A 56,742-nucleotide genomic window follows, 5' to 3' on the forward strand; every position below is an offset into this window, starting at 1 on the left:
GTCGCCGCGCGAGCAGATCTTCCAGATACCAGCGCAGCACCGCGTCATAGCCGCCCGCTTCCCAGCGGGCGCGAATGACGCCTGCGCGCGCTTGCTGGTTGCAGCGCTCGAGTGCCTCCACGGTCGCGTCCACGGCCTGCGCATACAGCTTCTTCACTTCGAACGCGGTTGCGAGCAGCTGATACACGAGCGGCGGATGGTCCATGTGCCCCGGCGCGAGATATTCGCTCACGACTTCCGCATGCCTGCCCGACATCACCATGCCGAACGCGCGCGAGCCCTGGAACGCCAGCGGATCGATGCGTTCGGCGCGCTCCATCGCTACGTCGCCCTCGGCGCGGCGGCCCGCCGCCACGAGCATGCGCGCATAGAGCCTGTGCGCCTCCGGGTAACTCGGATTGCGCCGCAGCGCGTCCTTGAAGCCGGCCTCGGCGAGATCCCAGTCCCAGTCGTAGAAGTAGCGCACGGCCGCGAGTGCGTGATGCGCCTCGGGCAGATCCGGATCGAGTTCGAGCGCACTCTCGGCAAGCGAGCGCGCGACCGGCCAACCATCGTCGGGGGCGACGAAGCCGTGCACCACTGTCGATCCGTAGTAGTTCGAAAGGCCCGTATAGCCGAGCGCGTAGCTCGGGTCGTGCTCGAGCGCGGACTCGAAGTACGTTCGGCTGCGCACGAAGTCTTCGCCGTCGATGCCGTGATGCGCGCAAAAGCCCGCTTCGAAATGCACGCGGCGATACCAGAAGAATCGCCCGCGCACATACGCGTCGTGTGCGGCGGGATCGACCGGCAGGCGACGCTCGAGGCGCGTGCGCTGCTGCTCGGAAAGCGTGGACGCGAGGTTCTCGGCGAGCGCCGCGACCGCTTCCTTGAGGATGTCGAGCGCGCCTTGCGTGGCGCTCTCGTGCGCGCGGCTCCAGATCTGTGCTTCGTCGGAACAGCGGATAAGACGCGTGAGGATGCGCGTTTGCTGCCCCGCGCGCGTGAGCGAGCCTTCGAGCACGTAGTCGAGCTTCAGTTCGCGCGCGATCTCGCCAATGCTCTTTTGCGTCGCGCGGTAACGCGCTGCCGTGGTGCGTGCGATCGTGAGCAGACGTTCCGGGTTGAGCGCGCCGAGCGTGACCGAGATTTCGTCGGCGAGCTGGTAGCACAGGCTCTCCTGGCTCGCGTCGCCCGTGTGGTTGTCGAACGGCAGCACCAGCATGCGTACGGCGGGTCGCGCGTACTCGCTCTCGCGCGGCGTGTGCGCGTCGTGCGCGGGGGGCGATGCATCGTGAAGCTCGGAGCGCTCGGGCAGGATGCCGTCGAAGCGGTAGCCCTTGCCCTTCACCGTAATGAGGTGGCGCGGGCTGGCCGGGTCGTCGGTGAGCGCGATGCGGATCTTGCGGATCGCCGTATTCAGGCCGTTGTCCGTGTCGCGAAAGGGACTGCCGGCCCACAGCCGGTCCACGATGTCCGCGCGCGAGAGCAACTCGCCGCGCCGGGAGGCCAGCAGGATCAGCAGATCCATCGGCAACCGCTCCAGCCGGACCTCCGCACCTGCCCGGCGTAGCTGGTACCGCTCGACGTCGAGTTCGAAGTCCGCGAAGCGGATGATTCGATCCGTCGGCATGAGATCTCTCCCGTGATGCGGGATCAGGGAAGGGGGCGCCGGGGCGGTTCGTCTGAAGATTGCCGTTAGACGCAGACGTGCTCAGCGTCATGAGACATGGCGACAGGGGCGGGGGCAGCGGCGCGGATCAATTTCAATGTAGCGGGTCGCGCGCGCGCCTTCAAGCGTCAAGCGCAGCGTGTGCTGGTCACCGACGCGTGAATCGTCCGCCTGGAAGGACGCGTGCGTGTTTTCAATCAGCGGTCTACGGATCGAGTGGTTCGCCATGACGGCCCTCGCCAGCCGCGAAGCGAGCGGCGAGCGCGAGCCCTTCGTCGAGCACCGCGCGATAGCCGTGTGCACCTTCGCGGCGCAATGCCTCGGCAATATCGGGCAGCATGCTGTGTTCGAGCGCGGAGCGGCGGTCCGCAAGCAACGCCGCTTGCGGAAGCGCTGCCAGTTGCGCGGCGAGTTGCGCGGCGGCCTCGCGCGCGCGGCCCTTTGCGACTACGCGATTGGCGAGTCCGAACGCGAGGGCTTCCTGCGCATCGATGGCACGCCCCGTGAGCATCAGATCGAGTGCGCGCGAAAGGCCGATCAAGCGCGGCAGACGCACCGTGCCGCCGTCGATGAGCGGCACGCCCACGCGGCGGCAGAACACGCCGAGCACGGCGTCTTCTTCGACCACGCGCAGGTCGCACAGCAGCGCGAGTTCGAGCCCGCCGGCCACGGCGTAGCCTGAAACCGCGGCGATCACGGGCTTGGTGAGCCACATGCGCGTGGGGCCGAGAGGGCCATTGCCACTGCCGTCCGCATGGATTTCATTGCGGCGTTCGGGGTCGGCGAGCGCGGTGAGGTCGGCGCCCGCGCAGAACGTGCCGCCCGCGCCATACAGCACGCCCGCGAGCCATGCGGGATTTTCCTCGAAGCGGGTAAACGCGGCGGCGAGTGCATTCGCTACAGGTCTGTCGATGGCATTGCGCTGCGCGGGCCGATCGAGCACGAGAATTGCTACTCGCTCTTGCGCTTCGATGCGCACGTGTTCGCCGAAGGTTTCGATGGTCATGTGCCGCTCCTCGATGCGCCCCGCATTCGTCATAAAAATTTCACGGTCCATCCGTAGCTTAGGCCGGTTTTAATTGCCCGAACCACGTTCTCCCGCGCACGCATGCAATCGACGTCCATGTCCAGCATCACCTCCGTTCCGGATTCTCCGTATCCTGCTTGTGGACCCTTCTGGACCGTCCCTCTGCCCAACCACGACGCGTATGACCATGTGCGCTTCAAGCGCGTCTTCACGACCGACGGCACGCGCCATGTCGTCGTGATCGTCGACTTGCACAAGCTGCTTCTCTGCGCCGACCGCGACGACACCGACTACGTGCTCAAGCCCGTCGACGACTGGCACAGCGGCAAGGTGCGCGGCATTCGCGAGTTTCTCGATCCCGACAACGAGCGCGTGCCGCAGATGCCGTACGTAACGATCAGCAAACGCCGCGTGGCAGGGCTGGCGGGTTGGTTCGGACTCGCGCACGAGGGCGTGGTGGCGTTTCGCAACGGCCAGCATCGTGCGCGCTACCTCGCGTGGGCGGGGGCGTCGTGGCTACCGGTGGAAGTGCACGAGCGCGAAGCGGCATTGCTGCACGAACTGTGCGGCGCGGGCGACCCGGGCCTGCTGGTTCCGGTCGACGGCAATTCGCCCAGGCCCTGAGGCGCCGCTCTTCGCGTAAGGTTGTTCTCGAACACATGTTCCCAAACCACGGGCGCGCGCATGGCGCGTGCCCGTTGTGTGTTCACGCTACGCTCAGCGGCCGGGCAGGCGCGCCCGGAGAATTCGCCGGTGATGACGTTGCTGTCGTCGCGGGCGATGCGTTGTGCGCGTGTTCGAAATGCTCGACCGTGTAGTCGACGAAGCGGCGCGTCTTCGCGGGCAGATACTGGCGGCTCGGATAGACGATGGACATGCGCGCGTCCGGGTCGTCGATATCGTAGTCGGGCAACAGGCGCCGCAAGGTGCCCGCGGTGAAGTCGTCGGCAACGAGCGGCGCGGGCACGATCGCCACGCCCATGCCGGCAAGCGCCGCGAGTCGCACCATCAGCATGTTGTTGACGGCGTAGCCCGGCTGCAGCGTGACCTGCTGGGCCGGCTCGCCAGGCTTCGCGAACTGCCACGTCGCGCTGCGCTCCTCGGGCGGCAGCGCGACCGCCGCGCACTGGGCGAGCTGCTCGGGCGTATGCGGCTCGCCGTGCTCGGCAAGCCATGCCGGAGACGCGCAGGGCACGAACGTCGTGGTGCCGAGCGCGCGCGCCACGCACTCGCCGTTGCGTGCGGGCGTGGCGCCGACAATGCCCACGTCGAAGCCATCTTCCACGAGATCCACGGGCCGCTCGGCGAGCGTGAGGCGCACGTTCACGCGTGGATACAGACGCCGGTAACCGTCGATGAGCGGCGTGAGCGTGGCGAGCGAGAGCGCGCCCGCGGCCACCACGCGCAGCGTGCCGCTCGGCTCGCTTTCCGTATGCGCCAGCGAGCGCTCCAGATGATCAAGTTCCTCGAGCACGCAACGACAGCCCTCGAGATAACGCAGCCCTGCCTCGGTAAGCGCGAGATTGCGCGTGGTGCGGTTGATGAGTCGTGTGTTCAGGTGCGCCTCGAGCATCGCGACGGAGCGCGTGACGAGCGCGTTGGAGACGTCGAGCTGCTGCGCGGCGCGACGAAAGCTCTCGGTTTCCGCAACCCTGACGAAGACGCGCATGGCGTGTATCTGGTTCATGTGTAGCCTCGTATGCTCGATGCATGGACCGGTTGAGGGGCACTGCGACTGCTGGCGAAGTTGGGGAACGAAGCGATGTGCTGCGTTGTTCTGAACGATATGCCTCGAATGGACGAGGGCGGCAATCTAACAAAAATAATATTGACAGTCGCTGAGAATTACAATATCTATCTCAACACACGGCAGCATTTCGAAGCTGTAAAAGATTCAGTACTCAAATGGCATGTATTGAATGAGGAATGCGTTGCACGTTTTTGTCACTATCAACTATTTGTGCATTGCGGATAACGTGTTTGCGCCGTTCGCGCAGGCAGCGGCTATCCATTAGATCTGTCAGATTTACGGCGGACTCGCCTTGCCTGCGGTAAATTGCGAGCCATTGCGCTCTGTGAATACATCGTAATTCACAACCCGGAAATTAGCGCGCATTGATTCTTTTGCTGTGTGAAAGAATTGTTGCACATGGGGAAAAATAGCGACCTGCATTGGCATTGCATGTTATTTAATGTGCATTGCCGCTCAATTTCGAGCACGCTTTCGGGCTAACTAAAACGTAAATCGGCAGACCAGACATGATCGTCGAATTGCTGAAGTCGCAACCCGAGATTGCCCTGTTTGTGAGCCTCGCGCTCGGTTATCTGATTGGTTCCATCCGCTTCGGGCCGATCTCCCTCGGGGGCGTGTGCGGCACGCTGATCGTCGCGCTCGTGCTGGGGCAAACCGGCGCGCGCATTGCGCCTGACCTCAAGAACATCGCCTTTGCACTTTTCATCTTCGCGCTCGGCTTCACGGGCGGTCCGCAGTTTTTCGCGAACGTCGGGCGCGGCTGGCGCTACGGTCTCCTATCGATCATCGAGATCGTCTCTGTCATGGCGCTCATCATGATCGCGGTCGTCGTGATGAAGCTCGATGCGGGCACCGCGGCGGGCCTGCTCGCGGGCGCTGCGACCGAATCGGCCGTGATCGGCACGGCTTCCGAAGCGATCACGAGGCTCGGTTTGACCGACGCCCAGGCGAGCACGCTGCAGGCGCACATCGTGACCGCATACAGCGTGAGCTACCTCTTTGGCCTCATCACCATCGTGCTCTTCACGAGCCAGATCGCGCCGCTCATCCTGCGCATCAATCTGCGCGAAGAGGCTGCGCGCCTGTATCGCAAGCTCGGCGGCGACGGCGTGCTCGACGATGGGCAACGCTTAGCGCTGCCGCCGCTCGTTGGGCGCGCGTTCAAGGTGGGCCCCGCCGCCGGCACGGAGGTCGCCGCCTTTGAGGCGCGCTTTGGCAACAACATCACGATCGAGCACGTGTTGCGCGACGCAAGTCAGCTCGACGCCACTGCGCAGACCGTGCTGCAACCGGGCGACGTGGTGCTCGTCGCCGGGCGCCGCGAAGCGGTGATCGAGGCTGCTGGCAGCCTCGGCGAAGAGTTGCCGGGCGAGGGCTTGTTCAAGCTGCTCGCGAAGCGGGTGGACGTGATGGTCACGCGTCGCGACGTCAACGGCCTCACGCTTGCGCAGATGCGCGAGCGCGCCGCCCCGGAAGCGGGCCGCGGCATTTATGTGAGCGCGATTACGCGGCAAGACACCACGGTGCCGGCATTGCCCGGCACGGTCGTGCATCGCGGCGACGTGCTCACGCTGCTCGGTACGCCCAACGACGTGGCGCGCGGCGCGAAGCGGCTTGGCTACGTGATCCAGCAGACCCAGAAAACCGACTTCGTCTATCTCGGCCTCGGCGTCCTGGTCGGCATGATGATCGGGCGTTTCGGCGTGAACGTGGGCGGCGTCTCGCTCGTGCTCGGCACGGGCGGCGGCTGCCTGCTCTCGGGCCTCTTCTTCGGCTGGCTGCGTTCGCACTTTCCCGTGGTGGGCTCGCTGCCCTCGGCTGCCGCGCAGGTGCTCAAGGACTTCGGCCTTGCCACCTTCATCGCGGCTGTGGGCCTCTCCGCCGGTCCCGACGCTATCAAGCTCGTGCGCGAGTACGGTCTTGCGCTGCCGCTCGCTGGCATCCTGATGGTGCTGATTCCGGGGCTTCTCTCACTCTGGATCGGGCGCATGTTCCTCAAGCTCGAAGCGCCGATGCTGCTCGGCGCGATAGCAGGCCAGCAGTGCAGCACACCGGCGATCAGCGCGCTCGTCGGCGTAGCCGGTAACTCGACTCCCGTGATCGGCTACACGATCACTTATGCGCTGTCGAACATCCTCTTGCCGCTCATGGGCCCCGTGGTGGTGGGGCTCGCGGCGAAGTTTGGCTGACAAGTTTGGCTGGCGTTTTTTGCTGGATCTGGCCGGCGCTGATGCACGCCTCACGGCCATCTCCGGCAGCAACGGGTGGTTCTTTCCCAAAGCGAGGACACGATGGAATGGCTACATGACATCTTTCACAAATCGCCGGAAATCGCGCTATTTCTTTCCCTGGCCGTCGGCTACTGGATCGGCCAGATCAACTTCGGCAAGTTCCAGTTAGGCGGCGTGGGCGGGTCGCTGATCGCCGCGGTCGTGATCAGCCAGGTCGGCGTGACGGTCGACAACGGCGTGAAGGCGGTGATGTTCGCCGTGTTCATCTACGCGGTGGGCTACGACTCCGGGCCGGGCTTCTTCAACTCGCTCAACCGCAAGACGCTGCGCGAGATCGCCATGTCCGTGTTCATGGCACTGGCGGGGCTCGTCACGGTGCTCGTCTGCGCGAAGCTCTTTCACCTCAACAAGGGCCTTGCCGCCGGTCTCGCGGCAGGCGGCATGACGCAGTCGGCCATCATCGGCACGGCCGGTGACGCCATTGCTCGCCTCGGTCTGCCGGCCGACCAGGTCAAAGCCATGCAGGCCGATGTCGCCGTCGGCTATGCCGTGACCTATGTGTTTGGCTCGCTGGGCGCGATCATCGTCTGCGTGAACATCCTGCCAAAGTTCATGGGCCGCAGTCTCAAGGACGCCTCCATGGACGCCGAGCGGGAAATGTCGGGCGGCGAAGCCGTGGCGGGGCCGGGCCAGATCACGGCGCTGCCCGAGCTCTTCGGCCGCGTGTTCCGCGTCGAGGCGGGTGCGGGCAAGACCGTCAAGCAAATCGAGTTGGCCGAACACGATTTCGTCGCGATCGAGAAGATCCGCCGCGCGGGCAAGGTGATCGACGCCACCCCCGACTTCGTGCTGAGCCGCGACGACCTCGTGCTCGTCGTGGGCCGCCGCGAGCAGATGGTCGAGGTGGGGGCGCTGATCGGGCCGGAAGTGCCGGACTCGGGCGGCATGAGCCTCGTGATGCAGACGCGCCAGATCGTGTTCACGGCGAAGGGCATGAATCACACGACGATTGCCGAAGTGCGCAAGAACGTGGACCGCGACATGCGCCACGGCGTGTACATCGAGAAGATCGAGCGCGTGGGCCAGCCCGTGCCGCTCCTGCCGGAAACGAAGCTGGAGCACGGCGACGTCGTGACCGTGTACGGCACCGCGACGGATACCAAACGCGCGGTGCAGGCCGCCGGCTACGAGCTTGCCTATAGCAACAAGACGGACTTCATCTACATGGGCGTGGGCCTCGTGCTCGGCTTGCTGATCGGTCTCGTCGTCGTGAATGTGGCGGGCATTCCGCTCACGCTCGGCTCGGGCGGCGGCTGTCTGCTCGCGGGTCTCCTGTTCGGCTGGATGCGCGGCAAGCACCCCATGTACGGCGTGATGCCGCCTGCCGCTTCGCAACTGCTCAAGGACTTCGGTCTTGCGGCGTTCGTGGCGGTGGTGGGGCTGAACTCGGGCCTGCAGGCGGTCGTGACGATCAAGCAAAGCGGCATCACGATCTTCCTCCTGGGCGTGGTCGTGACGCTCGTGCCGCTCTTCCTCACGATGCTGTTTGGCCGCTATGTGCTCAAGTACAACAACGCGGCGATTCTCGCGGGTGCGCTGTCCGGCGCCCGTAGTGCGAACCCCGCCTTCGGCGGCATTCTCGACAAGGCGGAAAGCGCGGTGCCCACCGTGCCGTTCGCCATTACCTATGCGATCGCGAACGTGCTGCTCACGCTGCTCGGGCCGCTCGTGGTCGGTCTTGCGTGACATGAACTCAACGCGTGCCGCGCATGGACGCGCGGCGCGCGCAACGTCTTCCAATGGAGAACACCATGGCAACGAAAGCGAAGAGTAACGGCGCGAAGGAAAAGTCGGCCCTCGAGGCACTGAGCCCGTTCGAGCTGAAGGACGAACTGATCAAGGCGGCCGGCGGTGGCGCGACCGAGCGCCCGGCCAACTTCTCGATGCTCAACGCAGGCCGCGGCAACCCCAACTTTCTCGCCACCATTCCCCGCCACGGCTTCTGGCAGCTAGGCCTCTTCGCGATGCGCGAGTCGGAGCGCTCATTCTCGTACATGCCCGAAGGGGTAGGCGGCTTCCCGCAGCGCGCGGGCATTGTCGAACGCTTCGATCAGTTCCTGCGCGAGAACAAGGGCCAGCCCGGCATCGATTTCATCGGCGGGGCGGTTTCGTACGTGCGCGACCAGCTGGGCCTCTCGGCGGGCGACTTCCTCTACGAGATGTGCGAAGGCATTCTGGCCTGCAACTATCCCGTGCCGGACCGCATGCTCAAGCTCTCGGAAATCATCGTCGGCCAGTATCTGCGCCGCGAGATGATCGGCAAGCATCCGTTCGTCGGCGAGTTCGACGTGTTCGCCGTGGAAGGCGGCACGGCGGCCATGACGTACATCTTCAACACGATGCGCGAGAACTTCCTGATCAAGAAGGGCGACACCATCGCGCTCGGCATGCCGATCTTCACGCCCTACATCGAGATTCCGGAGCTCAACGACTATGAGCTCGATGTCGTGCATCTGAACGCCACCGTCGAGAACAACTGGCAGTACTCGAAGAAGGAACTCGACAAGCTGCGCGACCCGAAGGTGAAGGCGTTCTTCCTCGTGAACCCGAGCAACCCGCCTTCGGTGAAGCTCGACGACGCGAGCCTCGAATACATTGCCGAGATCGTGAAGGAGCGCCCGGACCTCATCTTCCTCACCGACGACGTGTACGGCACCTTCGCCGACAACTTCGTCTCGCTCTTCGCGCTCGCGCCGAAGAACACGATTCTCGTGTACTCCTACTCGAAGTACTTCGGGGCGACGGGCTGGCGTCTGGGCGCTATCGCAACGCATCGCGACAACGTCCTCGATCATCTGCTCGCGAAGCTGCCGAAGGAGGAGAAGAAGATACTGCACAAGCGCTACGAGTCGATCACGACGGAGCCGGACAAGCTCAAGTTCATCGACCGTCTGGTGGCCGACAGCCGCACCGTCGCGCTCAATCACACGGCGGGCCTCTCCACGCCGCAACAGGTGCAGATGGTGCTGTTCTCGCTGTTCTCGTTGATGGACACCCCTGACGCGTACAAGAACGCGCTCAAGCGCCTGATTCGCAGCCGCAAGCGCGCGCTGTTCGAGGCAATGGGCACGACCTACGACGAGGACGATCCGAACCAGGTCGACTACTACACGATTCTCGACATGGAGTACCTGGGCGAGAAGCGTTTCGGACGGGATTTCGTCGACTGGCTGCTCAAGCAGGTGAAGCCCAACGAACTGCTGTTCCAGCTGGCGGCCGAGGCGCGCGTCGTGCTGCTGCCGGGCAAGGGTTTTGGCACGGCGCATCCGTCGGGCCGCGTGTCGCTCGCGAACCTCAACGAGTCGGACTACCGCAAGATCGGCCGTGCGGTGGCCAAGCTCACCGAGGAATACGTGAAGCGCTATAACGAGGCGACCGGCAAGAAGCTCGATACGGCTGCGGTGAAGAAGTGATGGCAGGCGGCGTAGAGCCGCCTGCGGTGATGTCGTCTGAAGTCCGGGCCGCATCCGGCGCAGTTTGCCGGGTGCGGTTTTTTTATTCGGCTCGTTGCCCGGCGGGTGCGCTGGCGGCACCTGCGTTTTGCGCACTCGGCGCGCTCTGCGCGGCATGCGAACGCACGCTCTTGCGATGAAGCGAAACCGAAAGCGCCACGGCCGCCGCCGCCGCGATGGCGGCGAACAGAAACACCGACCCATACCCGAACAGGTTCGCCACATAGCCGGCGAGCGGGCCGGTAATGCCCAGCGAGAGGTCGAGGAACACCGAGTACGCCGAGAGCGCCGCACCGCGGCTTGCGGGCGGCACGAGCCCGACCGCCTCGACGCCGAGCGCCGGGAACACGAGCGCGAAGCCGAAGCCGGTGAGCGCGGCGCCCGCGAGCGCGACTTGCGGCGTGGGCGCGAGCCACAGCAGCAAGAGGCCTGCGCACTCGCACGAGAACGAGACGATGGCCACGCGGAAGCCGCCGAAGCGCTTGATCGTGTTTGCAAACAACAGGCGCGCGCCGATGAACATCAGACCGAACACCGTGAGCGTAAAGGCGGCGTTGGGCCAGTGGCGCGCGGCGTAGAACAGCGTGATGAAGGTCGCGATGGAGCCGAAGCCTGCCGAGCCGAGCGCGAGGCCGATGCCATGCGGCAGCACGCGCGTGAATACGCTGCGGTACGACATGCGCTCGCCGTGCACGATCGGCACCGGCGCGATCGGGCGCGCGAGCCAGAAGCCGAGCGCGGCCATCGCGATGACCGAAACGCCGAGCATCCAGTAACCGATCGCGTGCGCCATCACCACGCCAAGCGGCGCGCCGATCGCGAGCGCGCCGTAAGTGGCGATGCCGTTCCATGAGATCACCTTCGCGTTGTGAGCGGTGCCCACGCGGCCGATGCCCCAGAGGATCGCGCCGGTGCCGCACAGGCTTTCGCCGCAGCCGAGCAACAGGCGGCTCACCACCAGCAGCGCGAGCGAGAGGCCGGGCCAGTGATCGACGAGCGTGCCAAGGAGGAGCAGCACGCCGCTCGCGCCGCAGATCGTCAGGCCGATCGTCACGGTTCTCTTGGGGCCGAGCGTGTCCGCCGAGCGGCCCGCGAGCGCGCGCGAGCAGAGCGTGGCGATGTACTGCACGCTGATTGCCGCGCCCGCCACCACGGTGCTGAAACCGAGGTCGTTATGCACGTAGCCCGGCAGCACCGCGAGCGGAATGCCGATCGTCAGGTAGCAGAGGAAGGTGAAAAAGACGACCGGAATGATCTGCAGGGTCGTCGATGCGGCGTTGCGCCTGGGCGCCAAATCAGCAGACATGGGGAAAACGCGGATGGAAAACGGCGGGAAAGGCGTAATTGTCCCATGGAACCGGTTTTTATGCAGAAATTGAAAAGCTGTTCCAACCGGCGGAACAAGGGTTTTCTGCGGTGATGACGGCGGTTTGCGTTCGATCGCCCCGCCACGGAGATCCCGCGATCTTGCGCGACGTTGCCCGCAATTCGCGCAAGCGCGGTGGCATTGTCCGACCGTTCGTGCGGAGATATCGGTGTTTAAACGGGTCAATGCTCAGTCGAATATGTCCGATATTCATGAATTAACGCCGAAATCGCGCAATCAAGACACATCAACATAAGCACAGCCACCCCGCAGCACACCGATTTATCGATTCAACGATATATCCCCCATGCTCCTCTAGCTATGGGTTGCCAATATTGGCAGTGATAGTTTTCGAACCGTCCACTCGAGCGGCACACGCCTTTTGCGAGCCGCAGCCAACGACGAGCCAGAAACCATGAGCCAGCCGATCCGCTTTTACCACCGCAACGCGATTCGCGAAGTCAGCGACGCGGGCGTCACCCGCACCGTTCTCCAGTACCTGCGCGAAGACGCGCGCTGCACCGGCACCAAGGAAGGTTGCGCCGAAGGCGACTGCGGCGCCTGCACGGTCGTGGTGGGCGAGCGCAACGAGGCGGGCGGCGTGAGCTTCAAGGCCGTCAACGCCTGCATCCAGTTCCTGCCCACGCTCGACGGAAAGGCGCTCTTCACCGTCGAAGACCTGCGCCAGCCCGACGGCTCGCTGCATCCCGTGCAGCAGGCCATGGTCGATTGCCACGGTTCGCAGTGCGGCTTCTGCACGCCCGGCTTCGTGATGTCGATGTGGGCGCTCTATGAAAAGCACGGCCACGAGCACGCGGACCACGCCGGCCTCGGCGCGTGCGCGGGCAAGGGCACCTGCAGCGTGCCTTCGCGCGACGAGATCGCCAACGCGCTCACGGGCAACCTGTGCCGCTGCACGGGCTACCGGCCGATCCTCGACGCCGCCGAGCAGATGTTCCAGGCCGGCGCGCCGAAGCAGCCTGTCGACGTGAAGGCGCTCGCGCAAACGCTGGCCACGATCGAGCGTAAGGATACCTTCCACTACGAGAGCCGAGGCCAGCACTACGACGCGCCGCGCACCGTCGAGGCGCTCGCCGCCATCAAGGCCGAGCGTCCCAACACGCGCATCCTCGCGGGCAGCACCGACATCGGCCTGTGGGTCACGAAGCAGATGCGCGAGCTTGGCGACATCGTCTACGTGGGTCAGGTCGAAGCGATGCGCCGCATCGACGTGAGTGACGCGTGGATCGAGATCGGCGCGGGCGTGACTGTGGAGCGCGCGTATGCCGAACTCGCGAAGCCGTACCCGGAACTCGAAGAGATGTGGCAGCGCTTCGCCTCGCTGCCCATCCGCAACGCGGGCACGATAGGCGGCAACGTCGCGAACGGCTCGCCCATCGGCGACTCGATGCCGGGGCTCATCGCGCTCGGCGCGCGCGTGGTGCTGCGCGGCGGCGATGTCGAGCGCGAGATGGCGCTCGAAGACCTCTACCTCGCATACCAGAAAAAGGACATGGCGGAGCACGAGTTCGTGCTCGCGCTCAAGGTGCCCACGCGCACCGGTGCGCGTGCGAACCTGCGTTTTCGCACCTACAAGGTCTCGAAGCGCTTCGACTCGGACATCTCGGCCGTGTGCGCCGCCTTCGCGTATATCGCCGATGGCGACGTGATTCGCGAGCCGCGCATCGTCTTCGGCGGCATGGCCGCAACGCCGAAGCGCGCGACCCACGCGGAAGGCGTGCTCGCCGGCGCGCAATGGCACGAAGCCACGGCCCAGGCCGCGATGATCGCGCTTGGCAACGACTACGCGCCGCTTTCCGACATGCGCGCGACGAGCGACTACCGCCTCGAAGCCGCGAAGAACACGCTGTACCGCTTCTGGCTCGAAACGCGTCCGCAAAACCCGCTTGCGCCGCAAGCGATCAACGTGCGCAACGTCGCAGCAGAAACGGCTTGAGACATTCAGGAATCGGAAAAGAGATACGGAGAACGACACAATGAACCAGCAAGCCGAACCGTTCCTGGACGAACTCAAGGCACGCGAGCCCTTCGCGCAAGTGCATGTCTCGCGCCCGCATGAATCCGCGCACCTGCATGTGAGCGGCCGCGCCACCTATACCGACGACATTCCGGTCGTGGCCGGCACGCTGCACGCCGCGCTCGGCCTCTCGCAAAAGCCGCACGCGCGCATCGTTTCGATGAACCTCGACAAAGTGCGCGCGACGCCCGGCGTCGTGGCCGTGCTCACGGCCGAGGACATTCCCGGCGTGAACGACTGCGGCCCGATCATCCACGACGATCCGGTGCTCGCCGACGGCGTCGTGCAGTACGTGGGCCAGCCCATGTTCATCGTGGTGGCAACCTCACACGACACGGCGCGCCTTGCCGCGCGCCGCGCCGACGTGCAGTACGAAGAGCTGCCTGCCGTGCTCACGGCGCAGCAGGCGCGCGCCGCGCAGCAGTCGGTGCTGCCGCCGATGAAGCTTGCGCGCGGCGAGGCGTCCACGCGTGCCGCGCGCGCCGCGCACCGGCATGAAGGCGAGATGCTGCTGGGCGGCCAGGAGCAGTTCTACCTCGAAGGGCAGATCGCCTACGCGGTGCCGAAGGACGACGACGGCATGCACGTGTGGTGCTCGACTCAGCACCCGAGCGAGATGCAGCACCTCGTTGCGCACGTGCTGGGCGTGGCCTCGCACAACGTGCTCGTGGAATGCCGCCGCATGGGCGGCGGCTTTGGCGGCAAGGAATCGCAGTCGGGCCTCTTCGCGTGCTGCGCGGCGCTCGCCGCATGGAAGCTGCTGTGCCCGGTGAAGCTGCGCCCGGACCGCGACGACGACATGATGGTCACGGGCAAGCGCCACGATTTCCACTACACGTATGAAGTGGGCTACGACGATCAGGGCACGATCGAAGGCGTGTCGGTCGACATGACCTCGCGCTGCGGCTTTTCCGCAGACCTCTCCGGCCCGGTGATGACGCGCGCGGTCTGCCACTTCGACAACGCCTACTGGCTGCCCGACGTGTCGATCGCCGGTTTCTGCGGCAAGACCAACACGCAGTCGAACACGGCGTTTCGCGGCTTCGGCGGCCCGCAGGGCGCATTCGCGATCGAGTACATCATGGACGACGTGGCGCGCTCGCTCGGCCTCGATTCGCTCGACGTGCGCCGCCGCAATCTCTACGGCAAGACGCAGAACAACGAAACACCTTACGGCCAGGTCATCGAGGACAACGTCATTCACGAGTTGATCGACGAACTCGTGGAAACGAGCGGCTATCGCGCGCGCCGCGCCGCGATTCGCGAATTCAACGCGAACAACACCGTGCTCAAGAAGGGCATTGCGCTCACGCCGGTCAAGTTCGGCATTGCGTTCAACGTCACGCATTTCAACCAGGCGGGCGCGCTCGTTCACATCTACACCGACGGCTCGGTGCTCGTGAACCACGGCGGCACTGAAATGGGCCAGGGCCTGAACACGAAGGTCGCGCAGGTCGTGGCGCAGGAGCTTGGCATCGAGTTCGGCCGCGTGCGCGTGACCGCCACGGATACGAGCAAGGTAGCGAACACGTCCGCCACGGCGGCGTCGACGGGCACCGACCTGAACGGCAAGGCCGCACAGGACGCCGCGCGCCAGTTGCGCGAGCGCCTCGCCGCGCTGGCCGCGACGACGTACGGCAAGGGCGAGGTCAACGCCGCCGACGTGCGCTTTGCCAACGAATCCGTGATCGTGGGCGAGACGATCGTGCCGTTCGAAACGCTGGTTTCGAAGGCCTATCTCGCGCGCGTCCAGCTCTGGTCCGATGGCTTCTACACCACGCCCAAGCTGTACTGGGATCAGGCCACGCTGCGCGGGCGGCCGTTCTACTACTACTCGTATGGCGCGGCGGTATCGGAAGTCGTGATCGACACGCTCACGGGCGAAATGCGCGTGCTGCGCGCCGATGCGCTGCACGACGTGGGCGCGTCGCTGAACCCGGCGCTGGATGTGGGCCAGGTGGAAGGCGGCTTCATCCAGGGCATGGGCTGGCTCACCACGGAAGAACTGTGGTGGAAGCCGGACGGCAAGCTCATGACGCACGCGCCGTCCACCTACAAGATCCCGACCGTGAACGACACGCCTGCGGAATTCAACGTGCGGCTCTTCAAGAACCGCAACGCGGAGGACAGCATTCACCGCTCGAAGGCTGTGGGCGAGCCGCCGCTGTTGCTGCCGTTCTCGGTGTTCTTCGCGATTCGCGACGCCGTGGCGAGCGTGGCCGACTACCGCTTCAATCCGCCGATGAATGCGCCGGCCACCGCCGAGGAAATCTTGAAGGGCGTGCGCGCGGTGCGGACGATGGCGCGCGAGGGGGCCGCAAAATGAATCGCCATCCTGAGCATTGCGTGCGCGTCGATGAAACCGGACGCGTGATCATTGGCCGCCGCAGCACGCCGGTGCCGCATTACGGGCCGATGCACATCGTGCTGTTCGGCGCGGGCCACGTGGGGCACGCGCTCATCACGTTGCTCGGCATGCTGCCGTGCGTCGTGCAATGGGTGGACGAGCGCGACGAACTGTTCCCCGACGAAGTGCCCGCCAACGTGCAGATCGAAGCGACGGACACGCCGGCGGCCATCGTTGACGAAGCGCCGGCGGGCGCGTACTTCCTCGTGATGACGCACAATCACGCGCTCGACTTCGAGCTTTCGGAGCGCATCATGCGCCGGCGCGATTTCGCGTGGTTCGGCCTCATCGGCTCGAAAACGAAGCGCGTGAAGTTCGAGCGGCGGCTCATGGAGCGCGGCGTGGAAGAAGGGCGTATGGAGGAGATCACCTGCCCGATCGGCGTGACGGGGATCGTCGACAAGGCGCCTTCGTCGATTGCGGTGGCGGTCGCCGCGCAGCTCATGCAGATGCGGGTGGCGCAGCGCCCGGCTGTGGTGAGAACACTCGCGCTCGAGCGCGCCTGATCCGACGCATCGTGCAAGTAAAACGGGCGCCTCGACGAGGCGCCCGTTTGCATTTCAAAGCGCTTCGCTAGCCACGTTCGCGGTCTTCTTCGCGCTCGCGCGCTTCGTGCCGCGCTCGGCGGTGAGCGTTCCCGATACCTCGTCGACCAAGCCGCGCAGCCATCCCACGTCGCTCGGCCTGTCTGGCTGCGGATGCCACATCTGATAGCAGTGAATGCGCGGAAAGGCGATCGGCGTGTCCACCACCGCAAGCGGCATGAGCTTCGCGTAATGCTGTGCGAAGCGCCGTGTCGTCGTGAAGATCAGATCCGATTGCAGCAAAACCTGCGGCACGAGCCCGAAGTAGGGCAGCGTCGCGACGATGCGCCGCTCGGCCTTCGCCTTCGCGAATCCCAGATCGATCGCACTGGCATGCGCGCCCGTATAGGGCGTGGGCGCGAGATGGGGCGCCGCGAGATACGCCTCGCGCGTGAGTTCGCGGCGCGCGAGCGGATGATCCGCGCGCATCATGCAGACAACCTTGTCGGAGAACAGGTCGCTGCGCGCGAAACGCGGCTCCGGCTTCGGCCAGTTGCCGATCACGATGTCGAGTTCGCCCGCGTCCAGCGCACCGTGATGGTCGAGCGTGGGCGAGAGCGAGAGGATCTCCAGCCGCGCCGCCGGCGCCGTCTCGCGAAAGCGGGCGATCAGCGTCGGCATGAAGAAGTCGTTGAGGTAGTCGGGGGCGGCGAGGCGGAACGTGCGCTTCGAGCGCTCCGGGTCGAAGTCGCCGTGCGGCGTGGCCACGAACTCCACGTCGCGCAGCACGCGCTGCGCGTGCTGCAACAGCGACTCGCCATACTCGGTCGGCACCATGCCGGCTTTGCCGCGCACGAGGATGGGATCGCCCAGGATCTCGCGCAGACGGCGCAGCGCCGTGCTGATGGCGGGCTGGGTCTGGTTCAGGCGCAGCGCGGCCTGCGTGACGCTGCGCTCGACCAGCAGCGTGCGCAGGACTCGCACCAGCCAGATATCGAGGGTGAGGGCGTTATCGTCGTCCATGGGGCGTGGCGGGCAAGGGCGCGTGCGCCAGAGAAACCTGCGCGCGCACGCGTTCAGCCATAACCATAAGCCGCCTCGCGCGCCGCCGCCATAGGGTGCGCGGCATGACGGAGATCAGAAGGATGCTTCGGGGGCGTTGCCGCTCACTCGGTCACGGTCTTCGCGAGTCCCGAAGGCAGCGTGGTGATGCGCTTGACCTCGCGCGAGTCGAGCCAGTTCGGGCTGCGCGCGCAGTAGAGCACCATCGGCAAGGCGTCTTCGCCCCAGAAGAGCTGCTTGTTCATCCAGAACGTCGGCACGCCGAACACGCCCATGGCGATGGCGTCGTTGGTGTTGCGGCGCAACTGTGCGCGCACGGATTCTTCCTCGATCAGCGACTCGCCGTGCGCAATGCCCACGCGCTCGCAAAGCTGTTCGAAGCCCTCGTCGCTCGACGGGTCGCGTCCCTCGCGCCAGATGAAACGGAAAATCTCGCGCACGCACGCGAGATCGCCGCCCGCGGCGATGGCGAGCAGCATCGGCCTGACCGAGTCGAACGGGTGAGCGGGCGGCATCTTGAACGGAATGCCGAGTTGCTCGGCGCGAAAGAGCGCGTGCCGGTAGGTGAAGATGCGCTTGGCCGGGACCGCGGAGCCGAACGGCTGGCCCCAGTGGCGATATAGCTCGGACAGCAGCACGGGCGTCGGCACGAAGTCGAAGCCGGGCCACTTCTCGTGCTGTTCCAGCAACAGATACGAAAACGGCGACACGAAGTCGTAGAACCAGGCCGGCTGGCTGGCGTCGATGCCGTCGATCATGCTGTTCCTCCGCTCTTGGGCGATTTCCGGGCCATTGATTGCATGGCCGATTGTTCGGTTCAAAATGCGTGCAGCGGCGCTAATGCGTGCGCTCGCCTGTTTCGTTGCCGCCGCTTTCGTCTGCATGGCTCGCCTCTGTACCCGCTGTGCCTGCTTCTTTGCTGGCGCCTTCCGGCGTCTCTGCCTCTTCGGCGCTTTGCGCTGTCTGCTCCTCTTGCGCAACAACGCTTGCGTCCAGCGCTTCGCGCGTGCCGGAGAGCCGCGCGCGCACGAAGCCGATATGTTCGCGCAGCACGTAGAACTGCTCGGCATACGCGAGCGGCATTTTCATGCCGTTGACCGACTCCTCGATCTTGTCGAGCTGGCGGATCAGCGCGCTGCGCTCGGTGGGCGAGTTGTCGGCCATCGCGGCGCGCTCGAGTGCGATGAGCGAGCCATACCAGCGGTAGATCCGCGATTTTACCCGCCAGGCGTAGAGCGAAGGGACGATCCGCAGGCCCGGAATCAGCACGACGATGATCGGCACGAGCAGCACCACGAGCCGGTCGGCGAGGCTCGCCACCCAGAAGGGCAGCACGCGGTAGAGGAAGCTCTTGCCCGACTTGTAGTAGCGCGCGGCGTCGCCGCTGATCGGGAAATCCTGGGCGCGCGGCGCGGGGAACTCGCCTGCGTGCTGCAGGAGCGAGGAGCGGCCGTGCACCTCCTTGGCCGCTTCGATCAGCAGGTCTGAGAGCGCCGGGTGGAGCGAGTCGCGCGCGACCAGTACGGCCGTGGGCGCGATGATCTGCAGCGGCGTGGCGGGCAGATTTTTGCCGAGATCGAACGCGCCCATCGGAATCGTGATGGCCGTGAGATACGGGTAGCGGCGCGCGAAGGCGTCGGCCTGCACGAAGTCGAAAAAGCGCACACCCGGCGTGCGCATGAGGTGGCCCATGACGGCCGGCTGCGCGGAATCGCCTGCGAGAAACGCGACGTCGATCTTGCCTGCCACAAGGTCGCGCGCGGCGTCGTCGCCCGAGAGCGGCAGCAGTTTCGTCGCGCCGCCGGGCTGGATGCCGTTCGCCTTGAGCAGCGTGAGCGCGAGTTCGCGTGTGCCGCTGCCCTCGGCGCCAATGGCGATGCGCTGGCCTTCGAACTGCGAAAGCCGGGTGGCGACTGGGCCGTGATAGAACACCACGAGCGGCACATAAGCCACGCTGCCGAGCGAGACGAGGCCGTCCGGCACCTTGCTCGCGATGCCGTCCTGCACGAACGCCACGTCGACGTTCGACTTCGGATCGGCGAGACGCTGCAGGTTCTGCACCGAGCCTTCCGATTCGAGCACGTTCAGCGTGATCTTGTTGCGCGCGAGGATGTCCTTGTACTTTTGCGCGGCGTTCCAGTAGGTGCTGCCCTTGGGCCCGGCGCTCATGGTGAGCGTGTTGGGCGGCGCGGGCTGGATGAGGCGCACCGCGAGCCAGATGGCTGCCGCGCTCACGAGCAGGATGGGGCCGAACGTGACTGCCAGGTCGCGCCACGAGATCGCCACGAAGCGCGCGACGAGACGGGGAGGAGGTTTGCGGCCGGTACGGGACTTCATCGGGGTGGAGCGGGCCTCGGGTGGTTCGGGAGCGTGCGGGTCGGGTCCGCGTTGGGTCCGGCGCTGGCGCCGGGTGGGCTCAGGCACGCGCGCCGCGCGGGCTCTGTGGAGCCGATGGTACATGAGAATCGGCGTTGCGGCGGCATGCCGCGTGCCTTGCCGAACACCTTGAGCGCATGCCACAGGCGCCTGCGCTAAACTCTTTGCGCTTGCGGCACAGCCAGGCTAAATTGTGATTCGCCTGCCGCGCCTGGCATGGCGCGCCGGGGACCGGAAGTCTGGCCGAAGCATCTGGCTCGCGCGAGCATCGACGCATCATCCATGCATAACAAACAGGAAACGGGCGCAGACCTGTCCGGGCGGGCGTAATAACCAAAGTCATTCGACGTCCTTTCATCCTTGCCTCTCGCATCGCGTCCAGACCCTGGCCGTGTACGCGCGCGTTGCGTGCTGTACGCGGTCATCGGTAGTGGTAACGAAGCCGTCAGACCGTGGCTGACGAGCGGCCTTCGGGCCGTCCGCCGGCAAGGGAGGCGGTCCTATTCCAGGCAAGAACCCGCAACAACGCGAAGACACAAGGAGAAAACATGAAATCGGTCGCTATTCTGAAGACGCTGGGCGCGGCACTGTGCCTGTCGGTGGCATGCAGCGCGTCCTATGCGCAAGACAACTCGGCGAACGCACCCGCGGCTACGACCTCGGCCGCTCCGGCGACGTCGGCCAAGAAGGCCGACCGCAAGCTGGGCTACACGGTGCGCAAGGCGCTCTCGAAGACCCAGGGCGTCGACGTTTCGAACATCAGCGTGCGCTCGCACGGCGGCGCGGTCACTCTGGAGGGCACGGTGCCGGATCAGGGCCAGATCGACAAGGCTGGCGAGGTCGCGCAAGGCGTGGCAGGCGTGAAGTCGGTGTCGAACAAGCTGACGGTCATGCAGCAATAAACGCTGTCACGCGCCCTGGAAGCAGGGTGCTTGCGGCACGTAGCAGGAAAAAGTCCGAAGAAAAAGCCCGGCCTCTGCAGGCCGGGCTTTTTTTATGCGCGTATGTCTGGCATGCAATTTCATCATGCTGCACTGCAGCCGCCAAAGTGTAGTTTGACACACAGTTTTCCCGCGGTTGGGGGTATACCGTGGATATCGCGCGTCTTCCCCGAGGTCGAGCGCGGCCTCATCGCTGGAAAGCAGGAAATCGCCATGACCATTCATACCTACACCGACTTGCCGCTCGTCGACCGGGCGGCCTTCGAACTCGCCTGTGCGCGGCACGGCTTTGCGCCCATGCAGTTCGATATTCGCGGCGAAGCCGATCCCAACGATCCGGACCACGGCGACATGCTGATCGTGCGGCGCGGCGCCTGGGCGCAGGCTTACCGCATCGACGCGCGCGGCCAGTGGCTACGCCAGTTCGAGGTCGATCTCAACGGCAAGTTCTTTCGCCAGGCGCCTCACGCCTGAGCGCGCACGTGCTGCGCGGAATGCGTATGACGTGCGCGACGCTCAGGAGAGCACGAGCCGCACGCCCACGAGCGTGAGCGTTGCGGCGAGCAGCACGCGCAGCAGCTTTTCAGGCGCTTTCGAAGAGAGCAGGCTGCCGATCGCGATGCCGGGCAACGAGCCGCACAGGAGCGAAAGCAGCATGTGCCAGTCGATCGAGCCGAGCAGCCAGTGGCCCGCGCCCGCGAGGAGCGTGAGCGGCACGGCGTGCGCGACATCGGAGCCGACGATGCGCACCGTGGGCAGCGCCGGGTAGAGCAGCAGCAGCACCGTCACGCCGATGGCGCCCGCGCCCACCGAGGTCAGCGAGACGAGCACGCCGAGCACCGCGCCCGTGAAGATCGTGAAAAACAGCGTGCGCGCTTCGCCGGGCTCGTGGCGGTGGCGCGAAGCGAATGCGGCGAGCTGCGGGCGGAAAATGAGCGCCACGGCCGTGATGAGGAGCGCCACGCCCAGCACGGCCTGGATCAGATGCCCTGCGCGCGGCGTGTCCATGCCATAGCGGTGCAGCAGAATCAGCGTGATCGTCGCGGCAGGCACGCTGCCGGTTGCGAGCCGCAGCGTCACACGCCAGTCCACCGAACCCTTGAGCCCGTGCACGAGCGTGCCCGTCGACTTGGTCGCCGCCGCATAGAGCAGGTCGGTGCCCACTGCCGTGGCGGGGTGCACGTGGAACACGAGCACGAGGAGCGGCGTCATGAGCGAGCCGCCACCCACGCCGGTCAGGCCGACCAGAAATCCGACGAACAGGCCGGACAGCGAATACAGCAGATCGATATGGGGGAAGGACATCGCGCGCGAGGAAGCCGGTTCAGGGGGCGGCGCCGCCTGCCGCGTTGAGAACAGCGCGCGCCGTAAGCGGCGCGTCAGGCTGGACAACGGCCAGGGCTGGCGGCGAAAATCCGCTATTGTCGCAAAACCGGCGGCTTGGCGCAGGGTTACGCGAAATTGGGCGCGCACCGCCTGGCTTTCAATTGCCTTCGCACGGACCCTGAGGTCGTGCAAGCACGCGCCGAACAGCGCCGCGTAGGACTGGCGTCTCCATAACCAGAATCGAACATGAATCCCGGCATCCTCTACGCGTTCGCTGCATTCGTTCTCTGGGGGCTCTTCCCCATCTACTTCAAGACGCTGCACCAGATCCCCGCGCTCGAAATGCTCGCGCACCGCATGGCGTGGTCGCTGCTGTTCGTGATCGCCGTGCTCGTCGTGCGCCACCATTGGCGCTGGCTCGGGCCCACGCTGCGCGACCGCCGCCTGCTCGCGCGCTTCGTCGCGAGCGCCGTGCTGCTTTCGGCCAACTGGGGCATCTATATCTGGGCCGTCAATGCCGGGCACATCGTCGAGGCGAGCCTCGGCTACTTCATCAATCCGCTCATCAACGTGCTGTTCGGCTATGCGTTCCTGCGCGAGCGTTTGCGCGCGCTGCAGTGGGCCGCCGTGGCGCTGGCCACCGCGGGCGTCGTATGGCTCACCTGGCAGAACGGCGCGCCGCCCTGGATCAGTCTCGCGCTCGCCGTGACCTTCGGCGGCTATGGCCTCCTGCGCAAGACCGCGCAGCTCGGCGCGCTCGAAGGCCTCGCGCTCGAAACGGTCTTGCTCTTTCCCGTTGCGATCGTTTATCTGACGATCGTGGCCCTCGCGGGCGAGAGCCACTTCACGCATGCCTCGCGCGGGCTGCAACTGCTGCTCGCGGCCTCCGGCCCGATCACGGCGATTCCGCTGCTCCTCTTCGGTGCGGCCGCGCGGCGCATTCCGCTCTCGATGCTCGGTCTTATCCAGTACGTCACGCCCACGCTGCAGTTGCTCACTGGCGTGCTCATCTACGGGGAGCCATTCGGCGCGGTGCGCGCTGTGGGTTACGGCGCGATCTGGGTCGCGCTCGGCGTGTATTCGCTCGAAGGCGTGCGCAGCCTTGTGGCCGCACGTGGGCGCCGGGCGGCGTGAGTGGCGTGAAGGGTCTTGGCCGCGAGGCGCTGTCGGGCATTGGCTGACATGCTGACGGCGCGGTAGGATGCCAGCACGATGCGCTGCGCGGCCGCGGCCAACAGCGCCTTAACCCGCAGTCAATCCTCCGTGGAGCGCCCCGCGCATGAGTATCGAAGCCGTTCGCCGGTTCGAGGAAGAATTCGCACCGCGTATTGCGGCGAAGCTGGCGAAACAATTCGGACCTTCGGTGCACGTCGACGTCGTGCCCAACGCCGGGCACGGCCATCCCACGCGCGTGCGCCTTCGCGGTCTCGCGAACGAGCACCGGCATCCGTATGGGTATCCGTTGAATGTCTCGCTGACCTGGGACACCGAGGAGATCGAGCGCCTCATGGAGCCCGGCGGCGAAGCGCGCTTCGAGCACTACCTCGAAGCGACCGGGCGCAAGCTGGCGTCATGGGAGTCGGCTCGCCCCGTCGATTTCGCATCGCGCACGCAGGGCGAGCCGGAAGTGCTGCTTGGCGGGCTCGATTTCGAGGGCTGATTCAGCAGCCCTCGATGCCCATCGATCTCGTCAACCGCGCGCCGCCCGCGTGAGCCATTCGCGGCCCTTGAGCATGCCCCACCAGTAGAAGCTCGGCAGCACGCTCGCCTTGAGCAGCCACATGAGGCGGCGCGGCCGCGTGGGGTCGAGCGGGAAGGTGGGCAAGAGGCGCCCGCCATAGCCGAACTCGGCCAGTACGACCTTGCCCTTTTCCACGGTGAGCGGGCACGAGCCGTAGCCATCGTAGCGGTAGGCGAGCGGCGCGCCTGCGCGCGCGGCGAGCAGATTCTCGGCCACGATCACGGCCTGCTTGCGTGCGGCCGCGCCGGTCTTGGCGTTCGGTGCGGAGCACACGTCGCCGAGCGAGAACACGTTCGGATAGCGCGGATGCTGGAGCGTGGCGTGATCCACTTCGCACCAGCCGGCCTCGTCCGCGAGCTGGCTGTCGCGGATAAAGTCGGGCGCGACCTGCGGCGGCACGGCGTGCAGCATGTCGAAGCGCTTCTCCACACGCGTGACGTTGCCGTTCGCATCCTTCACTTCGAACGTGGCGAGACGCGCCGGGCCGTCCACGGCGACAAGGTTCGACGAGAACGCGAGATTCGCGTTGTAGCGCTTCACGTACTCCATGAGCGGCGGCACGAAGGTCGCCACGCCGAACAGCACGGCGCCCGCGAGATTGAATTCGACGCTGACCTTGCCAAGCACGCCCTGACGGCGCCAGTGGTCGCAGGCGAGATACATGGCTTTTTGCGGCGCGCCTGCGCACTTGATCGGCATGCCGGGCTGGCTGAAGAGGGCGGTGCCGCCCTTCATCTGCTGCACGAGCTGCCAGGTATAGGGCGCGAGGTCATAGCGATAGTTCGAGGTCACGCCGTTCTTGCCGAGCGTTTCCGTGAGGCCCGCAATGCGCTCCCAAGCGAGCCGCAGCCCCGGCGCCACGATGAGCTGGCGGTAGGCCACGCGCACGCCGCTGTCGAGCTGTACGACGTTTGCCTCCGGCTCGACGCGCGTGGCGGCCGCGCGGAACCACTTCACGCCCGCAGGCATGACGCTCGCCATGGGGCGGCGCGTTTTCGTCACGTCATAGGCGCCGCCGCCGACCAGCGTCCAGGCGGGCTGATAGTCGTGATGATCGCTTGGCTCGACGATGGCGATCTTCAGGTTCGGCTCACGGCGCAGCAGGCTCGCGGTGACGGCGATGCCCGCCGTGCCGCCGCCGATCACGACCACATCCCAGGTTTCGCCTTCCCACGCGCAGGCCGCCGTCGCAGCGCGCGCGGCAGTCGCGGCTTGAGTGGCCGCTGACACCGGCGCGCCTTGCTGCGCGAGCCGATAGAGGTTCGTGGCGCGGTTGCCGCTGCGGCAGTACGCGAGCACGGGGCCGGGCAGGTCGACGAGCAACTGGGCGAACTGCGCGGCGGCGTCGGCGGTGATCTGGCCGGGCTTCACCGGCAGATAGGCGAACTGCAGGCCGAGTTGTGCCGCCGCCGTGCGCAGCGCCTGCGACGTGGGCTGCGCTTCGCCGCCTTCGCCATCGGGCCGGTTGCAGATGATCGAGCGATAGCCCGCCGCGTGAATGGCGGCGAGGTCGTCGGGTGTGATCTGGTCGGCGCTTGCGAAGCGCGCGTCGTGTTGCGTGATTTGCATGTAATTTTTGGTCCCGAGGCTGGCGCAGATTAGTGTGGTTTGGTGCTGCTCAATGTGGTTTCCTGCGAACGGCGGCGCTGCTCCAGCACCGCGTAAATCGCCATGCCCGCGAGCATGGCGGCGACGAAGAGCCAGGCGCGCGGCTGGCCGCCGCCCGCGGCGACGAGCGCGGGGCCGGGGCAGAAGCCCGCGAGCCCCCAGCCCGCGCCGAACAGCAAGGCGCCGCCGACCAGCCGGCCATCGATACGCCGCGACGTGGGCAACTGAATCGGCGCGCCGGCGAGGCTGGTTGTTCGCCTGCGCGCGAGCCAGAAGGCGGGTGCGGCGACCGCGATGGCGCCCGCCATCACGAAGGCAAGCGATGGGTCCCAGGTGCCGGTGAGGTCGAGAAAGCCGAGCACCTTGGCCGGATTGGCCATGCCCGAGACGAGCAAGCCGATACCGAACAGCAGACCGCACGCGAGTGCGCTGAGTTTTCGCATGTCAGCCTCCGACCAGGTGACGCACGGCGAACACGGTGGCGAAGCCCGCCGCCATGAACGCGCCTGTTGCGACGAACGAGCGCCGCGAGCCGCGCGCGATCCCGCACACGCCGTGGCCGCTCGTGCAGCCCGACCCGTAACGCGTGCCGACGCCGACCAGCAGCCCCGCCACGACGAGCGTGAGCGCGGACGCGTCGATCTGTATGGCCGGCAGCGCCGCACGCAACTGCCATAGCAAAGGTGCGGCGACGAGGCCGACGACGAATGCGGCATTCACCCCGCGCTCGGCTCCCGAGCCTGGCAACAAGCCGCCCAGCAAGCCGCTGATACCCGCAATGCGGCCGTTCACGAGCACGAAGAGCGCGGCGGCCGCGCCGATCATCAGGCCGCCCGCGAACGAGGCGTATGGCGTGAAGTGGGCGAGGTCGAGGCTCATGACGCTTGTCCCTGCGCTTGTACCTTCAGCCGCCCGCAGTAGAGGCTCGACAGCGTCTGCATGACCTGGATGACCTCGGGGCTCGCGAGGCGGTAGTAGATGTATTTGCCTTCGCGGCGCGTGTCGACGAGGCCTTCGTCGCGCAGCTTGCCCAGATGCTGCGAAAGGCTCGGCTGATGCACGCCGACCAGTTCCTCGAGCTCGCCGACGTTGCGCTCGCCCTCGGTGAGCTGGCAAAGCAGCAGGAGACGGTCTTCGTGCGCGAGCGCCTTGAGCAGCGCGCAGCACTTTTCGGCGGACTCGCGCAGGGCTGCGAGCGCTTCGGGAGCGAGTGGTGAGTTCATTTGTCGCCTCGATGGACGAAGTTAAACGGCGATCCGTCGCATTATACTTTGTCTAAAAACATTATATAAATTTATAATATGTGTTTCAATAGAGGGTCACTTTTGCGGAGCCCGCGATGTCCAACCCAGCCCAGCTGCCAACACCCGAACCCAAAGTCGAGCCGTTCTTCGACCCCGTCACGGCCACGGTCACCTACGTCGTGCACGCCGGGCGCGGCACGGCCTGCGCGATCGTCGACCCGGTGCTCGACTACGATCCGAAATCGGGCCGCACTTCCACGGAATCGGCCGAGCGTGTGATCGCGTTCGTGCGCGAATACGGGCTTCGCGTCGAGTGGCTGCTGGAAACGCACGCGCACGCCGATCATCTTTCGGCGGCGCCGTATCTAAAGGCGCAGTTGGGCGGGCGCATTGCGATTGGCGAGCATATTCGCGCCGTGCAGGGCGTGTTTCGCGCGGTGTTCAATCTGGGCGAGACGCTGAGCCCGGACGGCAGCCAGTTCGACGTGCTGTTCCAGGACGGCGAGACGTTCCAGGTTGGCGCTTTGGAGGCCCGCGCGCTGCACGTGCCCGGCCACACGCCCGCGGACCTCGCTTACCAGATCGGCAACGCCGTGTTCGTGGGCGACACGCTCTTCATGCCCGACGTGGGCTCGGCGCGTTGCGACTTCCCGGGCGGCGACGCGCACACGCTCTATCGCTCGGCGCGCAAGTTGCTCGATCTGCCGGGCGACACGCGCCTTTTCATGTGCCACGACTATCCGCCCGCTTCGCGCGGACCCTGCTTCGAGACCACGGTGAGCGCGCAGCGCAGCGGCAACATCCACCTGAACGAGACCGTGAGCGAAGCGGCGTTCGTGCAGATGCGCACCGCGCGCGACCGTACGCTCGCCATGCCGAACCTGATCCTGCCGTCGATCCAGGTGAACATCCGCGCGGGCCGCATGCCGGAGCCCGAAGCCAATGGCGTGCGTTATCTGAAGATTCCGGTCGACGCGCTGTGAGCCGCGGTTTCATGTGCGACACACGTTGCCATCCGCCTGGCCTGACCCGCTAGCGTGGCGGACCACGGAGCGTTTCTCTGATTTGTCGCATTGGCGCATTGAGGCGCGCACTCCGAAGTGCACGTCTCGCCGCCTTCGCTGCGGTGACCGATCTGCGCCGGTTGTGATCGAACCGGCTCTTCTCTTCTGGTCAGACGCCGCCACCCCGGATGTTCTGCCTTTGTGGCCGAGCGCGCGCGGCCGTAAGCCGATACAGGCGGGTATGTTCGTTCGCGTACTTAGTGAACGCGGGCATTGTCCTAGTATTTCGCGTGCTACTGGCGCTAAACAGCGTGCTTGCGTCCTCGCGCTCATGCTGGCGAGCCGGCGTTCGCCGAGCAACAGGCCATGCGGGAAGCCGGCTGGTGCGGGCTTGCCTTTGCGCCGTGCCGTATGCCTGAGGGCGTCACCGGCGTCGGCAGCTCATCGAAAAGGCGATTTTTTGACCGCCACGCCCGCTGGACACACCAGCATTCCAAGGAATCGAGAGGGTTTCGATGAACACAGCTTCGTTGCCGCGCCAACTCCCCCTGATCGGTTTCGCCCGCCGCGTATTGACGGTGCGGTTCCTGTTCGTCGCAACGGTGCTTTATGGCGGCCTGCTGTTCTGGGTTGCACCCAGGCCTCCCCTCGTCGATCTCCCGCAGCATGCAGCGCAGGTCGCGATGTTGCACGACCTCATGCTCGGCAAGTCGCCCTGGCATCAATTGATGCGGGTCAACCTGTTTACGCCCTACCTGATCGGCTATCTTTTTGCGTTGCCGTTCACGCTCGTAATGTCGGTCAGCGCGGCGGTCAAACTGGTGCTGACGCTGAGCTACTACACGTTCGTATTCGCCTGCGTGCTGCTGCGCCGGCGATTCGATGGCGATGCCCGGCTCGACTGGCTGTTCGTACCGGGCTTCTTCGGGCTTGCCTGGCAATGGGGTTTTTACACCTTCGTGGTGGCAACGCCGCTCGGGCTACTTTATCTGCTGCTTGCGCTGCGTCACGCTGATCGACCCTCGAGGTCGACGTCCGGCTGGCTGTTTCTCGCCGGAACGGCGCTGTTCTTTGCGCACGGACTGGTCTTTCTGGTGGCCAATGCCATTGGCGGCACGTTCGTCCTCGTGCGTGGCCGTGGGCGCAAGCTGTCGAAAACGATGCTGGCGCTCGTGCCGTACGCAGGCCTTTTGCTGCTGTGCGCGGTCTACGTGGTCGTGAATCACAACGCGCAATCGGCCTACGAATCTGACGTGCCGAGCTTCTTGCAAGGGCAGATCGTTCACCGTGTCGCCTCGATTCTCATGTCGACCTGGGGCGCGGGGTTCTCCCATCGATGGCCGATGATCGTCGCGACGCTCGTCGTACTTGCGGCAGCGCACCTGCTCGGCTTGCGGCTGAATCGGCGGGAACCGGCCGCGCTCGTGCCGTTGGGCGTGCTGCTCGCAATGTGGGCGTTTGTTCCGAGCAGCGGCATGAGCACGCATCTCTTGTACGAGCGTTTTGCGCTATACGTGCTGCCGTTCTACGCATTCATCTTCGTTCGCCGCGAGCCATCCGGCGACGATACCGACGCACGGCGCCGCCGCGATCTCGTCGGCCAGGGGGCGCTCGCCCTTGTCTGCCTGGTCTTTTTCGGCGTTCAGACGAAAAGCCTGCTGGATTTCGCGAAGGAAAGCGCATCGTTCGAAACGGTGCTCGCTTCGGCGGAGCCCGCGCAACGCGCACTTATCCTGACCATGGATCCGGTAAGCCCAGCCGCCGGGAATCCGCTTGCTTACATGCACTATGCAGCCTGGTATCAGGCGGACAAGCAAGGTCTGGTTGACTACAATTTCGCCGATTCGTTGGCGCAAGCCGTGCGGTATCGCGAACGGCGCTCGCTTTCGATGTCGGCCGACCGGCTCGCCTGGCTGCCGGACACATTCGACTGGAATATCGACCGTGGAGACCAGTACCGGTACTTCTTCGTCCGGACGTCGGGGGCGTTGCCGCACGCGCTGCTGGCAAATCGCCTTTGCCCGCTGACCGTCGTACAAAGGAGCGGCGAATGGTTGCTCTACGAGAACCAGAAGTGCCATCCAGCCGGTTGACCTCGCGCCCGTCGCGCCCGATTTCGCGGTCGGCAAGCTGAGGGAACGCGGAGAAGGCCCGCCACACATGGCGGCCTTTTTCTGCGTTGGCGAGCCGCTCGCTTCTTTGTCCGAAATTCGAAAGCATCTGTCCACTCGGCGGGATGCCGGCAATCTAGACTTCCGTTCAATGCGCCGCCGCCATTGACTCAAGCAAGGGCGCGGCGCCCCTGAACCCACGGAGTCCCGCCATGAAAGCCATCCAGTTCAAGACCTTCGGCAAGCCCGAGGTGCTCGAATACGTCGATCTGCCCACGCCCGTGCCCGGCGCCGATAGCGCGCTCGTGCAGGTGCGCGCCGCCTCGGTCAACCCGAGCGATGTGAAGAACGTCTCCGGCCATTTCGAGCACACGGTGCCGCCGCGCGTGCCGGGGCGCGACTTCAGCGGCGTGGTGGTGGCGGGCCCCGCCCAGTGGCTTGGCGTCGAGGTCTGGGGCACGGGCGGCGACATCGGCTTCACGCGCGACGGCACGCACGCCGAGTTCATCGAGGTGCCAGTGGCCGCGCTCGCGCGCAAGCCCGCGGCGCTTTCGCACGCGCAGGCCGCGTCCATTGGCGTGAACTTCGTCGTGGCGTGGCTGGGCACCGTCGATTACGCGCATCTCGCCGAAGGTGAAACGATCGCCGTGATCGGCGTGTCGGGCGGCGTGGGCGGCGCGGTCACGCAGATCGCGAAGGCGCGCGGCGCACGCGTGATCGGCGTGGGCCGCGAGGCGCCGCTTGCCGGTTCGCCGGCCGCGCGTCTCATCGACGCCTTCGTGCCCATGGACGAGCACACCGCCGAACGCGTGCGCGAACTGACGGGCGGCGCAGGCGCGGACGTGGTCTACGACGCCGTGGGCGGCGTGGCGTTCGAACTGGCGCTCTCGCTCGCGAAGCGGCGTGGCCGCGTGGTCGAGATCAGCGCAACCGGCAAGCGGCGCGTGGAGTTCGATCTGATCGACTTCTATCACAACGAAACGCAGCTGCTCGGCGCCGATAGCGCGAAGCTCGGCGTCGTCGAATCCGCGCCGCTCATGCGCGCGATTGCCGAAGCGTTCGATGCGGGCCGGTTCGAGCCGCCCGTCGTGGCCGCGCACTTTCCGCTCGCACGCTCGCGCGAAGCCTACGAGGCGGTCGCGGCGGGCACGCCCGGGCGCGTCGTGATCGACATGGCGTGAGCGCCGGACGACGAACGGGAGAGGGCGATGAAGGGGTATCTGGTGTCGTTCGCGGTCGGCGCGCTCGCGGGGCTGCTCTACAACGTGCTGCAGGTGAAGTCGCCGGCGCCGCCGACCATTGCGCTCGTCGGGCTGCTCGGCATGCTGGCGGGTGAAAACGTCATCGGCCTCGTGCGCGCGTGCGTCGCGCACCTTGCGGGGTGAGCGGGCTGCGCGGGGCAATCGTTGCCCCGCGCGCGGGATAGCGGCCCGCGCGCGTTTTGCGGATCAGCTAGCTCATGCCTCGGCCCGCACGAGCCGCTCGGGCAGGCGCGCGCGCAGCGCACGCGCATCGAGCGCCGCAAGATCCTTGTCGAGTTCGAGCGTGACGAGGCTGCGCGTTTGCGCGTCGATCGCCTTGCGCAGCACGCCGAGGAACGCCGGAGGCGCCGCGAGCACGAGCGTGCCGTAGCGCGCGTCGTTGCGGCCCTTCGTGAGCGTCGTCGCGATCTCCGCGGCGAACACGGTGGCTTCGTGGTCGTGCTGGCTGGTGTCAGGATCGGTCGCGCTGCGGCCGAAACCGACGCGGTCGGTGGTGCGCCCCGGTTTGTCGGTCACGAGGTTCTCATCGAGCATGCGGCCCTGCAAATGCAGCAGCGTCTCGACTTCGTCGATGGCGCCCAGCGGGCTTTCTGCGGCGAAAATGCGCGCGGTCACACGGTTGGCGACGACAATCCAGATCGTTTTCGACATGTTCGACTCCCTGCCATGGCGTCCGGCGCATGAGGCAGCCGGGCGGTTGAGAGGACTCGCGCCACGCGGCGTGAATATCAAGGGTAGCGCGCTTCGGGCCGCACGGCGCGGGAAATGCCGCCGCGCCCGATTACGTGCGTCGTGCGCCGCCGGCATGCGCGTGGCGCTAGGCGTCGGACCCGCGAGCCGCATGCCCACGCAGGCCGTTTTTCTTTCCGGAATTCGAGAGGATGATTCTCGTTGCTGCCGGATTATCTTTTTTAGCGGAAGAAACTACTCTTTGGCCGCCGCGGCCGACTCCTCGGCGCGCAGCCTATTCCACAGCGCTTCGAGGCGGCGGACGTGAAGTCGGCGTTAGACGAGCGCGAGGCGCGCATTCGCGAACTGGAAGAGGCAGCGGCGCAACGCGAGGCGCGTATGCGCAAACTGGAGGCGGAAATCGCGCGCTTGCGCAAAGGTGCCGCGGCGTGAGCGCTCGCTCGCACCGCGACTCATCCACAAGCGGCTTATTTGGCTTTTTCCGCCGAGTTGGTGATGGCTTGTCCGCCCTTCGAGATGTCCTCGCCCGCGCCAGCGATGGTGTTGCAGGCGGCGAGGGTGACGGCGAACAGTGCAAGCGCAAACGCGAGATAACGGCTCATATCGGCTCTCCCTGAATCGAAATGGACGTCGAAAAGAAGCGGCGGCGGGCATGAGGCATGCACGCCGCCGTTCCTTTCAATTCTACGCGCGAAGCGGGGCCATATGCGCCGAGCTTGCGCAGCTAGCCGTTTTCAGCGCCTGCGCGTCCTGCGCACGACGAGCCATTTCGGCGAGCGAAAGCGCACGATGCTCACGTAGAGCCACACGTAAGTGAGCGCGAACAGCACGACGAAGCAGAACAGGTGCAGCGTGTGGCGCCAGAACAGCGTGGCCGGAATCACGGCAATCAGGCAGAGCAGCCACAGGTAGGGCGACGTGAGCGAATTGCGCCGCGTGAGTTCGCGTGCGTTGCGCGCGCCCACGACCCAGCGCATGAGGCGCTTGTAGACGAGCATGTGCAGGTGCACGCCGTCGGGAATGCCGGGCGACATGCCGCGCACGAACTTCTTCCGGTAGATCGAGAAGCACGTCTCGAAGATCGGATACATGAAGAGCAGCACCGGATACCAGGCCGACACGTCGCGGTTGCGCATGACGAGCAGGATCGACAGCTCGGCGAGCATGAAGCCGATGAAATACGCGCCGCCGTCGCCGAGGAAGATCAGGCCCGCCGGGAAATTCCACATGAAGAAGCCCAGCACCGCGCCCATCATGATGAACGACGCCGAGAGCACCACCGGGTCGTGCACCTGGAACGCTACGTAGGCGAGCGAGGCGAACATCATGAACGCGACCATCGAAGCGAGGCCATTGAAACCGTCGATGATGTTGATCGCGTTGGCGAGCGCCGCGACCGCGAGCACCGTGATGACGAAGGAAATCGCCGCGTAGGAAAGCAGGAAGTCGAGCGGCGGCACGCTGATGCGCGTGACCGCGATGCCGAGGAACCAGAACGCGAGCGCGGCGGCGGCCATCGTGCAGAGCAGGCGCGCAAGCGGCGAAACGCGCTTGGTAAGGTCTTCGATCAGCCCCGAGGCGAACGCGGGCAGCCCGCACGCGACGATACCGAGTATGCCGCCCGAAACGGCCGGATACGCGCCGTGCAACTGCGCAGCCGCCACGATGAGCCCCGCGAGAATGCCCGTTCCGCCGATGCGCGGCACGGGCCGCACGTGAAATTTCTGCACGCCCACGAGATCGGAGTCGACGGAGAACCTTTCATGCAGATGCGCGTAACGCACGATCAGCAGCGTGACCAGCAGTGAAACGAGAAAGCCGAGGGCGAAACTGAGCATGAAAGGAAACCGCGACCGGAAAGAGGAATGCGCGATTATACAAAGGCGGCGGGGCGCCTTTGCGGCGCGGGGTGTGTATGGCCGCGCACAGAGGGCCGGGCGACGCTTTGCTTAAATCAGAGGTGTCTTCGGCGGCGGCGCCGGGCCTATCCGCGAGCACGTGTCGTGAAACTTACGCAAAGAGCTATCAGATGACGAGCGGGCACGCGGACAGCACTCGCAATGTCGAGGCCATGCGCGGCATCGCGGCGATGATCGTCGCGTACTTTCATTGCCGCGTGATTGCGTGGATAGGCATCCGGCACTTCGTGGCGGGCCACTATACGCATTTCTCGCTCGACACGGTGCTGGCGTACCTGACCATTCCGTTCGTCTGGGGCTCGATTGGCGTACCGATTTTCTTCGTGATAAGCGGCTATTGCATTCATCGCGGCCATGCGGCGCGGCTCGCGCGCAACCCGCTCTATCGGCTCGATGCAGGCGATTTCCTGCTGCGCCGCTTCATCCGCATCTATCCCGTGCTGTTCTTCGCGCTGCTGATGACCTTCGCGCTCGACAGTTTCAGCGCCAACTTCTGGCCGCATAACGACCGCCTCGGCGATGTCGGCTTGAGTGCCTTCGCGGGCAACCTGCTCGCCCTCCAGGGCGTCACCGCGCCGACCTATGGCTCGAACGGCGCGCTCTGGACGTTGTCGCTGGAAATCCAGTTCTATGCGCTCTATCCGCTGCTGTTCGCCGTGCGCCGCCGAATCGGCTCGAACTGGACCCTCGCGGGGCTGGTCGTGCTGGGCGCGGTTTCGTACGCGCTGCTGGAGCGGCGCGGCGTCATCGTGTTCACGTCGTACTGGGCGGCCTGGTATCTCGGCGCGTGGATCGCCGAGCGCGAAGTGCGGGGCGTGCGCCTGAATAACCGCGTGGTCGCCGTCGTGGCGCCACTCATGCTCGTGTTGGGCTGCGCGGCGCCGACGCAGTACGCGCAATTCCAGCTCTGGGCGCTCGCATTCGCGCCGTTCCTCGAATGGATGCTCCATGCGCCTGCGAGCCGCTCTCTGGCCATGCGGGCGCTGGAGAAAGTCGGCGAATTCAGCTATTCACTCTATATCGTGCATATTCCGGTCTGCGTCGCGCTGGTTTCCTGGCGCTTTCATTCGATCAAGCCGGTGAGCATTTTCTGGTCGACGGGTTTCTTCCTCATCGCGCTTGCGCTTGCGTATGCCTTCCACTTGCTGGTGGAGCGCCCGGCGATGGGCGTGCTGCGCAAGATGTCCGCACGGCGCAGCGCCGCTCGCGCCAGCTTGCCTTCGCAGGCGCCGCTGTCGGTCGACGGGCGGCGTTAATTCGTCTTATCGCGCTCGAGCAGCAGCACACTGGGCTCGCGCGGCGCAAGCCACCTGGCGAACTCTGCGCGGTTCACTTCGCGATATCCCTGCAAATGCGTGAAGCGGACGACGTATTGATTGTCGTAGATCCACCAGAAGCCGCGCTGCGGCTTCGCGACATAGCTCGGGTCGTACAGGTAAAAGCCGTTGAACTCGAAGCCGCCGTCGATGCGATCGGCAGCGACGCCGCGAGCCGTGAGGTCGTCGAGAAGTGACCACCTGGCGCGATTCAGGCTCATGTAGTCGTGCGTTGCCATTACGCTGAACAGCCCCATCGCGGCGAGCGTGACAACAGCCGCGAACGACGCCGCGCGCGAGCCGACCGGTTCGCGTTTGCGAGCCGGGTTGCGCGGGTCGTCGATCACGAGCAGTGCAAGCAGCAGGAAGCTGACAGGTAGTAGATAGCGGTCGTAGAAATGCGACGCGAGGAAAGGCGCTACATAGATCGCCGCCGACGACAAAAGGAAGACGCGCACACCGCGAGCGCGAGCATCGAGCTTCGAGCGTTGAGGTGCGAAAAGCGCGGCGCACGCCAGCGACAATTCGAGCACGAGCATGATCGCGCCGGCAACCGAGATCAGCGTGACGAAGACCCAGAACGCATGCGGCAGGGCGAAAGCGGCCGGGTACGGGCCGTCGCTGAGCAGCACAGGACCAATGCCCGTCGCTGCGATGACGTTCCCGGCGACTGGCATGCTGCGCTCGAGCGATATCATCGCGATCCAGATGGCGAGGCCCGCAACGCCCGCCGCAATCAATGCCGCACGGCGTACGCCCCACTGGCGGGCGCGGCGCACGGTTCGGGGCAGGCGCCATACCAGTACGGGAAACAGAAACCACCCGAGGTAGGCGGCCAATGCGCTCAGCTTCAGCACGGCACTCAGCAGCAGCCTGCCGGGCGTGGCCACTTGCGTGGCGAGCGTGTCGTACGCCATGTCGTATAGCACGGGAGTCGCGTCGTGCGCGGCGAGAAAGGCGCGCAGGCCATACAGAAAGGCGCCGCTCGCCACGGCAATTCCCAGCGATACGCCTATGGCGGCGAAGTCGCGGCGGCGTTCGAGGGCGAGCGTGAGCAGCATCGCAGCGGGCAGATAGAGCGCGGTCTGCCGTATCGACAATGCGGCGAGGCAGAGCACGACCGTCAGCGCCAGGTGCCGCATTCGCCTCTCGGTGAGATACCGGCAAAAGTTCAAGGTCGAGCCCAGCGCGAGCGCGGTGAACCCGATGTCGGTCATGAACGTGAACGACAGCGCGAAGTAGAGCGGATTGAAGCCGAGCGCGAGGGTCGCGAGCGTCATGCTGCGCCGACTGCAGCCGAGCGCGCGCAACAAGGCGGCGAACGCGAACAGCCCCAGCGCACCGGCAACCAGCGTGGAAATCCTTAGGGATTCGAACGAAAACCCGGAGGGTAAGCAAAAGAGTGCGCCCCACAAGACCTGGCCAATCAGCGTCATCGAGGTCCAGCCGAGCGGGCGGAACTGGCCGGTCTCGAGCAGGCGGTGCACGGTTTGCGCGTACGACCAGTCGTCGTTGAGCGGGAAGGCGCCCGTGGGATTGGCGAGGGTCACAGCGAGTACCCACACGATCGCCGGCAACGCAACGAGCGCATGCTCGAGCGGACGGCTTGCGAATTGCCATTGCGAGGCAGCAGTCTTTTGATTCATCCGGGCGCGTCTCTGCTTGCGCGGGCGTTCGGCCGCGCGAAAACGGAAGTCGATAGGTATGGTTCGTTTATCGCTGCGCGCCTCGCGCCGCACGAAGGGCGGCGAAGGGCGGCCCTGTCGTGACCCGCGCACGCTGCGCGGCTAGATGGCGATCAGCATGCTCATCCCACACAGAGCGAGGACGCCCAGGCTTGCGCGATCCTTGAACGCGAATACGATCGGGTCGTCGTGCATGTTGCCGCGGAACGCGCACATCCAGATCCGGCTCACCCAGAAGAGCGTGAGCGCGAACGTGGCCCACAGCGCCTGCGGATGCTGGTACAACTGCCGCATTTCGGGCGTATTCATGTACAGCGCGAGCACGAGCACGGCGAGATAGGCCGAAGCCGTGCCGAACGAGCGCAGGATCGACATGTCCTGCGTGATGTAGCCGCGGCCTGCCGCTTCGGCTTTGCCTTCGCGCAGGATCATGTCGAGCTCGACGTAGCGCTTGACCATGGCGAGCGAGAGGAAGATCGGAACGGAGAAGAGAATCAGCCAGTACGACAGCGGAATGCCCGTGGCGGTGCCGCCGGCGATCACGCGCACGGTGTAGAGGCATGCAAGCGTGAACACGTCGACGAGCGTCATGCGCTTGAGCGCGAAAGAGTAGGCCACCGTGGCCGCGAAATACGCGGCCAGCACGACACCGAATTTCCACGGCAGCAGCGTGGCGAGTCCCGCGCCGGCAAGGAGCAGCACGATAGTCAGCACGATGCCGAACTTCAGCGTGAGCCGCCCCGACGCAAACGGCCGGGTGCGCTTGCGTGCGTGGCGGCGATCGGCGTCGAGATCGAGCATGTCGTTGAGCAGATACACGGACGACGCGAGCAGGCTGAACGACGCGAACGCCACGCACGCGGCGATGACCGCATGCAGGTCCGTGAAGCGGTGCGCGGTGAGGAGCGGCACGAAGATCAGCACGTTCTTCACCCACTGATGCACGCGCATTTCCTTGAGCACGAGCGGGATCAACTGGCGTTTTTGCTCGAAGAAGATGGTGGCCGCGTTCGCCTTGCGCGCCACGGCGGCAATATGCTTGTCGCCCACCACGATCGCCTGGCGAGCCTTTTGCCAGACGGGCACGTCGGCGCGTGCGTCGCCGCAATAGTCGAAGCCTTGATCGCCGAACTGCTCGACGAGCGCCTGTGCCTTGTTCTTGCCGAGCAGGTTGTTGCTGGCCGTGCTCGCGAACACGCCGGTGAAGAGGCCGACGTGCGCGGCGATCTGCGACGCGAGACGCTGGTTGGTGGCCGTGCACAAATACAGGTCGCGTCCGTTCGAGCGCTCGTTGCGCAACCACGTGAGGAGTTCGGTGTTGTAGGGCAGCACGCCCACGTCGATGTTCACGCGCTGTGCAATCTGCTCTTTTAGATAAGCGCGTCCGCGCAGCGCCCACGCGATGCACAGGAAGATCGACAGCGGGTTCTGCTTGAACAGTACGAAGAAGGCTTCGAACAGCAAGTCGGTGCGCGTGAGCGTCCCGTCCAGGTCCACGCAAATCGGCACAGCGGTGGCTGCGGGAGTGGCCATTATCTCTCTCCGTGCCGGCACGGTATCGGTCGAGGCGCCGGCTGCTGCTGCATTGGCCGGAGCGAGGCGCAAACGCGTCGCGCACGCGTTCCGGAGCGTGAAGCCATCGTAGCGACGGCGGCGCGCGGACTCTGTGCGGCAACGCACCACCGGGCGCCGCGCCTGCGCTCAGGCGAACACGAAGTGCTTGTCGAGGTGGTATTTCGTGGCATAACCGATTACCAAACCAAGCGCGCCGCCTGCGAGCCGGGCGGTTTCGCCGTGAAAGAGCGCGTCCGCGCCGAACTCCACGACCCAGAAAACGACTGTCGTGCCGAGCCCCATGGCGACATAGAGCGCGAAGGTGCGCATGCCGTGCGCGACGCTGCGGTGCTCGTAGCGAAAGATCCAGGCTTTGTCGAGCAGATACTTGACGACGAGGCCGACGCCAGTGCCCACGCACACCGAAATCGGCACCGCATACCGGCCCTGGTACAGGTGAAACGCGAGGCTCTGGCTGCCGAGGTTCGCGCCGATCGAGATGGCGGCGAACACGGTGTACCAGAACACCAGTCGCGAGCTGCTGAGCGTCATGGCGGCGGCCGGGCTGCTCATAGCGAGATCCTCTTGAACACGAAGCCGGGCAGCGAGCGGATCACGAGCATGATCTCGGCCCAAAACCATGGCGTGTAGATCGAATCCTTGCCGCGCTCCACGGCGCGCACGATGTCCGCGGCCACGCGCTCGGGCGTGGCGACCAGCGGGCCGGGCAACGCGAGGCCGGCTGTCATCGGCGTATTCACGAAGCCGGGCTTGATCGTCAGCACCTTTACGTTCGACTTGAAGAGGCGCGCGCGTAGCCCTTCGCAGAAGGTCGTCACGGCCGCCTTGGCGGTGCCGTAGACGTAGTTCGAGGGCCGCCCGCGGTCGCCTGCCACCGACGAGATCACGGCGATCGAGCCGCTCTTCTGCGTTTCGAACAGGCCGGCAAGCAGCGTGAGGAGCGCGATCGTGGAAAGCGCATTGACCGTGATTTCGCGCACGGCAGCCTGCGGGTCGCGCTCGCACTCGGACTGGTCGGAGAGCGTGCCGTGCGCGAGCAGCACGATGTCAATGCGACCAAGTTCGTTCACGGCCGAGTCGAGCATCGCGCGATGCTGGTCGAAGTCGTTGACGTCGAGTACGAAGGTCCCGACGTGGCCCGCGCCGCGCACGCGCAGGTCCTGGGCGACGGCCTCGAGCCGCGTGGGATGGCGGCCGGCCAGCATGAAGTTCGCGCCGAGCTTGACCCATTCGCGTGCACAGGCCACCGCGATTGCGGAAGAGCCGCCGACGATCAGAATGTTTTTGTCCATTACCGGGTTGTCCTTTGCCAGAAGCGCGACATCAAGGCGGGGTCGCGCAGTTGTTCGAGTACCTGCCAGTCCGGATAGGCGGCGCGAAAATCCGCACCGCTCATATGGGCGTCCTTGGCCGGATATTGACGGCCGCCCGCTTCGCGCACGATCGCGTCGAGCCGTGCGAAGAGGGCGGCATTGCGGGTGTCGTGCTGCGGAAAGTCGAGTGCGAGCGAGATGCCCTGCATCGGGAACGACAAAAGGCCCGGCGAGACGAGCGGGCCGCAGCGCTTGAGCACCGCGAGAAACGAGCCGGCATTCGTCGACGCGATGGTGTTCAGGAACGCATGCAGCGCGTCGCGCGCCGTCGCATCCGGCACGACGAGCTGGTATTGCTGGAAGCCGCGCCGCCCATAGAGGCGATTCCAGTTCTGGATGCTGTCGAGCGGGTAGAAGTAGCTCGCGTAGTCGACGACGCCAGCGCCGGCCTTCGCGGCCTCGCGCCGGTAGTAGAACGTATTGAAGAGCTTGAGCGTGTAGCGGTTCACCGGCGACCACGGCAGCGCGAACGGCACGCGCCGCTCGCGCCGCTCCGGCATTTCGAAGCACTGGTCGGCGGCGTGATCGGCGCAAACATAAATGCCCCTGCCAAGCGATGCGCCGCGACCCAGGCAGTCGATCCACGCCACGCCATACTCGTGCTGTGTGTCGAGTTCGTGCGACAGGACCAGGAATTCGTCGAGATTGCCGAAAGGCCTCGTCTCGATCGCGAGGTGACTGGAGGCTACCGGCATCAACTGCAGCTCGACCCACTCGACAATGCCCGTGAGCCCGAGGCCCCCGATCGTCGCACGGTACAGATCCGTGTTTTCGTCGGGCGCGCACTCGAGCGGCTCGCGGTCTGAGCGCAGCAGCGAAAAGCGGCGGACGTGTCGCCCGAACGTGCCGCGCACGTGGTGGTTCTTGCCATGCACGTCGTTGGCCACCGCACCGCCCAGCGTCACGAACTGCGTGCCGGGTGTGACCGGCAGCATCCAGCCTCGCGGGACCGAAAGCGCGAGCACTTCGCCCAGCGTCACCCCGGCCTCCGCGCGCAGGACGCCGCTTTTCCAGTCCGCCGCAATGAAGCGGTCGAGGCCACGCAGCGCGACGACATGATCGGTCGCCGCGAGGCAACTGTCGCCGTAGCTGCGCCCGTTGCCGAACGGCAGCGTTGTGCCAAAGCGCGTGCCCGTGTCGCGCAGCACGCCCTGCACGCCCTCGCGCCAGCCAGGCGCGGGGCCTGTCTGCGGCGCATACGGGTAGTGGCCCCAGGAATTGAGCTTGGCGGCGCTCATAATGTGCGGACGATTGGAGAGGTTGAAAATGATCCCATCTTAGCCACGCCGTTATCCGCCAACCGTTAGCAGAGGCACACAACGCGCGCTCGCGCACGTGCCCTCCGTGCCCTTTGTCCGATTGCTTGCGCGCTCAATCGACGATGTTTGCGATCATCCGCTTCATTTGCTCGAGGTAGGCTTCCACTGAGAAGCGTTGCGCGACATCATCCAGCGCCTGGTTTGCGAGGCGATCGGCCATTTCGGGGGCGGCGCGCAGGATGGCGATCGCATCCGCGAGCGCAGTGACGTCGCGCGGCGCCACGAGCCAACCGTTGGTGCGGTGCCGCACGATCTCGGTCACGCCGCCGGCCGCTGCCGCGATCACGGGCCGGCCCGCCGCCATGCCCTCGATGATCACGCGGCCAAATGGCTCTGGCTCGGTCGACGTGTGCAGGATCACGTCCACGGCCTTCATCCACGCGGGCATGTCGTCGCGGAACCCGGCGAAGATCAGGCGGTCCTGCACGCCCAGCCGCGCGGCCTGGCTGTGCAGCGATTTCACGTACTCCTCTTCGCCGAAGAGGGCCGAGCCGACCAGCACGAGATGCAGGTCCGGTATGCGCGCCAGCGCTTCGAGCGCAATGTGCTGGCCCTTCCACGGCGCGAGGCGGCCGAACAGCCCCGCGAGATACACGTTCGCCGGCAGTCCGAACTGTTGACGCAGCGCGGCCATATCTGGTGCGTCCTTGCAGCGGAACTCTTCGAGATCCACGCCGTTATGCACGACCGGCACGTCTTCGGGCGCGCACTGCGCGAGCGCGATCAGCGAATCGGCCGAGGCGCGCGAGTTCGCGATCACGTGATCGACCGCATAGCGCGTGAGCCAGCGCACGATGAGCCGTTGCAGCGGGCCGAAATGCTCGCTCGACATGATGTCGTGCAGGTGCCAGACAATGGGCTTGCGATGCAGCGGCTTGCCGAGCGCGCCGAGCACGAGCGCCTTTTGCGTGTTGAGAAAGAGGATGTCGTAGCCTTCCGCGTGGCGCGCGATGGCGCGCACCTGGCGCAAGATGCCCGGCAGTGCGCCAAGCCACGACAAACGCAGCGTGTCCTTGCGGATGTCCGATACGCTCGCCTCGCACGCGAGGCTCACCGGCACGCCGAGCGATTCGAGCCGCTCGCGAAAAGGGCCGTCCGAGAGCAACAGGACTTCTCGGCGCGCCCCCCACGTGGCCGCGAGCGGCATGAGCGAGAATTCGGCGCCGCCCAGTTGGCCGCTCTGGTCGACGAACAGAACGCTCGCTGCTTCCTGTCGCGCATGGGTTTGCCCGAGTGATTCCCCATACGCCTCCGCATTTGCGAGCATGCCCTGCGCCAGGATGGGCGGGGTTGCCTGAGTCGTTTCTTTGAACATGAAAGTTTTACCAGCGAGAAGTAGGTTTTTCTGCTGGCTATTATTCGTGGCGAATCAATTGGCATGCGTGCCCCTGCGCACTTACCCCAACTGACGTTGGCATTACATTTGCCTGCGATTTCCTGGGTATCTGTTAGCTAACTGAATGGTGTGCGCCGGCATGGGCCGGAATTGCTTAGCTATGCAAAGCAAGGGGCATGGCAACGCGAGGCGCGGCGTCGGTGCCGTGCAGGAAAGCTGGCGGACATTGGCGAAGGCGTGCCCGTGCCGCGCGACGCACGGGCATGCAAGAGGCAGATGATGCTACGTGCGCTATCGCACACTCAGACGCAGGTCGTCTTCGGTGTGCAGCGCATCGCGCATCGCGCTTTGTGCGGCAATCGTTCGCATCACTTCCACCATGAACGCACGGCGGAACACCGCGGGCGAAAAGCGCTCGGCGTTCTTGCGGCACGCCTGTGGCGTGAAGCTGTCGATACTGCGGTCGAACGCCATGACCGCCGTGCTCAGCGACTGCGCAGTCTGCTCGGGAAAGTAGATGCCGGTCGGCTCGGGTTCGCCAAGCGGTATGACGGTTTCGAGCACGCCGCCCTTGCCGTAGCAGATCACGGGCGTGCCGCAGGCCTGGGCTTCGAGAATGGCAATGCCGAAGTCTTCCTCTGCGGCGAACACGAAGGCCTTGGCGCGCTGCATGTGATCCCTGAGGACTTCGAACGGTTGATAGCCGAGAATGCTCACGTTGGGCGTGGCCTTCGCGCGCACCTCCGCCATCTGCGGCCCGTCGCCGATCACGACGAGCTTGCGCTCCGGCATGGCCGCGAAGGCCTCGACGATGAGATCGATGCGCTTGTACGGCACCATGCGCGACGCGCACAGATAGAAGTCTTCTTTTTCGGCGTGCAGTTCGAACCCTTGCACGTCGACAGGCGGCGCCACGACGCAGGCGTCGCGCCGATAGGTTTTCATGATGCGCCGTGCGACGAAGTGCGAGTTGCACAGCAATTGGTCCACGCTGTTGGCCGAGCGCGAGTCCCAGTTGCGCAAATAGTGCAGCAGCGCGCGCGCGGCCCATGAGCGCATGCCGCGTGTGAGATGCGATTCGCGCAAATATTGATGCTGCAGGTCCCACGCGTAGCGAATAGGCGAATGCACGTAGCTCACGTGCGTTTGGTCGGGGCCGACCAGCACGCCCTTGGCAACGGCATACGAACTCGTGATGACGAGATCGTAGCTGGCGAGATCGAACTGCTCGATGGCGAGCGGCATGAGCGGGAGGTAGCCGCGATAGCGTCGCCGCGCGAACGGCAGATGCTGGATGAACGACGTCTGCACGGGCTTGCCGCGCACGACCGAGCGGTCGTCGAGAAAGTCCACGAGGCTGAACAAGTCGGCGTCAGGGAAACACTCGATGATCTGTTGCAGCACTTTTTCGGCTCCGCCAGAAACGACGAGCCAGTCGTGCACGATGGCCACTTTCATGACAGCGACTCTCCTCCGGAGCTTCCCGTAGTTTCCTGGTGATTTCTGGTGATGCCTGGTGCCTTCTGGCCGTGCGCAAGTCCATAAACCAGTGTTCATGCATAGCGTAGAGCCGCCTTCATCGTTCGTAAGTGCGGGCGACCACACTGCTTCGCGCGAGCCGCGTGAATAATGTGGCCGGACATACCCGGTAACGCGCCTCGCCGCGAGGCATCGATCAACCGAGTGGATTTGCCGCCATGCACACTCTCGCCCCCGTTGTTGTTTCCTCCGATCAGACGCCGCCGACTGCGCGTACCAACGCGCCCAGCGTGTTGTTCGTCGATCAGAGCGGCCAACTGGGAGGCGCGGAGTTTTCGCTCATGCCGCTCGCGGCCACGTGGGGCGCGCGCCGCGAGGTGCTGCTGCTCTCGGACGGACCGTTTCGCACGCGGCTCGAGTCGCTCGGCGTGCCGGTGAGCCTCGCGTGCGAGGCGAGCGTATCGGGCATCCGCAAGGACTCGCTGCGCCTGTCCTGGCTTCGCGCGGTGCCTGGCATCGTGCGCCAGGTGCGCACGATCGCGCAGCACGCGCAATCGTTCGACGTCCTCTTCCTCAATACGCAGAAGGCACTCGTTCTGGGCGCGCTCGGCAAGCCGCTGCATCGCAAGCGGATCGTCTGGTATTTGCACGACGTCATGTCGAGCGAACACTTCGGCCCGCTACAACGACTCATCGTGCGCTGGCTCACGCGCTACGCAGTCGATCACGTGATCGCGAACTCGCGCGCCTCGGCCGATTCACTCGTCACGCTCGCGCACTGCGCGCCGGAAGACGTGCCCGTGGTTCACAACGGGATCGATCTCGAAGCGTTCAGCCGCGCGGATTCATCTGACATGGCAACGCTGCGCCGCCAGTTCGGGCTGCCGGAAAACGTGTATCTCGCCGGGCTGTTCGGACGGCTCGCTTCGTGGAAAGGGCAGCACATCGCGCTCGAAGCCCTCGCGCGCATGCCAGATCTGCATCTTGTGCTCGTTGGCTCTGCGATGTTCGGCGAAGAGGCGTACGAGAAGGCGCTGCACGAACAGGCGGCGCGGTTGGGCGTGCAGGACCGCCTGATCTTCGCCGGGTTTCGCGATGACATGCCCGAGTGGATGAAAGCTGTGGACGTCATCCTCCATACGTCGACCGAACCGGAACCGTTTGGCCGCGTGGTCGTCGAGGGCATGGCGGCCGGCCGCCCGGTGATCGCATCGGCGGCGGGAGGCGTGACAGAGATCATCAATCATGGGCGCAACGGCTGGCTCGTGCAGCCAGGCAATCCGGCGGCGCTCGTCGATGCGATTGAAACCTTGCGCCGCGCGCCTGCGCTGGCGAGCGCACTCGTGCTCGCGGCACGCGCCGAAGTCGCCAAGCGCTTTTCCGTCGACGGCTATCTCGACCAGATGAAGGCGTTGCTCGCGCGCGCGGGTAATGCAGACAAGGCCGACAAGGCAGACAAATCCGCCTGAGCCGGCGCGCGCTGCCCCACGAGAGGGTGTGCGCGCGTACAGACTCCGCCTGCGCACGCTTCTACGATCGAGCCCACAGGTATGCGGACATTGCACCGGTCAGCCAGAGCGTGCATTGCCTGCGGCCACACCGGAGCAGTTCGCGAGTTCACGATCCCCTGCGCGCGAGGAGCGCCGAGAATGACGACACATACCAACATATCCGTAGTGCCGCCGGCGTTCGCCGTATGCATCACAACGATGAACCGCGTCGAGCGCCTCGAAGCCTGCCTCGCCAACCTCGATCGCTGCACGTTGCGGCCCGCGGTCGTATTCGTCAGCGACGATTCGCCGGACCCGGCTGTGCGGGCGGCGAATCAGGCGGCCGTGGCCGCTCATCCGGGCGTGGTTTATTTGATCGGTCCGCGGCGCGGCGTTTGCGCGAACCGCAACAACGCAGTGCGGCATTGCCTCGAGCAGGCGCCCTATTGCAGCCACGTCTCGTTCGTCGACGACGACGTGCTCGTCGATGCGGACTTTTTCGAGCAGGCGTCGGCGCATTTGCTGAATCTGCCTGAAGCGCAGCGAGCAAAGACGATCCTGACCGGCGGCGCCTCGAGTGGCCCGTATCTGCACCAGTGCTGGCCCTTGCGGCTCTCGTTCGCCTGCTACTTCACGCGAGGCGAGGTGCCGCAATGCGTGAACATGCATTGCTCGATGTTTCCGCTCGCGCTTTTTACGCGTGATCTCTGGGACGAGAACATCTTTTTCGGCACCGAAGACGCTGAGCTGTGCCTGCGCGCGTTGCGTCACGGCTATACGATCGAACTGGAACCCGGCATGCGCTCGCTCGACACGATGCCGGGCGGCGGCGTGCTTAACGGCACGAAGATCACGACGGGCCTGACCCGCTATCAGGTGTGCTGCGAGGCCGCGCGCCTTTACATCGGCGTGAAGCGCTATGGCGTGATCGAGCGCGCGCCGCTGCGTTTTCTCGCGTTTCTCCTCATCTATTTTGGACACCTGACGTTATACCTTGCGAAGCGCGGAGCGCTCTCGCAGATCCTGCCGATCGTCCGCACGTCGAAGGCGTGGCGCGCCTGCCTACCGGGCGCGGGCACCGCCGCGCATTGAGCGCGAGCACCCGGCCCACCGGAAATCAAATCTCAACAGATCATCAGGAGAGGTGTACTGCGTGAAGGCGTCAGTCGTCACGCAGTACGCTCTCTCTTTCCGGTCAGTGCGACAGTCTGGCCATTTGTGCCCGCCAGGCTAGCTCGACGAGTTCCCAATAGCTGCGTTTTCTCACCGTAATCGTCCAGTTTCCCGCAGGCAGCGAAAAATCAATGAAGCGAGGTTCGGTACCGCTGACCTGGCTCACTGTTACGGGATTGCCGTTCACGGGCACGAGCGTACGGCCTTGCGTGTCGAGCGCATCGGCGGTCAGAAACGCGGTCGAGAACTGATTCACGCGCAACGTGCCCCCAGACGGGCAACTCGCGTGGATAACCAGTCGATCGAAATACGCAGGGGGCGCAATGTCGTCGTGCGAGCAGCCATTTGCTTCGACGAGCGGGCGCCGGGCCGGCAAAAAGCTGGTCGGAGACGCATTGACCAGGACTAGCGTGGCGAGTTGCGATCGATAATTTGCAGGAAGAAATTCGCCGCCGGCGTCAGGCCCATGTGTGGACCCCGGTGGCGCTTCACGGCGCAGCTCGGCAGCGGGCATCTTGTTGTACAGCCAGTACTGGTCAAACAGCCGCGCCGTGACGAACAGCGCGCAAAGCAGAAGTGCGAATTGTAGAGCGCGCCGTGTTGGCGGTTCGAACTGGTCAATCATGCCAGCCACAGCGATCAGGCACAGCGGCACCGCAACCGCCAGCAGACGATAGGGGAACTGGATGAATTCGAGCGGCCCCGATATCAGCCAGAACGGCCGCGAGAGGTGCGTCATCATGAACAGAATGGCCAGCACGACGCAGCCGATGGCGAATGCCGTGCGAACGCGTGCATCGTCGATCCGGCGCCAGCGCAGCGCCGTAACCGGGATCAGGATTGCCAAAGCGAAAAACGGCCAACCGAACACGGAATGGTAGTAGCGCCAGAAGATGTCCCGGGGACTGATCAGCAGGTTCGCGATTGGTTGCTTGTAGATTGCCGCCTGCTCTGGACAGAAGTCGTTCTTCCAGTAACTGAACGGAACGTAGATGAGCGCTGCGAAAAGTGCGGCGGCGACGACTGTGAGAGACAGTGGCACCCATGCCTTCGAAGGGGCTCTGACAAAGAGGACGAAAAGCGCCGGAACGAGCACGCCCAGCACGATCGCAAAAACGAGCACGTGCGTGAGAGCCAGCAAAAGCAGGAGTGCAAAGAATATGGCGCTGCGCACGACGGACAGGCGCGCGCGATACATGTCGAGCGTGAGCGCGGCGATGAACGGCACGAGCGCCATGCCCGAAAACTCGGCCATGCTGCCGTTGAAAATCGACTGGTCGATCATGTACGGCGCAAGCAGCGACAGCGTCGAGATCACGATGCACGACGTGCGGTCCGCCGTCAGCCGCCTTGCGCAGGCATAAACGCCGGCAAACAGGAGCGCCGAGAAGAACAATTCGGCAACCCGGTAGGCAATGATGACGTCGCCGGACAAGAGCGATATGGGTGCGCCAACGAGACTGAAAGTCTTGTTGTAGAAAAAGGGGACCGGCGAGCCGAAGCCGTTTGCGTCGACCGGCGTCCAGGTGGACAGCACGTCGCCCGCGCGAAGCGCAGCTGTCCAGATGTACAGACGCGAAAACGCATAGTAGGTGTCTCCACCGCGGGCGATCGGGCCGAACAGCACGACAAGAACGTAGCCGAGCAACGCTGCGAGGGACAGGCCAGTCAGCAACTGTGCGCCGCTGAAGAACTGGAAAGCGCGCAGCGTATCGGGCGTGCGTTTCTGAGTCAGCTCTTTAGAAAGAGGAACCTGGTTCATGGAACGTGATGATGACGTTGGACGGCGCTTGATTGACGGCAGGTGGACACAATCCCGTTATGTGATGCCCAACGCGGACCGCATACAAGGCAGATGCGACGGAACAGAACTAAACGCGTGTGCCACCGGTGTCCGGAATTGCGCTGCGCGTTCCGAACGTCCAGATAGAGTTCAGCAAAAAGGTCAAGAGCAGCACGACGCCGGAGACGCCAATCTGCGCGATCATATAGTTCAGGTGGAGGACGTCGGTCAGGACCTTCATCATGAGTCCACTCACCACCACGCCCAGGCTGGCTATCGCGAGAAACCTGGGCAGCGTCGACAGATGACTGATACGTGACCTGAAGGTAATTCTTCGATTCAGCACGTAGTTCACTGCGGCGCCCACTATCGCGCCGACGATGGTGCCGGTCACGGCATTGCTCCAGCCCGAGTGCACGACGAAGAACAGCGTGAGGAACTGTGCCGCCGTTCCAAGCGCGCCAATGCTGGCATACGTCACGAATCTGAGCGCTACCCCGGTGCTAGACATCTCGATTCTTCGCTTCAGGAAAACGGCTTCTTATCAGGTAGACAGGGCGCTTTTTGGATTCGGCATAAATACGTCCGACGTATTCTCCAAGTACGCCAATGCCGATCAACTGGACGCCGCCCAGCAGCAGGACGACGGTCAGAATCGATGCATAACCCGGAACGGCGATGCCCATGATCAGCGTGCGCGTGATGAGAAACGCCGCGTACAGGAAGGCGAACAACGCCACGAAGCTTCCGACGTAGGTCCAGACCCGCAGCGGCAAGGTGCTGAAGCTGGTGAATCCTTCCAGCGCGAAATTCCACAGTTTCCATCCGGAAAACTTCGACTCGCCAGCGGCGCGGGGTTCGCGCGCGTAGTCGACGAACGCCGTGCGATAGCCGACCCACGCAAAGAGCCCTTTCATGAAGCGCCGGGTCTCCGGCAACTGCTTCAGCGCGTCGGCGACCTCTCGCGTAATTAGCCGGAAGTCTCCGACATTCTCGGGAATGTGGGTATCGCAAACGGCGTTATGCATCCGGTAGAACATGGCCGCGGTCTTGCGTTTGAGCCAGGTGTCGGAGTCGCGATTGACGCGCCGTGCAACGACGACGTCATAGCCCTCCCGCCACTTCTCGAGCAACAAGGCGATGACGCGCGGGGGATCCTGCAGATCGGCGTCGAACGGCACGATGACGTCGCCCAGTGCTTCGTCGAGCCCGGCGGAAAGTGCCGCTTCCTTGCCGAAATTGCGGGTGAGGTCGATGACCCGAATGCGACTGTCGGCTGCGGCGCGCGCGTGCAGCATGGGTAGCGTGCGGTCGCGGCTGCCGTCGTTCACGCACACGATCTCGAAGTTCACTCCCTTGAGCAGATCGAGAACCGGCAATGTTGCATCGAAAAACGGGCCGATCATCTCTTCTTCATTGAAAAAAGGGACGACCAGCGAGAGCAGTTTGGCGTCCGCGTCGCACGTTTGCGTCAAGGGCAACCCGGCGACATATCGCTCGCGCAAGGGCAGCGGCTCTCCAAGTGATTCCCTGAGAAGCGCGGAATCATGCAATTGTTGGCCAACCAGGTAGTCCATGACCTGCCTCTCCCGCGGTATTCGAGGTTCAAAGCGCAGAACAACGTCCCTTCGAAACGCAATGCATGCCGCCTGAGCCAGAATCTAGCCTGGGACGGGAGGCGACATCGTTCGCACGCGCACACTCGGGCAAGCTTAGGTGTGGCGTGTGCGCGGGCTTCGCTTGCAACTGGAACAATTGGGGAGGGAGAGTCGCGGGCGCCGGCCGCCGTCGTAATCGCGTCGGATGCTGGCCGCGCGCAGGACGCCGCGCGAGCGCGCAATGTGGCGCATCGTACTGTGCCGGCGCCCGGTGGCCGCTATCGTCAGACACCTATCAGACGCACGCGCCTCGCACTTGGCGCCACGGAGTCGACGATGAAGCTTTCAGGAGGTTCGATGGCCGAGAGCGCGCTCGCGAGGCGTGCCTTGATATTTGCGCTGTATGTGCTCGTCGCGGCCGCGTCGTACTGTGGCTTTTTCTCGAAGTACGCATTGCGCGACGATTCCACGCACGATTCGATCGTGCGCATGCTCGACGGCACCGCCGATCGCCCGTACGTCTATCGACAACTCGTCCCCTACGCGGCGAACCTCGTCGACAAGGCATTGCCCGCGAGCCTGAAATCCAGTTTGGTCGCGCACCTGCACATTGAGTATCCGAAGCACGACTGGATCGTCAACACGTTCGAGCGGGCCACCGAAGCACGCAACCCGGCTTACGTGCTGCGCTACTACATGGTGTACGGGGCGCTATTCGTGGCGTTGCTTGCGGGCATGCTCGTGTTGCGCGCCGTTTGTGCGGACCTTACGGGCCACGCGGCGGCGGCCACGCTCGCGCCGCTCGCGTTCGCGCTGGCCATGCCGGCCGGCAATTTCTGGGATTTCCCGGAGTTCTTCTTCATGGCGCTGTCGGTGTGGCTCGCGGCGCGCGGCAAGTGGCTCTGGCTGCTGTTGCTCACGCCGGTCGCCACGCTGAACAAGGAATCGTTCATGTTCTTCGTGGTGTGTCTGTACCCGTTCTTGCGCGAACGGATGTCCGCGCGCGAGGCGCTGACCGTGACGGGCCTTTGCGTCCTGGCGGGCGGCGCCGTCAATGGCGTGATGAAACTGCACTACGCGGCCAATCCCGGCGACATTGCTCAGTTCAACCTGATGGTCAACCTGCGTTTTCTCGCCGATCCGCGCAACTATCTGCTTAGCGACTGGACGTACGGCATCCTGCTGCCAAAGGGCTTCAACGTGATCATCCTGTTCGCGCTCTTGACGATCGCGCGCGCGGGCTGGAAGCGGCTACCGCGTGCGGCGCGCCTGCACGCGCTAATCGCGCTGGCGATCAACGCGCCGCTCTATCTGCTCTTTGGCTGGGGCGACGAGGTGCGTGCGCTTAGCATGCTCTACGTGCCTGCTGCACTGCTGCTCTGCGAAGGCATTGCGGCGTACATGGAGAATGCAAGCCGGGGCGCGCCGGCTCTTGCGGGCGTGGCCGACGTGCGCCACGACCCGCAGGCGGCGCCTGCGATTTCGCATCAGTAATCGGCGCACGTCGCACAGTCAGTGTTGCGGTGAGTGCGCATCGCGCCGTAGCGCCAGCAGGCTGGTGCGGAAGTTGGGCAGCCAGCCGTCCACCTCGGCGCTCGCGACCGTATGGTAGCCGTCTTCACCGCCGAACTGCACGAGGTACTCGTCATCCTGGACCCACCAGAAGCTCTTCGTCGGCGAGTCGACGTAGTTGGGGTCATACAGATACGTGCCGTTGAATTCCTCCCCGCCGTCGATCTGCGCCGGCTTCACGCCTTGACTGAGCAGGGTATCGAGAAGGCTCCAGCGGGCGCGGTTCCAGCTCATGTAGTCATGGGTCCCGGCTACAGCGTAGGCGCCCGTGAGCACCAGGGAGAACACGGCCGCCGCGGCGAATCCACGTGCGCCCTTGTGTGGCATCTCGCGCTGCGTGGCGTTCTCGGCCCACTGCCATTCGACGGTGATGAGCGCGAGCAGCGCGAAGGTCGGCACGAGCAGATAGCGGTCGAAATACCCGGCCATCAAAAGTGGCCCGAGGTAAATGACGGCGTTGAACAGCAGGAATGCGCGCAACGATGCGTCGCTATCGAACTGGCGTCTGCGCAGCGCGTTCACTAGCGATATGACCACGAGCCCCACTTCGAGGAGCATGAGCGTGGCCCCGCTGACTGCGATGAACGTCATGAGCATCCAGAACGCCTTGGGCAGCGGCGCGGGTCCGGGCAGCGTGCCGGGCGCGCTGTGCAGCCGGACGGGACCGAGGCCGGCGTCGTTGATCGTGACCCAGTCGAACGGCAGCGGATGAACGGCCGCCATCAGCGCGAACCAGACCGCGCCGAGCGCGCCGGCGGCGACGAGGATCGCGCGCCCGTAGCGCCGGCGTCGATAGCTCGCGATCATCGCGGGAGCGCGCCAGAGCAGAACGGGGCAGAGGAACCAGCCGATGTGCACGATCACGCCACGACCGTACTGCTCGAACTTAACGGCTAAAGTGCGCAGCGAGGTGAGCGAGCGGCCGAGCCACTCGGTAGGCGCGTTCGCCAAGGCCGGCAACGCATGGCGTGCGCTCAGCCACAGCACGAGACCGGCGAGGAGCGCAATGCCGGCGGCGATCCCGGCCGCGCTGAGCGCGATGGCGCGCTTGTCCTTGCGTGATTCGAGCACGAGCGCGGCGAACATCGCCATCGCCAGATTCAGCCCGAGCTGGCGCACCGATACCGCGGCGAGCGCGAACGCGATGGCGAGGAGCAAGGTGCCGGTTTTACGGCTGCGCAGGAAGCGGCAGAAGAACATCGTGGCGACGATCGAGTACGCGGCGAACTCGATATCGGTCATGAATGACAAGGACAGCAGGAGCCAGATCGGATTGAAGCCCAGCACCAGCGTCGCGGCCACGGTCTTGCGGCGGCTGCAGCCTGCGTCCTGCAGGAGCAACGCAAGCGCGGCAAGCGCGAGGGCGCCGGCCACAATCGTCGAGACGCGCAACGCCGTGTACGAGAAACCAAACGGCAGGCAAAAGAGCGCGCCCCAGAGCGTCTGTCCAACCAGCGTCATCGAGGTATAGCCCCCCGGCGTGAACTGGCCGGTTTCGAGCAACGTGCGCACGGTGAGCGCGTAAGACCAGTCGTCGTTGAGCGGGATGTTGCCGAGCGGATTGACGGCGACGACTGCGATCAGCCAGATTGTTACCGGTAGCATGACGCCGAGGTAATCACGGCGGTCGCTCGCGAGCGGTTTGGTGGTGAAAAGCGTGTCCATGTGCGCAAAGCCCGAATGAAGGTCCGGATCGACGGAGCGTGGCGTGGTGGATCGGCGCAGCAGGGATGACGGGCGCGGGCATCGCGCGCGGGGCCCGCATGGACTGCGCACCTCGCCGTTTGCCCGTGGCAGCGGCGCCGTGCCGGGAGCATCCGGCAGTGTCACGCGTGATGCTATGAGCGGTGGCAGCGCGGCTCTGTACGGCAGCGCACCATGACGCGCTACAAGGCGCATAACGGGTCTCGCCGCACGGTGCGATGTGGCGTGCCGCGCGGGGCGAGATGGCGTCCTCGTGGACTATTCGGCGTCGCGCACCGTCGCCTTCGAGCCATCCATGCGTGCCGACAACGGCCGTTTTGCGCTGACCAGGTAATTCGCGAGCCGGCGATAGCGCACGGCGAGGTGTGGCTCGAGATACACCGCGATCCCCAAAGAGAGCGCGACCATGCACGCCATCACGAGGGGGCGCACATCAAGACTGAGATGCAGCCGCTTCTCGGCGAAACTGATCAACATGTAGCCCAGGTTCTGGTGGATCAGATAGATCGGGTAGGCCGTCCTGCCGAGGACCGAGTAGAGCCGCTTTAGCCATGCGTAATTTGCCTTGCGTGTAAAGCAGATGAAGATGCCGAGCGCGGCCAGCGCCATGACGGGCCCGCTGACGGGCGCCGGGCTCGTATTCGTGAACAGCTCCGAAATGCGCGCGGCGTCCATCCACGAGCGAATCGCGATGAGCACGAACGTGACCGCGAGCGTCACAAGAACGCCAGCCGAGAAGCGCCTTTTCGTGATGATCAGGTGCAGCAGCATCCCGGCGGCGAAGTAGGGCGCGTACCGTTCGAACGGGAAGGGGCTCGTCGGGCTGGCCTTGAGCGGAAAGCCGGGCAGCAGCGTCACCGCGCTAAATAGCGTGAGCAGCAGTGCGAGTGTGGTGATGTGCTTGCCGATGTCGACGAGCTGCATGGCGACGAACACGATTACGTAGAAGGTCACGAGGGTGCCGAGCGACCAGTACGACCAGTCGACGCCGGCAACGACCGGAAGCGGCAGCACGAGAATGGAGCTGAGCAGGCTGGGGAGCGAAGGCGAATAGCCTGCGGCGAAGGTCGCCGCAAAGGTAATTGGCGCGCAGATGAGCAGGCACGGGCCGAGTCTCACGAGCCGGTTCGTGAGGAATTCGCCGGCCGTGCGGGTGAGCGCTGAACCGATGATGATGAAACCACTCAGCACGAAGAAGATATCGACGCCGAACGAGCAGTAGCGCAAACCCGGCAAATGGAGCGGCGCGGCGCCGATCACGCCGAGCAGAGGCCCGAAATAGTAGTAGTGCCAGGCCATGGTCAGGCACGCGAGAATAAAGCGCAGTGCCTCGAGGTAATCGATCTTCCCGTTTGCGCCCCGGCCGGAGTTGTTTTTCATTATGTCTTTCTCGCTGCCCGACAAGGGCGCAGTGTTGCGCTTGGAGCTTCTGTTGCGAGCCCACTCCTCGGGCGATTCAGTGGAAAAACTGGTCGATCAGCGGCCGGAACCGGTAGAAGGGGCTAAAGCCCATCAGCATGCAGCATTCGGGCAACCGGAAAGTCAGGCAATAGAACAGCGACAGCGCGAAGAGCGTCTTGCCGTTGTGGCCGCTTCGAAAGGCAATGGCGGGGATCAGATCGCGCGACACGTACTGGATTGACGGTTCGAGGCGCGCGCGCAGGGCCACGGGAACGAGGCGCAGCACGTCGGGCACCGTGATCGAACCCGTGCCGTCGGCGAGCAGCAGCATCACGTACGACAATGAGACAGCCGAAAGCCAGCGCCCCCAGTCCATCGCGAGCACGAAGATCGGCGTTGAGCAGAGCGCAAGAAACCACAGGATCGCGAGATGGCGGCGCAGCAGGTCGGGTGAGCACACGCCGCCGCTGGCGTCGCGCCGCGACGTGATGAAGGCGAGCACCGCGCCGATGCCGACTGCGCCGAGCGCCCATTCCCAGAACTGCCCGGAGACGAGCACGTGCAGCGAAAGCGAGAGGTTGGCGAGCGCGCTCCAGCCGAGCACGGTCACCGCGCCGAAGGGGATGTCGGGCGATTTCGGCGACAAGGACGCGCGTAGCGCAGGGTCCAGCATCATCCACATCTCGCCCGCGAGGTGCGGGTTGCCGCGAAATACGAAACACACGGCAAGCATGAGCAGCTGGATGAAAAGGCCGAGCCACACTAGCCACGTGAAAACCCGGCGCGCGGGGAACATCTGCGCAACGCGTCGCGCGAGCAAGTAGAAGGCAGGGAACGAAATGAACACGAATCCTTCGTGAAACAGCGGCAGGATTGCGCACTGCGCGAGGAACATGACGAAAAACAGCCACGCGGCGGGCGTGCGCGCCGCATCCGTGTCGGCACGGCTGATGTACACGTAAATCAGGCAATTGATCGCGAGCGAAATGTGGAACAGCATTTCCTTGCGAAAGAAGTATTCGTCCCCGAAGGCCATCTGCAGGAGTCCGCCCGGCAGCAAAAGCGCGAGCACGATTGCCGGGGTGCTCTGCCAGCGCGAGGCGCGCCACAGTGCGAACATCAGCACGCACAGTACCGTGTAGTTCACAAACACGAGGTGATTGATCGCGCTGATCCAGTCGACGTTGTCGCGCACGAGTCCGAGCAGCGCACCGCCGAGGCCGCGCCGGACGAAACCCTGGTTATAGGTGACGAGCCACTCGGTGTAGCCGTAGGCGCTCCAGTTCATCGTTTGCGGCGCATACGCGGTTACGCCCCAGACGAGCGCAACGCCTGCGCTCATGAGCGCGAGGACGATCCATAGATTCACTCGTTTCACTGCATCCCCCCTTTCTTGCGCTGGATCCATCGACAGCGCCGCGCGGCGATCCGAATTGACCCGCCGCGGCCGCTGACCGTCTGTTGCCTGCGAACTGTCTAGGTTTCGTTGACTGCCTGCGCCTGGCGGCCGGCCAGGCCGCCGGAGACCGCGGGCGAGCCATGCGCCCGGGTGGCCGCGGCACGACGCCTGGACCCCGCGCTGCCGAGATAAACCGCCGCAGTGGTGCACAACAACAGCGCTGCGCTCACGTCGAGCATGCTCAGCGCGCGCACTTCGTCCACATAGCCGAGCGCGAGAAAGAGCGGCACGTTGCACGCGGCAGCCAGCAATGCATGGCGGCGCGCGCACTTTGGCAGCGTGCCCCAGCCGGTGAGCACGAGCAGTGAAAGCAGCGCGAGCATCACGACGTTGGTCGGGCGCGGCAGCGGAATGCCATACGTCCACTCGGTCAGGAGGTAGTTGCGCGGGTTGGCAAAGAAGCGGAGGTTGACCCAGAGATTGAACAGCGCAGGGCTGCCGGTATTGCCCGCATACCGGTATTTGATCAGCACGTTGACGAGCGCGCCTGCGACGACGCAGGCGCCGATGCACGCCACGGCCGCGCGGCGCGAGACGCGCATGCGCAAAAACGGGTATAGCGTGACGGCAAAGAGCGGGAACGACTCCTTGTTGAACGTCGCCACGAGCGCAAGGGCCACGAGCCATGCGATCTTTGCCCGGCACGCGAGCCAAACGGCGATCGTCATGAACATCATCTCGGGAAAATC

Annotated in this window: 49 protein-coding genes (2 of these 49 cut by a window edge); 20 read left to right on the forward strand and 29 right to left on the reverse strand. The window is 65.1% G+C overall.

Going from position 1 to position 56,742, the window contains the following annotated elements; genetic code table 11:
- Nucleotides 1–1,609, reverse strand: partial view of a winged helix-turn-helix domain-containing protein gene (locus U5A58_RS08290; RefSeq protein ID WP_321961069.1) — the 5' portion only. It extends 209 nt beyond the left edge of the window; only the first 1,609 of its 1,818 coding nucleotides appear in the window; its start codon is at nt 1,607–1,609; the stop codon falls past the left edge of the window.
- A 244-nt stretch (nt 1,610–1,853) separates the two neighbouring features.
- A complete protein-coding gene (locus tag U5A58_RS08295) occupies nt 1,854–2,654 on the reverse strand; it encodes a crotonase/enoyl-CoA hydratase family protein (RefSeq protein WP_321961070.1) in 801 nt (266 codons plus the stop codon).
- A gap of 117 nt (nt 2,655–2,771) precedes the next feature.
- Here U5A58_RS08295 and U5A58_RS08300 point away from each other — a divergent pair, with 117 nt between their 5' ends.
- On the forward strand, nt 2,772–3,299 hold the full coding sequence (locus tag U5A58_RS08300) for a plasmid fertility inhibition factor family protein (RefSeq protein ID WP_321961071.1): 528 nt from the start codon (nt 2,772–2,774) through the stop codon (nt 3,297–3,299).
- Between the two features lie 82 nt (nt 3,300–3,381).
- Here the strand turns inward: U5A58_RS08300 and U5A58_RS08305 are convergent, their stop codons facing one another.
- Nucleotides 3,382–4,362, reverse strand: coding sequence for a LysR family transcriptional regulator (locus U5A58_RS08305; protein ID WP_321961072.1), 981 nt, complete (start codon nt 4,360–4,362; stop codon nt 3,382–3,384).
- A gap of 572 nt (nt 4,363–4,934) precedes the next feature.
- Here U5A58_RS08305 and aspT (U5A58_RS08310) point away from each other — a divergent pair.
- From aspT (U5A58_RS08310) to U5A58_RS08320, 3 genes are all read left to right on the forward strand, one after another.
- Complete coding sequence (gene aspT / locus U5A58_RS08310) at nt 4,935–6,617, forward strand: aspartate-alanine antiporter (RefSeq protein ID WP_321961073.1); 1,683 nt, start codon at nt 4,935–4,937, stop codon at nt 6,615–6,617.
- A 102-nt stretch (nt 6,618–6,719) separates the two neighbouring features.
- Nucleotides 6,720–8,405, forward strand: coding sequence for an aspartate-alanine antiporter (gene aspT, locus U5A58_RS08315; RefSeq protein ID WP_321913064.1), 1,686 nt, complete (start codon nt 6,720–6,722; stop codon nt 8,403–8,405).
- 65 nt (nt 8,406–8,470) lie between these two features.
- Nucleotides 8,471–10,132 carry a bifunctional aspartate transaminase/aspartate 4-decarboxylase gene (locus tag U5A58_RS08320; RefSeq protein WP_321948535.1) on the forward strand — a complete coding sequence of 554 codons (1,662 nt, stop codon included), beginning with the start codon at nt 8,471–8,473 and terminating at the stop codon, nt 10,130–10,132.
- An 82-nt stretch (nt 10,133–10,214) separates the two neighbouring features.
- Here U5A58_RS08320 and U5A58_RS08325 read toward each other — a convergent pair whose 3' ends face one another.
- On the reverse strand, nt 10,215–11,477 hold the full coding sequence (locus tag U5A58_RS08325) for an MFS transporter (protein WP_321961074.1): 1,263 nt from the start codon (nt 11,475–11,477) through the stop codon (nt 10,215–10,217).
- A 475-nt stretch (nt 11,478–11,952) separates the two neighbouring features.
- Between U5A58_RS08325 and xdhA the strand changes: the two genes are divergently transcribed.
- Genes xdhA through xdhC form a run of 3 tightly spaced genes read left to right on the forward strand, consistent with a single transcriptional unit; the run spans nt 11,953 to nt 16,488 of the window.
- Entirely contained in the window at nt 11,953–13,494 is a 1,542-nt protein-coding gene (xdhA, locus tag U5A58_RS08330; RefSeq protein ID WP_321961075.1) for a xanthine dehydrogenase small subunit, read from the forward strand.
- A 40-nt stretch (nt 13,495–13,534) separates the two neighbouring features.
- Nucleotides 13,535–15,901 carry a xanthine dehydrogenase molybdopterin binding subunit gene (gene xdhB / locus U5A58_RS08335; protein WP_321961076.1) on the forward strand — a complete coding sequence of 789 codons (2,367 nt, stop codon included), beginning with the start codon at nt 13,535–13,537 and terminating at the stop codon, nt 15,899–15,901.
- Nucleotides 15,898–16,488 (forward strand): xanthine dehydrogenase accessory protein XdhC, encoded by a 591-nt coding sequence (gene xdhC, locus U5A58_RS08340; RefSeq protein WP_321961077.1) that lies wholly within the window; start codon nt 15,898–15,900, stop codon nt 16,486–16,488. The genes xdhB and xdhC overlap by 4 nt, the downstream gene beginning before the upstream one ends.
- Nucleotides 16,489–16,542: 54 nt before the next feature.
- Here xdhC and U5A58_RS08345 read toward each other — a convergent pair whose 3' ends face one another.
- The 3 genes from U5A58_RS08345 to U5A58_RS08355 all read right to left on the reverse strand — a co-directional run bounded on the left by U5A58_RS08345 (nt 16,543) and on the right by U5A58_RS08355 (nt 19,905).
- A complete protein-coding gene (locus U5A58_RS08345; RefSeq protein ID WP_321961078.1) occupies nt 16,543–17,529 on the reverse strand; it encodes a LysR substrate-binding domain-containing protein in 987 nt (328 codons plus the stop codon).
- A gap of 143 nt (nt 17,530–17,672) precedes the next feature.
- Entirely contained in the window at nt 17,673–18,326 is a 654-nt protein-coding gene (locus U5A58_RS08350) for a 2-hydroxychromene-2-carboxylate isomerase (RefSeq protein ID WP_321961079.1), read from the reverse strand.
- A 79-nt stretch (nt 18,327–18,405) separates the two neighbouring features.
- Nucleotides 18,406–19,905, reverse strand: a complete 1,500-nt coding sequence (locus U5A58_RS08355; RefSeq protein WP_321913056.1) for a TAXI family TRAP transporter solute-binding subunit — start codon at nt 19,903–19,905, stop codon at nt 18,406–18,408.
- Nucleotides 19,906–20,492: 587 nt separating this feature from the next.
- Here U5A58_RS08355 and U5A58_RS08360 point away from each other — a divergent pair.
- Both U5A58_RS08360 and U5A58_RS08365 read left to right on the forward strand, forming a co-directional pair.
- Entirely contained in the window at nt 20,493–20,846 is a 354-nt protein-coding gene (locus U5A58_RS08360; protein WP_321913055.1) for a BON domain-containing protein, read from the forward strand.
- Nucleotides 20,847–21,098: 252 nt separating this feature from the next.
- Nucleotides 21,099–21,359, forward strand: a complete 261-nt coding sequence (locus U5A58_RS08365; protein WP_201694050.1) for a hypothetical protein — start codon at nt 21,099–21,101, stop codon at nt 21,357–21,359.
- Nucleotides 21,360–21,401: 42 nt separating this feature from the next.
- On the opposite strand, the gene U5A58_RS08370 is transcribed toward U5A58_RS08365, so the two are convergent.
- Nucleotides 21,402–22,190 (reverse strand): sulfite exporter TauE/SafE family protein, encoded by a 789-nt coding sequence (locus U5A58_RS08370; protein WP_321913053.1) that lies wholly within the window; start codon nt 22,188–22,190, stop codon nt 21,402–21,404.
- Nucleotides 22,191–22,457: 267 nt separating this feature from the next.
- Here U5A58_RS08370 and rarD point away from each other — a divergent pair, with 267 nt between their 5' ends.
- Together rarD and U5A58_RS08380 are read left to right on the forward strand one after the other, a co-directional pair.
- The gene (gene rarD / locus U5A58_RS08375) at nt 22,458–23,345 is read left to right on the forward strand and encodes an EamA family transporter RarD (protein ID WP_321961080.1); all 888 of its coding nucleotides are present in this window, start codon (nt 22,458–22,460) and stop codon (nt 23,343–23,345) included.
- A 145-nt stretch (nt 23,346–23,490) separates the two neighbouring features.
- Entirely contained in the window at nt 23,491–23,871 is a 381-nt protein-coding gene (locus U5A58_RS08380) for a DUF5594 family protein (protein ID WP_321913051.1), read from the forward strand.
- 30 nt (nt 23,872–23,901) lie between these two features.
- Here the strand turns inward: U5A58_RS08380 and U5A58_RS08385 are convergent, their stop codons facing one another.
- Genes U5A58_RS08385 through U5A58_RS08400 form a run of 4 tightly spaced genes read right to left on the reverse strand, consistent with a single transcriptional unit; the run spans nt 23,902 to nt 26,783 of the window.
- Entirely contained in the window at nt 23,902–25,521 is a 1,620-nt protein-coding gene (locus U5A58_RS08385; protein ID WP_321961081.1) for a TIGR01244 family sulfur transferase, read from the reverse strand.
- 29 nt (nt 25,522–25,550) lie between these two features.
- Complete coding sequence (locus tag U5A58_RS08390; RefSeq protein WP_321961082.1) at nt 25,551–26,003, reverse strand: YeeE/YedE family protein; 453 nt, start codon at nt 26,001–26,003, stop codon at nt 25,551–25,553.
- A gap of 1 nt (nt 26,004) precedes the next feature.
- Nucleotides 26,005–26,439: a YeeE/YedE family protein gene (locus U5A58_RS08395; RefSeq protein WP_321913048.1), complete on the reverse strand. Its 435-nt coding sequence runs from the start codon at nt 26,437–26,439 to the stop codon at nt 26,005–26,007.
- A complete protein-coding gene (locus U5A58_RS08400; RefSeq protein ID WP_321961083.1) occupies nt 26,436–26,783 on the reverse strand; it encodes a metalloregulator ArsR/SmtB family transcription factor in 348 nt (115 codons plus the stop codon). Before U5A58_RS08400 ends, U5A58_RS08395 begins: the two co-directional genes overlap by 4 nt.
- A 116-nt stretch (nt 26,784–26,899) precedes the next feature.
- Here U5A58_RS08400 and U5A58_RS08405 point away from each other — a divergent pair, with 116 nt between their 5' ends.
- The 4 genes from U5A58_RS08405 to U5A58_RS08420 all read left to right on the forward strand — a co-directional run bounded on the left by U5A58_RS08405 (nt 26,900) and on the right by U5A58_RS08420 (nt 31,304).
- Nucleotides 26,900–27,787 (forward strand): MBL fold metallo-hydrolase, encoded by an 888-nt coding sequence (locus tag U5A58_RS08405; RefSeq protein ID WP_321961084.1) that lies wholly within the window; start codon nt 26,900–26,902, stop codon nt 27,785–27,787.
- Nucleotides 27,788–28,323: 536 nt separating this feature from the next.
- The gene (locus tag U5A58_RS08410; RefSeq protein ID WP_321961085.1) at nt 28,324–29,901 is read left to right on the forward strand and encodes a hypothetical protein; all 1,578 of its coding nucleotides are present in this window, start codon (nt 28,324–28,326) and stop codon (nt 29,899–29,901) included.
- Nucleotides 29,902–30,131: 230 nt separating this feature from the next.
- Nucleotides 30,132–31,100 (forward strand): zinc-binding alcohol dehydrogenase family protein, encoded by a 969-nt coding sequence (locus tag U5A58_RS08415; protein WP_321961086.1) that lies wholly within the window; start codon nt 30,132–30,134, stop codon nt 31,098–31,100.
- A gap of 27 nt (nt 31,101–31,127) precedes the next feature.
- Nucleotides 31,128–31,304: a DUF1427 family protein gene (locus U5A58_RS08420; RefSeq protein ID WP_321913043.1), complete on the forward strand. Its 177-nt coding sequence runs from the start codon at nt 31,128–31,130 to the stop codon at nt 31,302–31,304.
- Between the two features lie 72 nt (nt 31,305–31,376).
- Here the strand turns inward: U5A58_RS08420 and U5A58_RS08425 are convergent, their stop codons facing one another.
- The gene (locus tag U5A58_RS08425) at nt 31,377–31,832 is read right to left on the reverse strand and encodes a host attachment protein (RefSeq protein ID WP_321913042.1); all 456 of its coding nucleotides are present in this window, start codon (nt 31,830–31,832) and stop codon (nt 31,377–31,379) included.
- A gap of 342 nt (nt 31,833–32,174) precedes the next feature.
- On the opposite strand from U5A58_RS08425, the gene U5A58_RS08430 reads away from it, so the two are divergent.
- Entirely contained in the window at nt 32,175–32,303 is a 129-nt protein-coding gene (locus tag U5A58_RS08430) for a hypothetical protein (protein WP_321961087.1), read from the forward strand.
- Nucleotides 32,304–32,338: 35 nt separating this feature from the next.
- On the opposite strand, the gene U5A58_RS08435 is transcribed toward U5A58_RS08430, so the two are convergent.
- Both U5A58_RS08435 and U5A58_RS08440 read right to left on the reverse strand, forming a co-directional pair.
- A complete protein-coding gene (locus U5A58_RS08435; RefSeq protein WP_158757106.1) occupies nt 32,339–32,473 on the reverse strand; it encodes an entericidin A/B family lipoprotein in 135 nt (44 codons plus the stop codon).
- A gap of 132 nt (nt 32,474–32,605) precedes the next feature.
- Nucleotides 32,606–33,709, reverse strand: a complete 1,104-nt coding sequence (locus U5A58_RS08440; protein ID WP_321961088.1) for a glycosyltransferase — start codon at nt 33,707–33,709, stop codon at nt 32,606–32,608.
- 191 nt (nt 33,710–33,900) lie between these two features.
- On the opposite strand from U5A58_RS08440, the gene U5A58_RS08445 reads away from it, so the two are divergent.
- The gene (locus U5A58_RS08445) at nt 33,901–35,046 is read left to right on the forward strand and encodes an acyltransferase (RefSeq protein ID WP_321961089.1); all 1,146 of its coding nucleotides are present in this window, start codon (nt 33,901–33,903) and stop codon (nt 35,044–35,046) included.
- Here the strand turns inward: U5A58_RS08445 and U5A58_RS08450 are convergent.
- From U5A58_RS08450 to U5A58_RS08480, 7 genes are all read right to left on the reverse strand, one after another.
- A complete protein-coding gene (locus U5A58_RS08450; protein WP_321961090.1) occupies nt 35,043–36,752 on the reverse strand; it encodes a glycosyltransferase family 39 protein in 1,710 nt (569 codons plus the stop codon). The genes U5A58_RS08445 and U5A58_RS08450 overlap by 4 nt on opposite strands.
- A gap of 141 nt (nt 36,753–36,893) precedes the next feature.
- The gene (locus U5A58_RS08455) at nt 36,894–38,324 is read right to left on the reverse strand and encodes a UbiA family prenyltransferase (RefSeq protein ID WP_321961091.1); all 1,431 of its coding nucleotides are present in this window, start codon (nt 38,322–38,324) and stop codon (nt 36,894–36,896) included.
- Between the two features lie 168 nt (nt 38,325–38,492).
- Nucleotides 38,493–38,918: a GtrA family protein gene (locus U5A58_RS08460; protein ID WP_321961092.1), complete on the reverse strand. Its 426-nt coding sequence runs from the start codon at nt 38,916–38,918 to the stop codon at nt 38,493–38,495.
- Nucleotides 38,915–39,658, reverse strand: coding sequence for an SDR family oxidoreductase (locus U5A58_RS08465; RefSeq protein ID WP_321961093.1), 744 nt, complete (start codon nt 39,656–39,658; stop codon nt 38,915–38,917). Before U5A58_RS08465 ends, U5A58_RS08460 begins: the two co-directional genes overlap by 4 nt.
- Nucleotides 39,658–40,977: an FAD-binding oxidoreductase gene (locus U5A58_RS08470; protein ID WP_321961094.1), complete on the reverse strand. Its 1,320-nt coding sequence runs from the start codon at nt 40,975–40,977 to the stop codon at nt 39,658–39,660. Before U5A58_RS08470 ends, U5A58_RS08465 begins: the two co-directional genes overlap by 1 nt.
- A 133-nt stretch (nt 40,978–41,110) precedes the next feature.
- On the reverse strand, nt 41,111–42,373 hold the full coding sequence (locus tag U5A58_RS08475; RefSeq protein ID WP_321961095.1) for a glycosyltransferase family 4 protein: 1,263 nt from the start codon (nt 42,371–42,373) through the stop codon (nt 41,111–41,113).
- A gap of 312 nt (nt 42,374–42,685) precedes the next feature.
- Entirely contained in the window at nt 42,686–43,852 is a 1,167-nt protein-coding gene (locus U5A58_RS08480; protein WP_321961096.1) for a glycosyltransferase family 4 protein, read from the reverse strand.
- Nucleotides 43,853–44,091: 239 nt separating this feature from the next.
- On the opposite strand from U5A58_RS08480, the gene U5A58_RS08485 reads away from it, so the two are divergent.
- Entirely contained in the window at nt 44,092–45,342 is a 1,251-nt protein-coding gene (locus tag U5A58_RS08485) for a glycosyltransferase family 4 protein (RefSeq protein WP_321961097.1), read from the forward strand.
- 180 nt (nt 45,343–45,522) lie between these two features.
- The gene (locus U5A58_RS08490) at nt 45,523–46,455 is read left to right on the forward strand and encodes a glycosyltransferase family 2 protein (protein WP_321961098.1); all 933 of its coding nucleotides are present in this window, start codon (nt 45,523–45,525) and stop codon (nt 46,453–46,455) included.
- 103 nt (nt 46,456–46,558) lie between these two features.
- Here U5A58_RS08490 and U5A58_RS08495 read toward each other — a convergent pair whose 3' ends face one another.
- The 3 genes from U5A58_RS08495 to U5A58_RS08505 all read right to left on the reverse strand — a co-directional run bounded on the left by U5A58_RS08495 (nt 46,559) and on the right by U5A58_RS08505 (nt 49,896).
- Complete coding sequence (locus U5A58_RS08495) at nt 46,559–48,298, reverse strand: 6-pyruvoyl-tetrahydropterin synthase-related protein (protein WP_321961099.1); 1,740 nt, start codon at nt 48,296–48,298, stop codon at nt 46,559–46,561.
- 109 nt (nt 48,299–48,407) lie between these two features.
- Nucleotides 48,408–48,830: a GtrA family protein gene (locus tag U5A58_RS08500; RefSeq protein WP_321961100.1), complete on the reverse strand. Its 423-nt coding sequence runs from the start codon at nt 48,828–48,830 to the stop codon at nt 48,408–48,410.
- Nucleotides 48,823–49,896 (reverse strand): glycosyltransferase family 2 protein, encoded by a 1,074-nt coding sequence (locus tag U5A58_RS08505; RefSeq protein WP_321961101.1) that lies wholly within the window; start codon nt 49,894–49,896, stop codon nt 48,823–48,825. The genes U5A58_RS08500 and U5A58_RS08505 overlap by 8 nt, the downstream gene beginning before the upstream one ends.
- A 357-nt stretch (nt 49,897–50,253) precedes the next feature.
- On the opposite strand from U5A58_RS08505, the gene U5A58_RS08510 reads away from it, so the two are divergent.
- Nucleotides 50,254–51,411, forward strand: a complete 1,158-nt coding sequence (locus U5A58_RS08510; protein WP_321961102.1) for a hypothetical protein — start codon at nt 50,254–50,256, stop codon at nt 51,409–51,411.
- 18 nt (nt 51,412–51,429) lie between these two features.
- Here U5A58_RS08510 and U5A58_RS08515 read toward each other — a convergent pair whose 3' ends face one another.
- The 4 genes from U5A58_RS08515 to U5A58_RS08530 all read right to left on the reverse strand — a co-directional run.
- Entirely contained in the window at nt 51,430–53,154 is a 1,725-nt protein-coding gene (locus U5A58_RS08515; RefSeq protein ID WP_321961103.1) for a hypothetical protein, read from the reverse strand.
- A 297-nt stretch (nt 53,155–53,451) separates the two neighbouring features.
- Nucleotides 53,452–54,573, reverse strand: a complete 1,122-nt coding sequence (locus U5A58_RS08520) for an acyltransferase (RefSeq protein WP_321961104.1) — start codon at nt 54,571–54,573, stop codon at nt 53,452–53,454.
- Nucleotides 54,574–54,649: 76 nt separating this feature from the next.
- Nucleotides 54,650–55,972 (reverse strand): hypothetical protein, encoded by a 1,323-nt coding sequence (locus tag U5A58_RS08525; protein WP_321961105.1) that lies wholly within the window; start codon nt 55,970–55,972, stop codon nt 54,650–54,652.
- Nucleotides 55,973–56,070: 98 nt separating this feature from the next.
- Nucleotides 56,071–56,742: the 3' portion of a hypothetical protein gene (locus tag U5A58_RS08530; RefSeq protein ID WP_321961106.1), read on the reverse strand. It continues 498 nt past the right edge of the window; 672 of the gene's 1,170 nt are visible here — the last part of the coding sequence; the start codon falls outside the window, past its right edge; its stop codon occupies nt 56,071–56,073.

This window comes from Paraburkholderia sp. J7 (genome assembly GCF_905220155.1).
Lineage (GTDB): Bacteria > Pseudomonadota > Gammaproteobacteria > Burkholderiales > Burkholderiaceae > Paraburkholderia.

Coding starts and splice junctions, on each gene's coding strand:
- U5A58_RS08345 (WP_321961078.1), bottom strand. CDS start 17,529: ATGGACGACGATAACGCCCTCACCCTCGATATCTGGCTGGTGCGAGTC.
- U5A58_RS08360 (WP_321913055.1), top strand. CDS start 20,493: ATGAAATCGGTCGCTATTCTGAAGACGCTGGGCGCGGCACTGTGCCTG.
- U5A58_RS08390 (WP_321961082.1), bottom strand. CDS start 26,003: ATGCGAAAACTCAGCGCACTCGCGTGCGGTCTGCTGTTCGGTATCGGC.
- U5A58_RS08400 (WP_321961083.1), bottom strand. CDS start 26,783: ATGAACTCACCACTCGCTCCCGAAGCGCTCGCAGCCCTGCGCGAGTCC.
- U5A58_RS08500 (WP_321961100.1), bottom strand. CDS start 48,830: ATGTCTAGCACCGGGGTAGCGCTCAGATTCGTGACGTATGCCAGCATT.
- U5A58_RS08425 (WP_321913042.1), bottom strand. CDS start 31,832: ATGTCGAAAACGATCTGGATTGTCGTCGCCAACCGTGTGACCGCGCGC.
- U5A58_RS08410 (WP_321961085.1), top strand. CDS start 28,324: ATGAACACAGCTTCGTTGCCGCGCCAACTCCCCCTGATCGGTTTCGCC.
- U5A58_RS08405 (WP_321961084.1), top strand. CDS start 26,900: ATGTCCAACCCAGCCCAGCTGCCAACACCCGAACCCAAAGTCGAGCCG.
- rarD (WP_321961080.1), top strand. CDS start 22,458: ATGAATCCCGGCATCCTCTACGCGTTCGCTGCATTCGTTCTCTGGGGG.
- U5A58_RS08510 (WP_321961102.1), top strand. CDS start 50,254: ATGAAGCTTTCAGGAGGTTCGATGGCCGAGAGCGCGCTCGCGAGGCGT.
- U5A58_RS08295 (WP_321961070.1), bottom strand. CDS start 2,654: ATGACCATCGAAACCTTCGGCGAACACGTGCGCATCGAAGCGCAAGAG.
- U5A58_RS08325 (WP_321961074.1), bottom strand. CDS start 11,477: ATGTCTGCTGATTTGGCGCCCAGGCGCAACGCCGCATCGACGACCCTG.
- U5A58_RS08445 (WP_321961089.1), top strand. CDS start 33,901: ATGACGAGCGGGCACGCGGACAGCACTCGCAATGTCGAGGCCATGCGC.
- U5A58_RS08520 (WP_321961104.1), bottom strand. CDS start 54,573: ATGAAAAACAACTCCGGCCGGGGCGCAAACGGGAAGATCGATTACCTC.
- U5A58_RS08475 (WP_321961095.1), bottom strand. CDS start 42,373: ATGTTCAAAGAAACGACTCAGGCAACCCCGCCCATCCTGGCGCAGGGC.
- U5A58_RS08505 (WP_321961101.1), bottom strand. CDS start 49,896: ATGGACTACCTGGTTGGCCAACAATTGCATGATTCCGCGCTTCTCAGG.
- U5A58_RS08300 (WP_321961071.1), top strand. CDS start 2,772: ATGTCCAGCATCACCTCCGTTCCGGATTCTCCGTATCCTGCTTGTGGA.
- U5A58_RS08380 (WP_321913051.1), top strand. CDS start 23,491: ATGAGTATCGAAGCCGTTCGCCGGTTCGAGGAAGAATTCGCACCGCGT.
- U5A58_RS08415 (WP_321961086.1), top strand. CDS start 30,132: ATGAAAGCCATCCAGTTCAAGACCTTCGGCAAGCCCGAGGTGCTCGAA.
- U5A58_RS08370 (WP_321913053.1), bottom strand. CDS start 22,190: ATGTCCTTCCCCCATATCGATCTGCTGTATTCGCTGTCCGGCCTGTTC.
- U5A58_RS08440 (WP_321961088.1), bottom strand. CDS start 33,709: ATGCTCAGTTTCGCCCTCGGCTTTCTCGTTTCACTGCTGGTCACGCTG.
- xdhA (WP_321961075.1), top strand. CDS start 11,953: ATGAGCCAGCCGATCCGCTTTTACCACCGCAACGCGATTCGCGAAGTC.
- U5A58_RS08515 (WP_321961103.1), bottom strand. CDS start 53,154: ATGGACACGCTTTTCACCACCAAACCGCTCGCGAGCGACCGCCGTGAT.
- U5A58_RS08460 (WP_321961092.1), bottom strand. CDS start 38,918: ATGAGCAGCCCGGCCGCCGCCATGACGCTCAGCAGCTCGCGACTGGTG.
- U5A58_RS08455 (WP_321961091.1), bottom strand. CDS start 38,324: ATGGCCACTCCCGCAGCCACCGCTGTGCCGATTTGCGTGGACCTGGAC.
- U5A58_RS08480 (WP_321961096.1), bottom strand. CDS start 43,852: ATGAAAGTGGCCATCGTGCACGACTGGCTCGTCGTTTCTGGCGGAGCC.
- U5A58_RS08355 (WP_321913056.1), bottom strand. CDS start 19,905: ATGAAGTCCCGTACCGGCCGCAAACCTCCTCCCCGTCTCGTCGCGCGC.
- U5A58_RS08420 (WP_321913043.1), top strand. CDS start 31,128: ATGAAGGGGTATCTGGTGTCGTTCGCGGTCGGCGCGCTCGCGGGGCTG.
- U5A58_RS08470 (WP_321961094.1), bottom strand. CDS start 40,977: ATGAGCGCCGCCAAGCTCAATTCCTGGGGCCACTACCCGTATGCGCCG.
- U5A58_RS08465 (WP_321961093.1), bottom strand. CDS start 39,658: ATGGACAAAAACATTCTGATCGTCGGCGGCTCTTCCGCAATCGCGGTG.
- U5A58_RS08450 (WP_321961090.1), bottom strand. CDS start 36,752: ATGAATCAAAAGACTGCTGCCTCGCAATGGCAATTCGCAAGCCGTCCG.
- U5A58_RS08490 (WP_321961098.1), top strand. CDS start 45,523: ATGACGACACATACCAACATATCCGTAGTGCCGCCGGCGTTCGCCGTA.
- U5A58_RS08305 (WP_321961072.1), bottom strand. CDS start 4,362: ATGAACCAGATACACGCCATGCGCGTCTTCGTCAGGGTTGCGGAAACC.
- U5A58_RS08435 (WP_158757106.1), bottom strand. CDS start 32,473: ATGAGCCGTTATCTCGCGTTTGCGCTTGCACTGTTCGCCGTCACCCTC.
- U5A58_RS08495 (WP_321961099.1), bottom strand. CDS start 48,298: ATGAACCAGGTTCCTCTTTCTAAAGAGCTGACTCAGAAACGCACGCCC.
- xdhC (WP_321961077.1), top strand. CDS start 15,898: ATGAATCGCCATCCTGAGCATTGCGTGCGCGTCGATGAAACCGGACGC.
- U5A58_RS08320 (WP_321948535.1), top strand. CDS start 8,471: ATGGCAACGAAAGCGAAGAGTAACGGCGCGAAGGAAAAGTCGGCCCTC.
- U5A58_RS08385 (WP_321961081.1), bottom strand. CDS start 25,521: ATGCAAATCACGCAACACGACGCGCGCTTCGCAAGCGCCGACCAGATC.
- U5A58_RS08350 (WP_321961079.1), bottom strand. CDS start 18,326: ATGATCGACGGCATCGACGCCAGCCAGCCGGCCTGGTTCTACGACTTC.
- aspT (WP_321961073.1), top strand. CDS start 4,935: ATGATCGTCGAATTGCTGAAGTCGCAACCCGAGATTGCCCTGTTTGTG.
- U5A58_RS08485 (WP_321961097.1), top strand. CDS start 44,092: ATGCACACTCTCGCCCCCGTTGTTGTTTCCTCCGATCAGACGCCGCCG.
- U5A58_RS08395 (WP_321913048.1), bottom strand. CDS start 26,439: ATGAGCCTCGACCTCGCCCACTTCACGCCATACGCCTCGTTCGCGGGC.
- aspT (WP_321913064.1), top strand. CDS start 6,720: ATGGAATGGCTACATGACATCTTTCACAAATCGCCGGAAATCGCGCTA.
- xdhB (WP_321961076.1), top strand. CDS start 13,535: ATGAACCAGCAAGCCGAACCGTTCCTGGACGAACTCAAGGCACGCGAG.
- U5A58_RS08365 (WP_201694050.1), top strand. CDS start 21,099: ATGACCATTCATACCTACACCGACTTGCCGCTCGTCGACCGGGCGGCC.